The organism is Dyella flagellata, assembly GCF_030160275.1.
Lineage (GTDB): Bacteria > Pseudomonadota > Gammaproteobacteria > Xanthomonadales > Rhodanobacteraceae > Dyella_B > Dyella_B flagellata.
The window spans coordinates 1-56,677 of sequence record NZ_BSOA01000027.1; the positions used below are offsets into that span (position 1 = coordinate 1).

The window sequence follows — 56,677 nt, forward strand, 5'->3', positions numbered from 1 at the left end:
CGCCTCGCAGCGACCCAGCGTCTAGACAGACGGCCAGTCTGCCTGCGCCACTGGGTCGCTGCGAGGCGCGCATACAGTGCGGTGACGGGTACGTGGAATAGATCAGAGCATCCCTAATTTAGCTTCGGTTTCGGCGCCGCTTGCGGACGGGCAACCGCATACATCGCCCAGCTGATGTCCTTGAACAAGCCGAAGCGATCGTCCCCGACCTGATACAGATCGAAATGCGTGCGGTCGGGAATGAAACGGAACTCGGCATGCGCGCCCAGGCCGTCCAGCACCGCTTTCAACCGATGCGCCGCCCCATCCAGATAAAAGGTATCGGCCGTTCCGACGTAGAGATGGATCTTGCCGTCGAGATCGGGCTTCAACACCGGCCAGTTGCTTTTGAGGCGATAGGCGATGTCGTAGTGATCGTGCCAGTAGGCCACGACCGCAGGATCGACATCACCGGTATCGCGATCGAACATGGGCTCAGGCCGGCCGTCCTTGCCACGCGGCGAGAACACCCAATCGAACGAGGCCATCTGCCCGCCGTACGGACCCAGCACGCGTTCCATCTGCGCAAACTGCTGGAACGTGCCCAGCACCTTGCCCTTGTCGCGTACCAACGGCCATGGCGTGCCGTCCGGCTTGTGGTACACGTTCGCCTGCGGCGCATACAGGTCTGGACCGGTGAAGTCGTGGAAGTCGCTCGGATCCGGCGAAGTAGACCAGGTACCACCGAAAATCTTCGGATAACGCGTCTGCAACCACAGCGTGGCCCAGCCGCCGGAAGAATGGCCATTGAGGAAGCGACCGTTGGCGTTGCCATCCATGTGGTACTTCGATTCCAGGTAGGGAATCAGTTCGGCGGTCAGCGCCTGCCCCCACGGACCGTTGTTTACCGAGTCGGCGAACTCGTGCGTGCCGGTGGCGCTGGATTGGTCCAGAAACACCCAGATCATCGGCGGCATCTGGCCGCTGCTCATGCCCGCCTGCATGTACGCCATGAAGCGCAGCATGCGGTCCTTGTTGGAGGTAAAGCCGTGCGTGAAATACACGGTGGGAAAACGCTTGCCGGACGCAGCATTGTAGCCCGGTGGCAACAACACATAGCCGTACATATGGATGTCGCGTCCCCAGAACTGCGACAGCGACGGACTGACGAAATCGATCGGCTGCGCTTGCTCGTGCACCGCCTTGGCTGCATTGCGCAATGGCGCGGGCACTGAATCGGGCAACGCCCAAGGATCTCGCGCGGGCACTGTTGCATCCAACTTGATCGGCGCAGTGCCGGCGTCCGGCCAATGCACGGGAACGACGTCGCTCACCAGATCGCCGGCATCGCGTCCCAGATAGTTGTAGTTGTGGTGCACATCCAGCACGGCTTGCACCACGTAATCGCCGGCAGGAAGCTTCGACCAGGCCTCCGGATAGGTTTGCGCATCCACGTCGATGTCGACCGTCTGCCCGGGCACTAGCCGGTCGACTTCCTGCGCGGCAATCGACGTTTGCGTCGGATGGAGCGGATCGGCGTCGACTTGCGTGATTTTGCCGTCTTGCGACTCGGCCTTGGCTGCAGCAGCCGGTTCCACGAACAGCAGCAGGCGGCCGGACACAGGTTGGGTTTGCTTATCGCCCAGCTGGACGTGGAAGAAGCGATGGGTGGAGACAGCCGGGCTTTCCTGACGTGCGTAGGTATGGACGGCTGTTGTCAGACCGGCGCCAAGCAGCGCGCCTAACAAGAGTAAACGTGAACGCATGGATTTCCCCTAGGTCGGCTGGGATGGCTTTTCCCAGCTCTGTATGCCGCTTCCCGAGGCTGGGAAAAGCCATCCCAGCCCAGACTTTTATTCCGGCTTCACCGGCGTCAACCGCAAATCCTGAAAATCGAAACTGAAATCCGTCAGCGGCGATATCGGCGCCATGCGCACTTCGCGCACGTGGCCATCCGCATCCAGGGCAAAGTCCACGAAGGCGTCCGCATTCAAGGAGCGGTCGTCCCAGCGCACAATGAAGCTGTCGTGCTGCCACGGCGTCATGCTGCCCACCAACTGCTTCGTCTTGCTGAAGCGCAGGCGCAGCTTGCCGCCATCGTTAGCAATGACGATGTCGCCATACCATGGATCGCGGTAGGTGCCCGCATAACGTGACAGCGGCAGCGAAGGCTTGCCCTTCTTGTCGCGCGCGGCCTCATGCTTCTTCCAGCTATCGTCCGCGTCGCCTTGCGAGTGCTTCACGGCTTTATCGTAGACCGCCACCCAATCGGTCTTGCCGACTTGATTGAGGTAAGCATCCAGCACGCGATAGGTCACGGCGTTGAACGCTGCACCGGATTCCTGATTGGTCAGCACCACCACGCCCAGCTTCAAGCCGGGCACCAGGGTGACGCGCGACACCATGCCGGGCCAACCGCCGGTGTGCCATACCAGTTTTTCGCCATGGTAGTCACTGAGAAACCAGCCTTCGCCGTAGCCGGAGAAATTCGGCACCAGCGGCTGCAAGGCCGGAATCGGCGGCTTGCGCACCGGGATCGGCGTAAGCATGGTCCACATCTGGCTCTGGCTGTCCGGCGAGAACAGGTGACGCGGTTTGCCATCGCTACCGACACCGGGCAATGCGCCGCCGTCGAGTTGAACGGTCATCCATTTGGCCAGATCGTGCACGCTGGCATAGATGCCGCCGGCACCCGGGTTGTTGGTCCAGGCCATCGGCGGCACCGGCTTGAGATCCTTGAAGTCGTACAGCGCATGCCCCGTGGCGACATCCATGCCCGGCTTCAGATAGGTCATGTCGACCAGCGATTCGTCCATGCCCACCGGCTTGAAAATATGCTCGCGGATGAAATCGGCATAGCTCTGACCGGAGACGTTTTCGATCACCAGCGTGGCGACTGCAAACAGAATATTGTCGTACGCATAGTGGCTGCGAAAACCATTGGCGATCGGCACCTTGGCCAGGCGCTCCACCACTTGCTTGGTGCTGTAGCCGGTGGGCGGCCAGTACAGCAGGTCACCCGCGCCCAGGCTAAGACCGCTGCGGTGCGCAAGCAGGTCGCGCACGCGCATGTCGTGCGTCACGTAGGGGTCGGACATCTGGAACCACGGCAGGTAATCGGTCACCCGGCCGTCCATGTCCAGCTTCTTCTGCTCGGCCAGCATCTGCAGCGCGGCGGCGGTGAAGGCCTTGGTGTTGGAAGCAATCGCGAACAGGGTGTGCGCGTCCACCTTTTCCGGCTTGCCGGCTTCACGCAAGCCATAGCCTTGCTCCAGCACCACCTTGCCGTCCTTGACGATCGCCACGGCGATGCCCGGCACGTTGAAAATCTTGCGCGCATCGTCCACGTAGGCGCCGAAATCCTGCAGCATCGGCGGCAAGGCCGGCTGCGCCACTGCTTGCTTGTTGTCCGCCACCGGCACAGGCGGCGAACACCAGGCCGGCGCGGCGGCGGTCAAAACCAGCAAGGCACAGCATCCGGCGACTCGCAGGGTCAGCGGCTGAAAAGTCATGGCGACTCCGTGGACGGCAAAGCCGGCAGTCTAGCTTGCCGACAAGCATCCGCACGCTGTGCCGTTGGTTGGGGTGCCATCCCGACGCCATACGGCACAGCTTTTGGCAAGATGAGGTTTACCCGTGCCTAGCGCGCGCGAGGTGCGTCCAGCCAAGGCCCTAACGACACATACCAGATGTTGTCCCCGCCATTGTCCCAGCTCTCCATGCGCTCCAGCGCGGCTTTGGCCTGCTCGTGCGTAAGCGGAAAGCTTAGCCGCGTCTGCCGGTCGCTGGTGTAGTAAAGAGTGCGATGATCGGGGCCGATGTGCGCACCCCATTGGCTCCACCTGCCCGGCTTGCCGTTGATCGCCTCGCCCAGATCGATTGCCTTGCCCCAATGATCGCCCTGGCGAAACGCGATGTAGAAATCGCCCATGTCACCCTTCTTGGCCGCGTCGCTCATGTTGAACACCATGAAGGATTGATCCGGCGCGATGGCCGGGTCGTGCGTGGCGGCCGCGGGATCGCCCACCGCTACTCGCGTGGAAGCTTGATAAGTGCCATGCACAAACGCCGAAGCGTAGACATGCATTACGCCCTGCTCGTCGGGATGGATGTAATACAAGCTACCGTCCGCAGCGATGCTCGGCGCATAGGTGCGATCGCTGGCATTGACTGTCTCAGGCAGGTGCACCGGCGTACCCCAGCCGTCACCCTTGCGATCCACCCGCCATAGATGACCAAAGCCAGGAGTGGGCTTGCCGGCACCCGCAACCGGTCGATTGGAAACGAACACCAGGTAGGAACCGTCCGGCGCCATCGCCGGATCGTGATCGCCCCATTGTCCGGAGAAGGATGCGATCTCGGGCTTGGTCCAAACATCGTGTTCGCGATGCGAAACCAGGATCATGGAACCGACATCGAAATAGACGGTGTTCCCGTCCGGCGTAAACGCAGGACATGCTTCGCCGGCGGGCCCCGAAATCACTCCCGGTGCGAATACCTGCGGCTGCTGCACGGAAACATCTGCCGCAAACGAAGAACAAGCTGCACTGAACAAACCGACCGCGACCATCCGGCTCAAAGGCTTGCGGATCATGGCGTGTCTTTCCTGTGGAATGGGGAAGGCGCTGTATAGCCCCCGGCATGGACTGCCGCATGTCCTTAAAGTCACTGCCGCAGGCAGGCATGTAATCGCGCAACGCACTACACTGCCCGCATCGCCAACAGGAGTCCGCGGTGTCCCTGTCTCGTTTCATCCCCCTGGTACTGCTCGCCGCGTTGATCGGCGCGATCGTGTTCTGGAACCGGCATACCCCACCGCCGGCCAGCATGGAAGCGCACGGCAACGTCGTGCTGCCGGCCGTGGGGCATTACAACTGTCCGGCCGCGAAGACCGATCTGCCAGGCTTCATGCCGGCGGAAGCCTGCGTGACGCTGACCGCGATCCTGCAAGGCGGTCCGTTTGCCTATGCGCAGGACGGCGTGGTGTTCGGCAATTACGAAGGCTTGCTGCCACAGCAACCGCGCGGCTATTACCACGAGTACACGGTGCCGACGCCGGGTGCGCGCAACCGTGGTACCCGGCGCATCATTACCGGCGGTACGCCGCCCACGGTGTTCTATTACACCGACGATCATTACCGCAGCTTCAAGCCGTTCCAGGTGAACCGATGAGCGCGCAAGGCGCCCTCGACCTGACCCAGGCGAACGATGGCGGCGTGTATTTCGTCGAAGCCGCCGACTTCGACGCACTGGTGGCCGCCGCCGAGCAAGGCCGGCTGCACGTATGCCGCGCCGACCTGGCTGGCTGTCACGACAAGGGCGAACTGTTGCGCCGCCTTGCCGCGTCGTTGAGTGTGCCCAGCGGCTTCGGCCAGAATTGGGACGCCCTGCTGGACAGCCTGCGCGATCTCGGCTGGCTGCATGGCACCGGCCACGCCCTGCTGCTCGACCATGCCAACGATCTGCGCCAGGCGGCGGCCAAGGATTTCGACACGCTGCTGGCGATCCTGCACGAGTCGGCCCGCTTCGCGATCGATCAGCAGCGCCCGTTCTTTGCCTTCCTCAGCCTGCCCGAACATCCAATGGCCTTGCCCTCGCACCGCTCATGATCCAACGTATTGAATTCGAACTCGATCGCGACTACGTCGAACTCAACCAGCTGCTCAAGCTGACCGGCTTGTGCGACAGCGGCGGGCAAGGCAAGCAGATCGTTGCCAGCGGCGCCGTATACGTGGATGGGCAGCAGGAGTTGCGCAAGACGTGCAAGATCCATGCGGGACAGGTGGTGCAGCTGGAAGATGTGGAAATACGCGTCATAGCGGTGTAGCCCAAGGTGTAACCACCGAGCGTATGCTGGCGAATAGCAGTGAAGATCCTTCCGGAGACTCGCCATGCTAGCCCGTCGTTTGGCCGCCCTTCCCGCCTTGCTCGGCCTGGCCGCCTGCACCGCCACCGCCAGTAACGCCCCTTTCCCCGATCCTGCCCAGGATGAGCCGAAGGCGGCTTCACACAGCACGGAAACCGCCGTGCTCGCGGGCGGCTGCTTCTGGGGCATGCAGTCGGTGTTCGAACACGTGCGTGGCGTGCGGCGGGTGTGGGCAGGCTACAGCGGCGGCAATGCCAATACCGCCCAGTACGACATGGTCAGCGATGGCAACACCGGCCACGCCGAATCGGTGAAGATCGCTTTCGACCCGGCGGTGATCAGTTATGGGCAGCTGTTGAAGATCTACTTCGCGGTGGCTCACGATCCGACCACGCTCAATCGCCAGGGACCGGATGCGGGCACGCAATATCGCTCGGAAATCTTTTATGCGAACGCCGAGCAGCAAAAAGTCGCCGAGGCCTATATCGCGCAACTCAATGCGGCAAAAGTGTTCGACGACAGCATCGTGACCTTGCTACAGCCGTTGACCGGCTTCTATCCGGCCGAGGATTATCATCAGGACTATGCGCGCAAACATCCCGACAACGCCTACATCGTGATCAACGATGCGCCGAAGGTGGTGCATTTGAAGCAGGCGTACCCGGGGATGTACCAGGACGAGCAGACGGTGGTGGATGTGAGGCTGTAGGCTGGGGTGCAAAACCCAACCGCACCGGCCGTAGCGCAAAAATAGATATGGCAATGTTGGGGTTTGCACCCTGAGGTATCCTCACGTTTTTTGCTCTTGGATCCCGTAAAAATCAGGCAGCTGCGTTTTAGCCCGCTGACATCCAAAGAAACGGGCCGTCATTCCCGCGAAAGCGGGAATCCATCTTGCTTTGATGCATCCTGAAAATGGATTCCCGCTTTCGCGGGAATGACGGCATTTGGGGCACGTATGCAGGTAAAGGAAAAACGTGGGGATACCTTAGGGTTTGCACCCCAACCTACTTTGGCGGCACCAAGCGCAAGCGCGATGGCTCATGCCTCGGATTGGGCGACATCATCCGCTCGATCTCCTGCGGCGGCAGGCCGCGCGAGTAGTAATACCCCTGCCCCTCCGTGCACCCGGCATGCAGCAGGAATTCGTGCTGCGCGACGTTCTCGATGCCTTCGGCGATCGTGCACATCCCCAGGCTCTTGGCGATGGCGAGCATGGCTTCGACGATCGCCACGTCGTTGGCGCTGTCCGGCAGGTCGGTGACGAAGGAGCGGTCGATCTTCAGGTAATCGATGCCGGAAAGCTTCAGGTACGCCAGCGAGGAATAGCCCGTACCGAAATCGTCGATGGCAATGCCGATGCCAAGCGCGTGCAGGGCATGCATGGTCTGCTCGGTGGCTTCGCCCAGGCGCAGGATCGCGCTTTCGGTGATTTCAAATAACAGCCGCTTGGGCGAGATGCCGCTGGCCTGCAGCGCCTGCTTTACGCTGTCCAGAAAACCCGGATGCCCAAACGTTGCGGCCGAAGCATTGAGCGCCACGCGGATTGGGGGCAACTTGGCTTGGTCCCACAGGTGGATCTGGTTGCACACGGCGCGCATGGTCCAGGCATCGAGCCGCCGGATCAGGCCAAGGCTTTCGGCCAGCGGGATGAATTCATCCGGCATCAGTTCGCCGCGCTCGGGATGGCGCCAGCGGATCAATGCTTCGGCCGCCACGATGCGGCCGGTGCGCAGCTCTACGCTGGGCTGGAACACCAGGTGGAATTCGTCGCGGATCAACGCCTGGCGCAGATCGGCGCCGAGCATCAGGCGCATGCGCGCATCGGCGTGCATCAGCGGCGTGTAGAAACGGAAGGTATTGCGCTCCTGCGTCTTGGCGGCGTACATCGCGGCATCGGCGTTGGCGATCAGCGTGACCGGATCGCTGCCATCCAGCGGATAACCGGCGATGCCGATGCTCGCGCTCATCACGATTTCGTAATCGCCGATCAGCATCGGCTCCGACAGGCTTTGCAGCAGGCGGCTGGCAAAGTGCGCGGCCTGTTCGCGCGTTCGCAGGCCGCCGAGCATGACCGTGAATTCGTCGCCGCCGATACGGCTGGCCACATCGTTCTCGCCCAATTCGCGGCGTATGCGCTGCGCCACTTTCACCAGCAAGCGATCGCCGATGGCATGGCTGTAACTGTCGTTGACCGCCTTGAAGGCGTCGAGGTCCACGAACAGCACGGCGGCCGCGCCGTTGACTCGCGCCGCCGCCTCGATCGCCTGGGCGCAATGGCGCTGGAATTCGCTGCGGTTGGCCAGGCCGGTCAGCGCGTCGTGCGCCACCATGTATTCAAGGCGCTGGCGATCGGCCTTGCTGCGCGTGATGTCGGTAATCACCGCCACATAGTGCTGCACACGGCCCTCGCCATTGCGGATGGCGCTGATGCTGAGCAATTCCGGATAGGACGAACCGTCCGACCGCCAGCTCTGCACCTCGCCCACCCAGTTGCCGCCTTCGGCCACCATGTCCCAGATGGATGCCGGCAGCGGTGAACCGTCGGGCATGCGGCGCAGCTCGTCGAAACGGTGATGCTGCAGGTAAGGCAGCGTGTAGCCAGTAATGCGCGTGTGTGCGGAGTTGACGGTGGTCACGCGCCGATCGGCATCGGCGATGATCACACCCTCGGCCACGCTGGCCAGCGCCTCGGCGGCGATGCGGCGCTCCTGCTCCATCGCGATGCGATCGGATACGTCGCGCATGATCGCCTGGCGCACCGGCTGGGCGCCCCAGGTGGTCAGGCTGCTATGGGTTTCGACGCTACGGATCAAGCCATTGATGGCGCGCAGCAGGCCGATGGTGGAGGAGCCGGCCGAACGCATGCTGCCTTCCACGAACAGCTCATGGAAATGCATGCCCGCCAGCTCGCGCGGCTCGCGCCCGGTCCACGCGCCGGCGGTGCGATTGGCCCCCAGGATGCGGCCATGCACTTCGTCCACCATCACGATGGCGTCGGCGGCGCTGTCGAACAGCTGCCGGTAGCGCTCCTCGGTACCGCGAATGCCGGCCAGGATACGCTGGGCCATGCGCATCCATAGCATGGACGCGAGCATGGCCATCACCAGCACGCTGATGAACAGCACCCGGCCAAGCCACGCCGCGCCCAAGGCGATCTGTAGCGAGAAATCGTCGCTGCGCGGCTGGATGAAGGCGTTCAGCGCATCGATCCGCGCGCGTTGCCGGTTGATCTCCTCGACCGAGGGGATGCCCTGCGCGTAGCTTTGCTGCAATTGCCCGGCAATGGCGTTCAATTCCTCCAGCGCGCCGTCGACCGAGCGCCAGTCTTTCAGCGCCGGCCCGACATAGGGCAGCGCCGCGAAGTGATCGATGATGAAGACCATGCCTGGAATCGCCGCGGGAATTACCCCGCCGCGCCGGAACGCCGCGTAGACCGCCTGCCGGTCGTAATGGCCCGCAGCAATGGCATCGCGTGCCCAGCGGTCGGTGCGTATGACTTCGTAGTTGCCGCGAAAACTTTGCAGGCGGACCGGGTCGCCGTTGCGGGCGTAGGCGGCCAGTTCGATCACCGCCTGCTTTTGCGCCTTCGACCACAGGCTTTCGCCGTTCAAGAAGCCGGCCAATGTCACCTGGACCTGGAGCGCACCCCAGGTCAGGCACAAAACCAAGCCAACGACCGCCGCCAAGCCCCACGCCAGAGGCATAAGACGCCGTGACAGCGGTCGTTGCTTAGCATTGTGGGTGGTACGCATCTTGCCCCTATCTTAGAGCCTGTCATCCACAGTCAAAAAACTGCCGACCTGATGTGTATCGCCCCATCGATGCCAGTACTTAAGCGGCTGCCTCGCTGGCCGCCCACGGGTCACGACGCACGTCCAGACACCGATCCAGGGTGATCCTCATGCTTACGTAGCTACGTTTGACGCACTCCTGCAGATACGCGACCTCATCCCCGCGTGGAGCGTTGCCCATCAGGGTACAGACGATTTCCAGCGCCTCCCATGGATGAGTATCATCATACGCCGCGTGAAGCTGTAGCCAACGCAGTGTCCCCGCGCGGGTGGCCTTGGGGAAGCTTTCCGTATAGGCGGCACTGTCGTAGACCCATTGTGACCATTCCCCGGTCGCGCCTTCCACCGCATAGTTGGTGGCCAGCATGCCAGCCGCGAGCGGGGCGCTGCGACTGACCTCCTCGCACCAGTTGGACAGCGCGTCGGTACCATAGGGGGTGGTTCCGTCCAGCACCTCGTTTTGGGGCACCCCTGTTCCCTCGGCCCAATTGAGCCAGTATTCGGCGTGATTCTGCTCCACTCGGATGTTACGTACCAGCCAGCGTCGAGCCATGTTTTCGCCGTGGCTACGGCCATAGCGGGTTTTCAGCAGGTTTTGCGCCATATAGGCCGGAAAACGCTCGATCACGGGCCACACGCCTACCATGAAATCACGCGTGCCGGTGGCATCCAGTCGGTTCTCGCGCATCAGTGTCCACAGCTCGTGCTTGACGACAGTCAGCTTGGTCGCTTCGCAGGCGGTGACCAGGTCTTGCGCCCAATGCGGGTAGCTGGATAGCTCGGTCAGCGAGCCGGTGCGTTCGAAATGTGCGTACATGTGTGAGTCTCCACTTAGGTTACGGGTTCGTCTCGGCCGCGATAGGGCCGTACCGGGCACCGGGTCGGCGCCCAGCTCCAACATACTGGGCGCCTTCCTTAACCGTTGCGACTGTCCGTCTTCCTAGCGGAGCCACCCCCTTCCTGGGGGGGGTTAACTACCTGATCGAGGCCATTGTTCGAGCGTCATTTCAAACGCCGTTCTTCAAGCTGTGCAGGCATGCCATCTGGTCATGCCTGCACGCCTTTCATCAATGCCAGCCGGACTGATGGCTATCCGTGTCCGGCGTGAAGGACACCCCGCGCAGCACTTCCGCGAACTTGGCGGAACGCAAAGTCACGAACCGTTCGTCGGCCGCGCCCGCCGCGGTGGTGTTCGACAGCTCATCACGAATGGCCACCAGCTTGTCCGGATCGGCACCGGTATCGCCGTTGCCGCTAATGGTGGAGGTGACTGCCCAGATGGTGACCTTGCCATCCTCGTCGACGCGCCCGGCGATCTGGCGCAGGCCATCGGTGGCCGGCGACCAGGGCAATCCGGTGGCGGCATTGGTGCCGGTGGGGTAGCCGCTAACCGTGTAAGGCTGCCCCAGATGCAAGCCTGCCTGGAGCGTATAGGCCAGCGTCCAGGATTGCGTAGCGGCGTTGAAAACCCACTTCTGCAAACCCGCCGTGGATTGTGCTGCCGCATGTGTATACAGATCCGCTCCGCCCGTGTAGCCGTCACCTTCATCCGCTACGTACAAGGTGTTCGCATCAGCAAACCACATGGCGAATGGATACGTCAGGGTCTTGGCCGTCTTGTTCGGCGTGGCGGGGAACCCGGCCAGCACGCACATGTTGGTCGGCAGGCCGCTGCTCTGAAGCACGGACGGCTTATACGAAAGAGCTGAAGCCGGCAGCGGCGCCCCTGCTACTGGAATACCCACGCCGTTGGGACATGCCCGGCCGGTAGTGTCGATGAAATAGACGGTGTTTACGCCATTGCCGCCACTGCCCTTGGTGACATACACCACGTGGTTGAACACGGTGATGCCACGGAAATTGTCGTCCTTGCCGATCTTGTCGGCCTTCGCACCGAGCGCCGTGACCGAGAAACTGGCCAGCGGCGCTGGCGTCACCGGGTTCTGCAACAATTCGGGCAACGGCGACGGCACGATGTACTGCGCACCGGCCCCCAGGATCACGCCGTCCGGCTGCGGGTTCGCACCATTGCCGGCATTGCCCACGGCGTAGAACACGTTCGCGCCATTGAGATTGTTATAGATCACCGCACGGCCGTTGTTGCCGCTATAGGCATTGGTCTGGGTAAAGCGGAAACGCCCGTGGCGATCCACCAGCGCTACGGCACGATAGAACTGCTGCCCGTCGGGGTTGGTGCCGTCGATCGCGAGCGGGGTATTGGAGTTGGAAGCGTCGATGGCGTCAATCGGCGCAACATAACCCATGAAACCGAGGTAACGGCCGTCCAGCGAAAGATGCAGGCCAAGCTCGGATTTGGAACTGAAGCTGGTAACCAGCTGCCCTTCGGGCGACGACGGATGCCTATCGTTGGGCACTTCCAGTGTATCGATCAACCAGCCATTGGGCGTGATCTGGTCCAGGAAGATACGGGCGGTGATACCAAAACTGCCGTCATAGAGATCATTGTTCCATACATAGGGATAAGTGCCATCGTAGGGAGCACCGCCGGCAGCGCCGCACGACCCGCTGGCAGCGGGGCAATGGGGCGGTAGCACCTCCCCCACTTTCACATTGCCGGCGTTGTTGTCGTACACGGCGCGGCTTACCACCAGGTTGCCTGGCCAGAAATGAAACTCGTGCCCGTGCCGTGCATGGTTGGCGTAGGCGGCCGCACCAGCCACCAGCGCGGCAATGGCGAGCGTGGCGGCGATGGGGGTACGACGAAAGCGAAAGGTTGTGGTCATCGTGATCTCCGGCGTGTGGGAAGGAAACGGACTGCGCACAAGCCGGGGCACGGTAATCGGGGCAAATGAAGGATTGTTGACAGGGGTTTGCTGGGTAGTGCTACGTGATGAAAACGTGAAGTCGATGATTCATCCGCACACGCTTACGCCTTGCGCGTAAATCCGTCCGCACTCCACGCTTCGCTTCCCACACCGTGGTGCACGAAGAACAAACCTTGCGGATCGTACCTGCGCTTCACCGCTGCAAGCCGCGGGTAGTTCGTCCCCCAGAACGCCTGTTGCCAGTCGCGCTGGAAATAGTCGCTTTCCGAAACATAGGCTCCTGCATTCGGCGCGACTTTCAACAAGGCATCCATCGCACGGTCGATGGCGGCGGACTCCCTGCGGGCATTGGACAGATCCTGGTTCGCACCCGGCATACCTGGATACACCGGGTCTCCGCTACCGGCGATGATTGCCAGCGCAAACGCGTCGACAACCTGCGGATTCGTAGCCGTATCACGCGCAGCAGCAATCGCCTCAGGCGGTGCACCGGCCAGTCCTTTGTTGAAATGGAACCCGACATCCCATTGGCGCGTGCACGCGAATATGGCGTCCACCAATTGCGATTGCCGGTCTTCATCAAGCAGCGAAGCCGGCAGCCATGCCGACTTGAAGCCATGGATGAACCAGCCCACCTGGCCCTGGTCTCCCGACCACAACACGTGGTTGCGTGGCGCACCGTCGCGATCGTCCGCAATCATCGCGCCCGGCACGTGCTGCCGGAAATACTCCGCATCCCACATGTGCCGCGCTGGCAGCGCCAACGCTTGCACCGGTTTTACCAAGCTGTAGTCCTTGCTTGCACGCACCCAATCCAGGAATGGCTGCCATATCGCCTGCGCCTGCTGCTGGTTCAAGCCTTGGAACACCATGGAGATGACCAAGGCATTGTTGCCGCGAAAGTGCATCTGTTCACCCCAGTGCGGGTTGAACAGATCGTGCTGATAGAAGCGGATGGCCTTGGCGATCAAGGCGCGATAGGCGTCGTCGGTCGCGGCCCTTATTTCCCCGAACACCGCGCCGGCAAATTCCGGCAAGGCGTGCGTGCGCAAGGTAAGGCGCGTCACCACGCCGAGACTGCCCCCGCCACCGCCCTTGATGCCCCAGAACAGGTCCGGGTTGGTGCATACATTGGCGATGCGCACTTCACCGTCGGCAGTGACGACCTCGGCTTCGATCAAGCCCGATGCCGCGGTGCCGAATGCCTTGGATAGGCTGCCGAAGCCACCGCTCTGGATCAGTCCAGCCACGCCGACCGTGGTGCAGCCGCCGCCTTGCACGTAGCGCCCGTTCTGGGTGGTCACGGCATCGTAGGCGTCGATCCAGATCGCGCCCGATTGCACGCTCACCGCCGGCTGCGGCGCCTGTGTGCCTTCGCAGCCCTGCCCTACGAAGGCGTCATGCACGGTGATGGCCGTCATGTGCCGCGTCCAGATCAGCAGCGAATCGGCAGCGTTGGAGGTGCCCTGGTAACTGTGCCCGCCACCTTTGACGACCAGGCGCAGACGATGCTTGCTGGCAAAGCGGACGGCAGCGGCCACGTCCTGCGCGCTTTGCGCAGCGACAGCGTAGGGGCTGGTTCGCGACAGCCAGGCATCGGCCCAGCCACTGGTCTGGGTGAGCGCTGGCTGATCGCCGAGGTAGAACGGGTTCTTGATGTGCTGCAAGGCTTCATCGCAAGCGGTTTTGGAGGCCGTGAACGGCGACTCCAGCTTGAGCAGGCGGCCGCCAACGGCCTGCTTGAGCTCATCCCATTGGCTGGGCGTAGGCCAGCCGGCTTGGCCGGGATGCACCCGCGAGTAGAACCGGCTGCCCGTGCCCCAGGCCGAGCCGATCGCGCCGGTCATGACGGCCGGCAGGAAGGGTATTGCCAGGGCCGCCTTCAATAGCTCGCGTCTGTTCATGTGTCCCGCTCCCGTGGATGGAATGGCGTAACTCTCACAGCGCTTGGCGTGATTACACCATCACGCAGGGATCAACGGCGATACGCAAGGGACGAACGGCAAGCTGTTGGGGACAAACCGGCGAACGCTCACTCGGACAGCTCGATGTCCAGGCTGTTGAGCAGGGAAGCGGCTTCCGGCAAGCTGAACTTCGCGCGCTTGATGTCGTTGTGGAAGATGTCGATGCTGTAGTTCACCGCATCGGTGAAATTGGCGCCGGCCAGTTTGGTGCGATGAAACGTACTGCCGAGCAGATCGCTCTGCGTGAAGTCCATCTCCCGGCCATCGGCTTCGGTGAAATTCGCTTCATGAATGCGGCATTCGACCATCTTCACGCCGGCCAGATACAAGCCGTAGAAAGAGCAGTCATTGAGCGCGCAGCGCTCGAACGACAGCGCGCCCTCCATCTTTACCGAGGGCCAGCTCGCACTGGTCCAGTTGATGCCGAGCATTTTGCAGTCCACGAAGCGCACATCCATGAAGCTGCTTTCCGGTACCCGCAGCAGGCTCAGGTTGCAGTCGATGAACTGGCATTCGCGAAATTTGCAGCGCAGGAACCGCGCTTCGGTGAAATGGCATTGCCGAAACACGCAATCCTCGAACCGGATCGATTCGTATTCCTGGCCGGACAAATGCTCGTTCGCGAAGGAGGCTCCGCAAATGTCGCTGCTTGTAAACACTTTGGAAGACATGGGTAACTGCCTGCTGTTATGACCCTTCGAGAAAATATACGCCTCCCAGGCGAGGCATCGGGCAAGTTCAGGATGCTGGCGCGGGCTAGCGGAGCGCCATAGTGGCGCCCCGCGCAAATATTTACCTGCGCACGCTGGTCGTATTCTCTTCCAGCCCCTCAGGGAGGGGCTTCATACCGAGGCAAGCGCATCGGAGGCCAAGCTCTCCGTCACATCGTGATACCACTTGTGCGGGACCATTCTTGGGAACAGCGGAATCGAAGGATAGTCAAACTTGTTGGCGGACTCCTCGAAATTGAGCTTGCCCAAGTCGACAGCCTGCAGAAGGCTGTTGAAGGCATCCGTGTAGTACAGCGTCTTATTGGTATGGTCACGTACCACCGTCCAGTTGCTCCACTCCCCGAGGGCAGGATGCGCGTCCGGTTCGGATGACTTCGGATTGGCCAACAGATAGCCATAAGGCGTACCCATGACGATCTGCACGGCCTGCAATGCAATGTTCACCAGCGCCTGCACCGGCTCCGCATAGTTGTATCCAACCCACTTGCCGTTCTTATGCAACCACGGCGCAGGAAGCCATTGGTCACCGTCTTTCGCCAGTTTGCTATACGCATACTGCATGACCGCGGCGCGCACGAAACGCGATGCCGAGGTAGGGTCGCCCGGCAAGCCGACCAGCCCGGCCGCCGGTGCCGGATAGGTTGACCCCGAATGCCCCGGGCCAAAAACGGGGCCGAACGGCGTGAGGTTGCTGTACTGGGCGAGATTGGTTCGCTGCCAGTCATAGCTCGGGGTGTTCGTGAGGACGCCCCCCACCGTGGCACCCAGGCCTCGATGATGTAATTTGTCATACACCTCATGGGCCTGCCCGAACACTTTCATATGGCCCTGCGCAAACTCGACAACCACGCTCATGCCGGCATGGTCGGTCGCGATGAAATGCAGTTCCAGATCCAGGAGTCCCCGGTCATCCAATGCAGGGCCAAACACATGGATCTTGTCGTGGTGCGCAAGCGCGTCTTCCAAGTCGATGACTTTGGCAAAGTTGCCCAGTACCCATCCGACGAAATCCGCTACACGAAGGTTGGGAACCTCCTCGGACGGCTTCGGATACTCGACCCCCGCAAACCATAGCGCTGCGCACGATAGCCCCGTTTCGTTGATACCGTCCACGAAAGTCGAAACTTTCTCGAACAACGGGCGCGGCGCGGCGACACCCAGGAAACCGTAACGATTGATCCACTTGTGCAGCCCGGTTTCGTGGCCGCCGGTTAGCGGAAACGACTGATTGCGCGGAATCTTGTAGATGACGGCTTCATCAAAGCCCGCCAGCTCCATAACGCGCGCGCTCACGTGCAGGCGTTCGTGCTTGCCGGGGACCAGCGGCGCTTGGAACAACATGTTCGTGCACATCGGGATACCTCCTTGAGATTGAATGAACGGAACGGACGGGAGGAGTACGCCACAGGCGCGGGCAATGGACGCTTCCGAAATTCTTCCATCTTCCAAGTGTTTGATAGTGTTCTAGTTGTTACTGTCCCCGCCGCGCCTCGTACGCCATCAACTGGGTGTACGCCAAACGTAACTTTGGTAGTTCCAGTGCTGCCGCTTCGCCGCGCGCCAGCAGGTCGCCGATCACGTGATCGGCCTCCACCGGACTGCCCTGCTCCAGATCGCGTAGCATCGAGGCGCTCAGCGTTGACCCCGCTTCGGTCAGCATCGTTCGAGAGCGTTGCATGGCGGCGTCTCCTGGTGCGTACCCATTCGCCTCAGCCACGCGGCGGCATTCCTCAAGCAGATCGAGTATCGCCCGCTCGCCTCCAGGCGCCGCGACGATATCGCCGATCGGCGCTCGCATCAGGCAGGTAATACCAGCCAGAGCGGCCAGGAATACCCACTTGTTCCACATGTCTTGCAGGATGGTGTTGCTCAGGCGCGAATCGAAGCGCGCGTTCGCCATCGCCTGGGCAATGCGTTCCACCCGCGGGGAACGGCCGCCATCGCGCTCGCCGAAACTGAGCCCGGCCGAGGCACCAAGATGGCGCACGACACCTTCGGCATCCAGCGTCGCGGGAATGACGCATAGGCCGCCCAGCACACGTCCGGCGCCGAATCGGGCATCGAGCCGATCCAGATGCTGCATGCCGTTGAGCAAAGGCAGGATGAGCGTCTGCTCGCCTACTGCCGGCGCCATGTCTTGCAAGGCCTGCGGCAAGTGATAAGCCTTGCAGCTGAGCATGATCAGGTCGAACGTTTCGTGCAGCGCATCGGCTTGCACGGTCGGCGGGGCCATCAGGCTGGCATCTCCGGCCTGACTGCGGATCTGCAAACCATGTTGCGCCAACGCCTGCGCGCGCGCCTTGCGCACCAGGAAAGTGACGTCTTGACCGGTCTCCAGCAGCCGACCGCCGAAATAGCCACCGATCGCGCCCGCTCCCACTACCAGAATCTTCATGGCTGGACCGCCCTCACTGGATCAAAGCAGATGCCATCATGAGCACGGCGCGTCTGGATGCAAACGCGGCCACCTGCCACATGACGATTCTGTCATTTGCTGTCATCATCTCAAGCGGCCTACGCTAGGCTTGTTCGGTTTGCATCAGGAATGCATGGCGTGTTGAAACGCTCCACCCAGCACAGATTCGCAGCATGGCTGGCCTTGGCCGCCATGGCGTTGATCGTGCTGATGCCGGTCGTCTCCCGCGCCATGCCGATGGATGCGGCCATGGCAGGCATGTCGTCCGGTGCGGATAACGGCTGCACCGTACACCATCATCACCATGGCATGCCGGGCCACCCGGATGATCCCACCGCGCGATGCGGGTATTGCGTGCTGTTTTCGCATACGCCGGTAGCGGGATTCGGTACACCGGTGATCTTGCCGCCGGCGACTCTCGCTTCGTTTGCACCGCGCACGGCACTGCCGCGTGGTGTTCCGCCTGCATTGTGGCTGAGTGCCCGTCCACGCGGACCGCCGTTGCTCGCCAACGGCTGATCGGGCGGCGCTTGCCGCTGTCTTGAACGTCGATGCATACCGGCGAGCGCGTCTCGCCGCGCTTCTTGTTCGTCGCTACGGCGCAAGCCGAAGCGACGGCAAGTCGCGTTCCCGGCTGCATCATTCCTCTTGATCGCCGTCTCCACCACGGCAAAGCATTCCATCCAAACAACATGCAACTTACCTACCGCACCCACGCGCTGGCTGCGTTGCCGTTCGCCATGCTCGCGACTTCCATAGCGACGGCGCAGGACGCTGCCACGATGACGAGCACGTCTCGCCAATCGAACTCTCCAACCACGCTCACCCCCGTCAAGGTCTCCGCCTCCACCCACCTGCCGCCCGCAGCAGCCCCTGATTTCCCGGCGACCCAGGTTCGCGTGACCGCCGCCGACATCAACGCCACCCTCCATCCGATCGACAGCGAGGACACGGCCAAATACCTGCCCAGCATTTTCATCCGCAAGCGCAATGCGGGGGATACGCAAGCGGTGATCGCCACTCGCAACTGGGGCCTGAATTCGAGTGCTCGCACCCTGGTATACGTGGACGATATTCCGATCTCCGCCCTGATCGGCAACAACAACACCAATGGCGCGCCGCGCTGGGGCATGGTGTCACCGGAGCAGATCGACCACGTCGACATGCTGTACGGCCCTTATTCCGCCGCCTATGCGGGCAATTCGATCGGTGGCGTGATGCGCATCGTTACGCGAACGCCAGATAAGCCGGAAATTACAATCCAGCAGACAGAAGCGATCCAGACCTATAGTTTCTACGGCAGACACGGCAACTACAGCAGCAGCAAAACCAGTGTCAGCGCCGGCGGGCGCAACGGCAAATTTTCGTGGTTCGTGGGTGCCGACGGCCTCAACAGTTTCAGTGAGCCGCTCAGTTACATCACCAGCGCCGGCACGCCCGCGGGCACCAACGGCAGCATTCCTGCGCGCAACAAGGTCGGCCAGGCCGCCAACGTGATCGGTGCGGGGGGATTGCTGCATACGCGCCAGCTCAACCTCAACGGCAAGTTCGCCTACGACTTCACGCCGTGGTTGCAGGCCGCCTACTGGATAGGTTTCTGGAGCAATCATGGCCAGTCGCGTGTGCAAACCTACCTGAGCGATGCGCAAGGCGCGCCGAGCTACGGCAAATCCTCGGCGTTCGCCAGCAACGATTATTTCCTCAGCGCCCATCACCTGATGCAGGCGCTGTCGCTCAAAACGGATACGAAGGGCGATTTCGACGGCGAACTAGTCATCACGCACTACGACTACATCAAGGACAAGCAGTGGTCGCCAGCCGGCGTGGGTGGCAATGCGACGTTTACACCGAACGGCTTGCTGGCAAGCTATGGCGGCACCAACTGGTCCACGGCCGACTTGAAGGGCATCTGGAGAACACAGGGCAATGCTGGCGCGCACGAGATTTCCTTCGGCGCACACGCCGATCAGTACACGCTCGCCAACCCCACCTACAAGCTCGCCGCATGGCAGGATCCATCCAGTGTGACCGGCCTGTACGCCGCAGGCCGCGGCAAGACCACCACCGAAGCGCTGTGGCTTGAGGACGCATGGCAGATCGCGCCTGATTGGCTGGCGACCGTCGGTGGCCGCTATGAGAAATGGCACGCTGGCGACGGCTTCAATTTCAGCGGCAAGACGGCGCTGCGCCAACCGGGCGAACGGGCGGCCGACTTTTCACCCAAGGCGACGCTGCGCTGGGAGGCGTCCCCGCGCTGGCGCGTCACCGCTTCGGTGGCGAAGGCGGTGCGCTTTCCTACGGTTTCCGAGCTGTACCAGCTGGTCGCCACCGGTGCCACGTTCAGCTCGCCTAACCCGGACCTGAAACCGGAGCGCGACCTCAGCGGTGAACTGGCCGTCGAGCGGGCGCTGGACACAGGCTTCGTGCGCGTGTCGCTGTTCCAGGAGAACACACGCGACGCCATGATCAGCCAGACCTCGATCCTGCCCAACTATGCCGTACCGGTCACTTTCGTTACGAACGTGGGCGCAGTGCGCAACCGCGGCATCGAATGGGTGGCTGATCGCGACAATACGTTGATCCGGGGGTTGGAGCTTTCCGGCAGCGTCACCTTTGTCGACTCCACCATCCTTTCCAACAACGCATTCGCCAGCGGCACAGGTACCACGTCGGATGGCCAGCACGTGCCCTATGTCCCGCGCTGGCGCGCCACCGCTGTTGCTACCTATCGCCCCACTCCCACGTGGGCAATCACTTTGGCGGGCCGCTACAGCGGCAAGCAGTACTCGACCATGGACAACACCGACAACACGTCCAACGTGTTCGGCGCCTTCGATACCTTCGTGGTGTTCGACCTCAACATCAACTATCAGATCAACGAGCAGCTGGCGGCCTCGTTTGGCATCGACAACCTCAACGACCGCCGCTATTTCCTCTATCACCCCTTCCCGCAGCGTACCTATGTCGCCAACCTCAAGCTTCGTCTCTGAACCGCGCAGTCGGCGGCGCGACACGCACCGCCTGATCTGGCGCTGGCATTTCTATGCTGGATTGTTCTGCCTACCGTTCGTGCTGTGGTTGGCGATCACCGGCACGATCTACCTGTTCAAGCCACAGCTGGAGCCCTGGCTGGAACGGCATTACGCAAACGTCACGCATCTGCCTGCACAAGCACCCTCTGCGCAGGTGGCAGCGGCGTTGCACGCGGTGCCCGGTTCCGTGCTCAATGCCTATGTGCTGCCCGAATCGTCCGAAGCCGCCACGCGCGTGCTATTGGGGCGTGGCAGCGAGCTGATTCGCGTGTTCGTCGATCCTTCCACCTTGCAGGTACTGAATGTGGTGGGTGAAAACGATCGATTCATGCGCGTCGTGTTCTATCTGCACGGCGAATTGCTGCTCGGCCGTGGCGGCTCGATCCTGGTGGAACTGGCCGCCTCGTGGACCATCCTGATGCTGCTCAGCGGCCTGTATTTGTGGTGGCCGCGTAACGCGCGACTGGCCGGGGTACTTTATCCACGGCTTCGGCATGGCAGCCGTGTGTTCTGGCGCGACCTGCATGCGGTAACCGGCTTGTGGATTTCGCTGCTGGCGCTGTTCCTGCTGCTGTCCGGCCTGCCATGGACCACCACTTGGGGCGGCACGCTGCGTTCGCTTCGTCATGCGCTGGTCGCAAACACCACGCCACCGGATTGGACCACCGGCAGTGCCTCGGAACGCGCGCAGATCAGGCTGGCGAACACGCCTTCTTCGAGCGAACACGCCGGCATGAACATGCCGGGCATGGCCATGGACGATCCGTCCATGGCGGTCGACTATGCACCGATCGATCGGCTGGCTCCCGTGGTTGCAGCGCAACGGCTGGCGCCGCCCGTACTGATCGCGCCGCCTTCGCAAAAAACACCCCATTGGACGGCGCGCTCCGATACGGACAATCGCCCGCGCCGCAGTGAGCTAATACTCGATGAGAACACCGGCGCAGTTCTGCAACGCACGACGTTCATGCAGAAGCCATTACTCGATCGCATCATCGGCTACGGCATCGCAATCCATGAGGGTGTGTTGTTTGCGCCGCTCAACCAGGTGCTCGGCGTGTTCACCGCTTTGGGCCTGATCACGCTGTGTAGCAGCGCAACCGTGATGTGGTGGCGGCGCCGTCCCGCAGGCGTATTGGGAGCCCCGCCAGCAACCGGCAGCGGCTATCGGCATGTATTGATCGGCCTGCTTGTTTTGCTGGGCTTGCTGTTACCGTTGTTTGGCCTGTCCATGCTGTTGGTAGTGTTGATCGAACAAGGTTTCCTGCAACGCTCCAAGCGTGCACGCGCATTTCTTGGACTTTCGTAGGCTGGGATGAAATCCCAGCCTACGCGGGACAACCGCAAGCTGAGCAATCCGCTGACAACGAAAAACAATCGGCGCAAGATGATGCCGTCTTCAGCCTAGCGGATGCAGGACGGTGAACGTTATGCGATACGGCATCGTGTACAGCTTTGCGCTGCTGCTAACACAGGCCGCGATAGCCGGCGCAGGGCCAATGCGCCCCCATCTGCAGGTCAGTAGCGCCAGTTTTACGGATGGCGGCAAGATGCCGGCGAAACTCACTTGCGACGGCGCCAACCTTTCGCCTGAGATCCGCCTTCCCGCACCACCCACCGGCACCCGCAGCTTCGCGGTCGTCGTGGATGATCCGGATGCGCCGGTCGCCTTTGCGCATTGGCTGGCCTATGGCATTGCCGCCAGCACGCGCGAACTGCCCGAAGGCGCATCCACCTCGTCGCAAAGGCTGGAAGCCGCCGCCGAAGGCATCAACAACTTCGGCCGCATGGGCTATGGCGGCCCCTGCCCGCCGGCGGGCGCGACACATCACTATGTATTCCACGTATATGCACTGGATGACATGCCGGCGTTGCCGTCGGGCGCCAGTGCACAACAAGTGTACGATGCCATTCATGGACATGTGCTGGCGGAGGGCCGCTTCACCGGTATTTACACGCGCGGCGGCGATTGAATTTTTCCTGATACAACAGGCCTCGAAGTTCCATCTCGATTGACGTTGGCCTACGATTTACCACCCACCTTCGATGGCGGCAGCACCGTCCCCAACAACGCCAACGCTTGTTCCACGCTGAGCCGCCTGGCGTCTTCGAACACGTCCGCAGGCACCCATTGCGGATAGGGCACTTCATGCGCTTCATGATGCCCTTGTGCAGTGTGCTCCTGCCGCACCTGTGCCAGCCGTGCGGGCTCGAAGCGATCGGCCAGCCGGACCAGCGCCGGCCATAAGCGCCGGTGCACGAACGTGACTTTGCCATCAACCAGGCGGCAAACAAGAATGTCCGGCGATTCGGCCAGTTGCTGGAGCAATCTGAAGATCTGATGGCTCTTGGGATGCCCCCACCAGCTGCCCATGACCGGCTCGCCGGCAATGACCTCGACCATGCGTGGTACGGGACCACGCGCCGCGCTGAGCACGATGCCGTGTTCGCGGACGAAGGCGATGGCCTGTTCGGTGGCGTGGCCAGTCATCGTGTCACAACTCATCAATGCTTAGCGTGCATACGCCGGATTCTGACAGCGCGCGAGCCAGGATGATAATCCCAGCGCTTGCCGTGTGGCACTCCTTTGGCATGTTTTGTTCCAGCCCGAAACATCGGTGATTGATCTCCCGCTAGCCTGAGCGCACTTTCTCCATACCGGATCAAGCATGCTCGCTTCACTCCTGCTGGCGTTGGCATCCTCCGTGGCAGTTCAAAGCTTTCCGGTCGACACCCGCTTCATCGCAATCCCGGATGCGCCATCACAACGTTTGGCGCTTCATTGCGCCCGGCCCCTCCACAACACGCACAAGAGCGTATTGTTCATTCATGGATCGAGCTTCCCGACCATGCTGGCCTCCGGCTTCGAATTCGCCCCGGGCGATTCCTGGATCCAATACACGGCACGCCAGGGTTACCTAGCCTGTGGCCTGGATTTCCTCGGTTTCGGTGCATCCAGCCGGTCTTCGGCCATGACTGGCCCGGCCCATGGCGCGCCGCCAGCCACCGATGCGCAGGCTGCGGCAAGCGAGATTGCCCTGGCGGTCGACGAACTTCGCCAGCAACAGGGCATGACGTCGGTTCATATCGTTGCGCATTCATGGGGTACGGTGCCGGCCGCAAGCTTTGCCGCAAGACACCCGCACGAACTGTCCTCCCTCACCTTGTTCGGCCCGATCGTTCCCGTGCAGACCGACCCCGAAGGCGATGCGGATCACCCCGCCTGGTGGACGATTACCGCGCAGCAACGTCTCGAACAGTTGCGCTTCAAGCACATCCTTCCCCCAGGCAAATATCTGCTCGAACACACTGTGAATCAAAGCTGGGCGCCGGCCTTCGCGGCATCAGCGCCGCATGTGCAAGGCGATCCGGCTGATGCATTGCGCATCCCTTATGGCCCGGTCGTCGACATCGATACCGTTACAGCTGGACACTATCCCTACAACGCCGGCAACGTGACCGTTCCCGTATTTGTTGTGTACGGCAATTACGACCAAGTCGTGGACGATGCCGGCGCCGCCCGCTTTCTTGGGAAGTTCACAAGCAGCCCACTAAGGTGGCGACTGCGCATCGACGATGGCACCCACGTCATGCACTTGGAAAAAAACCGGCACTCGCTGTACGAAAGCGTGAATGCCTTTATTCACGCCACCGAAGATACGGCTCAGTGATCCCAAGCTTATGTCCAAGCGCTCGCTATTTGCCGTCGTTTTCGAAGTAAAGCCCAACGCTGCGCGCAAGGATGAGTATCTTCAGATCGCCGCCAGCCTGCGCCCCGCGTTGATGAAGATCCCCGGTTTCCTGGAAAACGAGCGATTCGGCAGCCGCTCCCGTGACGGCTATCTGTTGTCCCTGTCACTGTGGGACAACGAAAAAGCGCTGGTGCAATGGCGCACACTGGAACAACACCATGCCGCGCAGGTGCGCGGACGCGAGGGCGTGCTCGATGATTACCGCATCCGGGTGGGCGAAGTAACGCGCGTCGCCGGCTCATTCGCCGATCGCAACATAGGGTGGATGCGGCAAGACCGAACCGAAGTCGGCCCGGCCACGGCGCTGACCATCATCGATGGCGTGCTTTCCGAGGATTCCGCGCTGAGCCAACTCACCGACGCAGCGAATCCGCTGATGCTGGAGCGTGAGGTGTTCGAACACCTCAACACCTCCGCGCGCGGTGCGACCCTTGCCAGTTGGTCCATGCAGCAGGAAGCGGATGATTTCGCCGACCAGGCCATCCGCTACAACGATGCCCGGGCGAACATCTACGCCATTCGGGTCGTCCGTGATTACGGCTTGAAGGATCGCCGCGAGGCGCCGCAGTACTACCCGAAAAAAATGTAGGCTGGGATGCAATCCCAGCATCGCCTGCTATAAAGCAGCTGGGATTGTCATCCCAGCCTACGTACTTGCGACTCGTTCTTGCTATAAATGACCGATCCGGCCGACAAGATTCTGGGGAGCAGCTATGTCGAAGCATCGGTTCCAGCGCCTTGCCGCGTTGTTCGGCGGCATGTGGCTGGCCTGCGCCATGAGCGCATCCGTGGCCCAGGCGGGCACTGCATCGTCCGCCAAGCCGGCCGATCACCCCTGGCTGCTCAAGGCCGATCGCGTGTTCGATGCGCGCAGCGAACAGGCACATGCCGGCTGGGTGGTCCTGGTGCAGGGTGACAAGATCACCGCGGTGGGCCCTACTTCGGAGGTCCATGCGCCGCCCGGCACGCAAACCATCGACCTACCCGGTACCACCCTGCTGCCCGGCCTGATCGACGCGCACTCGCACATCTTCCTGCATCCTTACAACGAGACGCTGTGGGACGATCAGGTGCTCAAGGAAACGGTGGCCTATCGCACCATCGAAGCCGTGCAGCACGTGCACGATACTTTGATGGCCGGCTTCACCGCTCTTCGCGACCTGGGCACCGAAGGGGCGGGCTATTCCGACGTGGATGTGCAACGCGCCATCAACGAAGGCCTGATCCCTGGCCCCCATCTGTTCGTGGCGACGCGCGCCACCATCGCCGCACATTGTTATGGCCCCGGCCCCGAAGGCTTTCGCACCGACCTGAACCTGCCCCAGGGTGGCATTCCGGTCGCCGGTGTGCCGCAAATGATCGATGCCGTGCGTGATCAGGCCGGCCACGGCGCCGACTGGATCAAGATCTATGCCGACTACCACTGCGGCAAGAGCAAGGGCGCCATGCCCACTTTCAGCGAGGAAGAACTGAAAGCCGGCGTCGACACCGCCCACTCGTTGGGCCTTCCCGTCTCCATGCACTCCACCACCGCCGAAGGCATGCACCGCGCGGTGCTGGCTGGCGTCGACACCATCGAACACGGCTACGGCGGCACACGCGAAGTGTTCGAGTTGATGAAGCAACACAATGTCGCTTACCTGCCGACCTTGGAAGCCGAAGCCGCCTACGCCGAATACTTCCATGGCTGGAAACCTGGCCAGCCACCTACGGCGGACATGCAGCAGGCCGCCAACGCCTTCAAGTTCGCCATGCAAGCCGGCGTCACCATCGGCTGTGGCAGCGACGTGGGCGTGTTCACGCACGGCACCAACTACAAGGAACTGGAATGGATGGTACGCGACGGCATGTCACCCGCGCGGGCGCTGCTGGCCGCGACGGCGGTGGACGCGAAGATCCTGCGCCAGCAGGATCAGTTCGGGCAGCTCAAGGCCGGGCTGGACGCGGATGTCATTGCCGTACAAGGGGACCCGACCCAGGACATCAGCGCGATCGAGCAGGTGCCGTTCGTGATGAAGGCCGGGATCATTTATAAACAGGCGAAAAACTGACCACGGCCGCCGTTTTGACCGACTAATGCAATATGGGAGGCTGATCATCTAGGATCAGCCTCATGGTCACCCCAGGGGGGCCATGGATGTCATATCTCGAGCTTCGTTCCCAAGCTGTCCCACTGTGAACATGGAAAAAAGGCTCCCTTATGTCAAAACTGCATTACGATGGAGAAAAGCACCAGGTTTCCCTGATCAGCAAGGACGGGAAAACCTTAGGTACGTGGACTGCCTATAACAACGTCGACAGTCACGCCACGGTCAAATCCCACCTGCCGAACGGCAGCTATCAGGTTCAAGACAAAACCGCTCCGCACCGTCACGCGGCCGACCCCAATGGGCCTTATGGCTCCTATGGCATCATCCGCTTCGATGTCCCGAACCATTCAGGAATAGGCCTGCATTCCGGCCGCGCCAATGCCAAGCACCTGCCAGGCCCGCAGCATCCCACCATGGGCTGTATACGCACCTCGGACGAGGCCATGCTGGCGATCAAGGATGCGATAGCCAGTGATCCGCTCACGGTCATGGAAGTAGCCGGCAACCGTCAGGCGCAGGCCCACTACGGTCATCATCTGCATGGACACAAAGCCCATGTGCATCCGTAAACTCGCCTTTGTCGGGCTATCGCTGCTCGCCGCGGGCTGTGTCGCGGCACATTCGCATGCAGCCGCCTGTACTGCTACCCAGGCCGAAGCCGCGGATGCTGCCGTGGACACGCTCAATAGTTGGGCGGCCGTCGATGCGTTCCGCGTGAAGTTCAAGCAGTGCGATGACGGCAGCATTGCCGAAGGAAGCTCCGAAGCCGTCGCCCGCCTGCTGGTCGATCATTGGGATACGCTGCACCAGCTCTCGCCCCTCATCGCGAAAACACCCGCGCTACGTTCATTCGTACTGTGGCATATCAATTCAACGCTGGACACCGGCGATCTGGACAAGATCAAACAGAATGCCGGGCACTGCCCGAACGGCATGCAGGCTTTGTGCAAGAGCATTGCAAAAGCCGCGGTAGAGGCTTCTAGCGCGCCTTGATTAGCCCGCTCGTCGCCCCGGTAGCACCCGGGGTGACGAATGGTTCGTGCTTTGGGTTTCCACACCCGCTGGTGTCACCTCCCTCGCCCGCGTCGGACCCCAAAATCCTATTTAAACAACATTGTCGTGTCGGCGCCGTAATATTTTTTAAAAAAAGCAAAATAACCCTCAATAAACCATGAAGGCGAGGCTGCCGTTGGCAATGGCCGAACCTGCATAGGCACGGAATCAAGCGACAAACCGGAGTCAAAGACGGGCACCGAATTTGTCAGCGCAGCGCTATAGGCCTGCTTGATTTTCAACGACGCTTCATATTGTTCCGACGCCCCGTCCAATACACGAACCATGGCAGAAGAAAGAAAAATAGCGACGACAAAAACCCTGGCCGTATCCACCATGGAATTGCCGCGGAACAGCCATATCAGCGGAACAGAAATTGCCAACACGGCAAAAAGCTCCGCAACAAGAAAAAAACCGCCCCACGGATAGTTACGAAAGTCAAAATAATCTGCCCCCGTCTTCAGCGATATCGCGGCGGTGACAATCGCCGTGGGAAAAATAACCATCAATAAAAATCCAAGCCACCTTATCATCGCAAAATTTGGCAACCCAAATATTGCGATAATCGCCGAACCACCCTTTCCTCCACGACGCCAAAAGGCGATGAATACCAACAAAATGCCAGGCACGACGAGCCCCTCCACCAGGCTCAAGCAATGCTTTTTAGCATCATGCGATAAGTGGCCGCTTGCAAAGAAAAAATCAATGACCTGCCTCGCGACTGATAAATTTTCCCCGCCAAGGACCCTATTCGAGTAAACTGCGGTAACGAGCAACGCAGTTCCGCAGCAAATCATCAAAAAAAAAGATATTGCGACGTATTGACTACGCCAGGCGTCACGCAATCGCTGAGGCCAGTTTAATATCAGCGCAAACGCAACTGCCATCAACATGATTCCGCTGTAGGCTTCCAACGTAAACGCTGCAATGAATGCAAGTACCGCAAGCCATGGCGCAGGAACGTGGCGATCGCCTGATAGACGCCAAGAGGGCATCAACTTGAACAATTCCGCAATAACCACAAATCCGACAAAAGCCGGAAGTTGATAGCAAACAAAATACACCTCATTAACCCATTTAAAGATAAGCAAAATCACAAATGCCATATAGGCCATCAATAAAACACCTCCAGCCGCACCTTGTCGCCTCCCGTCTGCGACATGACCCATCATATAAACCTGATTAGCCACATACTCTTTAACAATCAATATGAATAGCGAAAAAATTGTCGCATTAAAAATCTTAAAAAAAAAGAAAGAAATCAACACCAAACAGCGACTTGACCGGAAAATAAATCATATCAAACAGATGGACGAGTAAATTACGTCCATACATGTCAAACACTCTGTTAGGTATCCAGTCTGGCTTGAAGCTTGGCAAGAATATGCTTTTGCCGTAACTGCCCTGCATGTGGACGACGTCGTCCCCATTGACGTATACCCTGCTATAGGTCACACACCAGGAGACGAAAAAAACCGCAATGGAACTCAGGTGTCTTCCTAAGGCCCCTGACTTCCATTCTTGCTGACTTGGACCGCCCATGTCAGACAACGTAGTTTTTCGTACATCCATGCTTCTCTCCTTGTGTGACGGCGCGATACGCCATCTAAAAGATCTCCCGCCTGCCAGGCCACGAGTTCCGTCGTCCAGACAAAAGCCAAAGGCTTATGTGAAGACCGCAATCCTCTGAAGAACAGGGGCATTAGGTTCTTTCGCAAGGTCAAGGACAGAATCTGTCACCAAAGGTTCACAAGATCGGCAAATCAATCCCTGCTCCTTCGCATATTGCGCGGCACTTTCGTACCCGGCATCCGTATGCCGCATCGCGCCAGTAGCGTAGATGCCGGGATGACGATCCCTGCTTTCCATCCTGCTGGAATTACATCCCAGCCAACGAATTGCCCGCACGGCAGCCATACTCACGCCACTTCAATGACGCCGCCGACATGAGCATTGAGCGCATCCAGCTGTTCAGCTGGCACCGGCCATTGCATGTGATGGGACGGTCCCACCTTGGCCAAAATATCTGTTGAGTTCAGATATACGTGCGTAGGTTGGGGGGTGTACCCCAACCTACACAGCTCAAACGTACCGCAAGCGCGTTACAGCATCGGCAGATTAAGCCCCTGTTCCTTCGCGCATTCAATCGCGATGTCATAGCCAGCATCCGCATGGCGCATCACGCCAGTGCCAGGATCGTTCCACAGCACACGAGCAATACGCTTGTCGGCCGCTTCAGTGCCATCGCATACGATCACCACGCCGCTGTGCTGGCTGTAGCCCATGCCCACGCCGCCGCCGTGGTGCAAGCTCACCCACGTCGCACCACCAGCGGTATTGAGCAGAGCATTGAGCAGCGGCCAATCGGAGACGGCGTCGCTACCGTCCTTCATCGCTTCGGTTTCGCGGTTGGGGCTGGCGACCGAGCCGGAATCGAGGTGGTCGCGGCCGATCACGATCGGCGCTTTCAGCTCGCCCTTGCGCACCATTTCGTTGAAAGCCAGGCCGAGCTTGTGACGCTGGCCCAGGCCAACCCAGCAGATGCGTGCGGGCAGGCCCTGGAAGCTGATGCGCTGTTCGGCCATGTCCAGCCAGTTGTGCAGGTGCTTGTCGTCGGGAATCAGCTCCTTCACCTTGGCGTCGGTTTTCAGGATGTCTTCCGGATCGCCGGAGAGCGCCACCCAGCGGAACGGGCCGACACCACGGCAGAACAGCGGGCGCACGAAAGCGGGCACGAAGCCGGGGAAATCGAAGGCGTTGGCACAGCCTTCGTCCTTGGCCATCTGGCGGATGTTGTTGCCGTAGTCGAAGGTGGGAATGCCTTGGGCATGAAAGGCCAGCATCGCTTCCACGTGCTTTTTCATCGCTTGCTTGGCGGCCTTGGCGGTGCCGGCCGGATCGCTCTTGCGGCGCTCGAACCACTGTTCCACCGTCCAGCCTTGCGGAAGGTAGCCGTTGACCGGGTCGTGCGCGCTGGTCTGGTCGGTGACGGCGTCGGGTTTGACACCGCGGCGAACGAGTTCGGGCAGCACGTCGGCCGCATTGCCTAGTAAGGCAATGGATTTGGCTTCGCCAGCCTTGGTGTATTTCTCGATGCGAGCGAGCGCATCGTCCAGGTCGGTGGCTTGCTCGTCGACGTAGCGCGTATTGAGGCGGAAATCGATACGGCTCTGCTGGCATTCGATGTTGAGGCTGCACGCACCGGCCAGCGATGCCGCCAACGGTTGCGCGCCGCCCATGCCACCCAGGCCCGCGGTGAGTATCCACTTGCCCTTGAGGCTGCCCTGGTAGTGCTGGCGGCCCATTTCCACGAAGGTTTCGTAGGTACCCTGCACGATGCCTTGCGAGCCGATGTAGATCCACGAACCGGCGGTCATCTGGCCGTACATCATCAGGCCTTTCTTATCCAGTTCATTGAAGTGCTCCCAGTTCGCCCACGCCGGCACCAGGTTGGAATTGGCAATGAGTACGCGCGGCGCATCGGGATGGGTGGGAAACACGCCCACCGGCTTGCCGGACTGCACCAGCAGGGTTTCGTTGTCGTTGAGGTCACGCAGGGCGCGCAGGATGGCGTCGAAGCATTCCCAGTTGCGCGCGGCGCGGCCGATACCGCCATAGACCACCAGTTCGGCCGGGTTTTCCGCCACGGCCGGGTCCAGGTTGTTCTGCAGCATGCGGTACGGGGCTTCGGTGAGCCAGCTCTTGCAGGTCAGCGCCGTGCCATGCGGAGCGCGAATGGTGCGGGTGGTGTCGATGCGGGTGGGGGCGTTCATCGGGGGGTCCTGCGACGGCCATGGGAAAGCACCCATTATGGGCGCCCTGTTTCAGGGGCGCCAACTGCGCTGCGGCAAAAGCCGGCTCTTGCGCGTGAAGCTGCAACGCCAATTGACAGGCTTTTCACCGGCGCCCAGACTCGCCAACGGAAATCCCTGGATGACCTGCGCCCCCAACGCGGAGGCCTTATGCGCGCCATAGGCTCGAAGTTCCGGTCCACCGCTGTCGCTGTCCTGCTCGTTGCAACGAGCACTGCATGGGCAGCCGACAAGCCAGTCCCCACGGATGCCCAGCTCATCGCCAGTGCCATGCGAGCGGCGCCGCCAGGCGTTGCCAAGGGCGCAACCATCGTCGCCATGAATCCCGACGGCTCGATGCGTACGCTGCGCCAAGGCAGCAATGGCTATACCTGCATGCCGGACAATCCGGCCACGCCCGGCCCCGATCCAATGTGCATGGACAAGAACGCATGGGAATGGGCACAAGCCTATATGGCGCACAAACCGCCGCCCACCGGCAAGATCGGCGTGATGTACATGCTCGAAGGCGGCACGGACGCAAGCAATACCGATCCCTACGCGAAGCAGCCGCTGCCGAGCAACCACTGGATCAAGACCGGGCCGCATTTCATGATCGTCGGCGCCGATCCATCCTTCTACGACATGTATCCGAAGAATGCCGACCCTGATACGTCCATGCCTTATGTGATGTGGGCAGGCACGCCGTACCAGCATTTGATGGCGCCGGTGAAGTAGCCGCCTGGTATTTCGACATCGACGCGCATATCGCATGTGAATGCGCGCAGCACCGAACGAGCATCGAGAGTGCTTGGCGTGCGAGTGTGTGCCCATCTGTAACCGTACCACTGTCATGGACGAAGACAACCTGATGCATCCTTCCTGCCAGGACATGATCCATGCATGCTTCGCCTCCCCTTTCCGGCCGCAGCGTTGTGCAGCGACTTGCGCTGATCGGCCTTGTACTGCTCATTCTCGTCCTGAGCTTCGGGTATGTCGGTGGTTGGCTGACACCGCATCGATTGACCGCGCAGCAGCTGGTGAATCAGCTGCAAGCCAATGCTGGCGGGACATTCCCGGGCTACCGCCGCAATCACGCCAAAGGCGTGTGCGTGGCCGGTTATTTCGACAGCAACGGCCAGGCGCAGGCCTATTCGATCGCGCAAGTGTTCATGCCTGGCCGGACACCAGTAATGGGCCGCTTTGCGATTCCCGGCGGCAATCCCTATGCGCCAGACGGCAGCGCCCCGATCCGCAGCCTGGCCTTGCGCTTTACGCAAGCCAACGGCCAGCAATGGCGCACCGGCATGAACAGCATGCCGGTGTTTCTGGTTGCCACGCCGCAGGCATTCTATGAATTCCTTCAGGCCCAGCAGCCCGATCCATCCACCGGCAAGCCTAACCCCGCGAAAATGGGCGCCTTCTTTGCCGCGCATCCTGAAACAGCGGCGTTCCTCGCCTGGGTGAAGACGGCCAGGCCATCGGCCAGCTTCGCGACCGAAAGCTATTGGAGCTTGAATGCCTTCGTATTCGTCGATGCGAATGGCCAAAAGCACGCGGTGCGTTGGCGCGTAGTGCCGCAAACCAGTGGGACGTCAACCGGCGCCAGCGATGCGGATTACCTGGATGCCGATCTCACCCGGCGGCTGGCACAAGGACCACTGCGCTGGCATTTGGTGTTTACACTCGCCAATCCAGGCGATCCCACCAATGATGCGACCAAGGCATGGCCCTCGGATCGTCGCGAGATCGACGCCGGTACGCTGGTGCTTACCGGCACCGAAGCGCAGGAAAGCGGCGCCTGCCGCGATATCAATTACGACCCCACCATCCTGCCGCACGGCATCGAGATTTCCGACGACCCGCTGCTGCCCGCACGTTCTGCCGCCTACGCCACTTCCTATCTGCGCCGCACCAGCGAGGAAGCGCATCTTCCCGGCATAGCCACAGCCACCACCGAGCCGGAGACCCAGCCATGACGCGCTCATCCACCCAGTTCGTGCTTGCCGCCCGCGTGCTGCATTGGCTGATGGCAGTGATGATCGTGTCGATGCTATTCATCGGCGTGGGCATGGTGGCGTCCGTCTCCGAACGGCACGAATGGCTGCTTGCGATCCACAAGCCGCTCGGCATCGCGATACTCGTGCTTGCGATAGTCCGGCTCGTCGTACGCCTGCGCAATCCGCCGCCGCCCTTGCCTGAGGACCTGCCCGCCGTGCAGAAGCTAGCGGCGTATGCTTCGCACTACTTACTGTATGCGCTGATGCTGGCCATGCCCTTGGTCGGCTGGGCGATGCTATCGGCGGGTGGTTACCCGGTAATGCTCAGTCACTCGCTGCGCTTGCCGCCGATTTTTCCGGTGAACGCGGCAGCGTTCGCGATCCTTCGGCATACGCATGCGTGGCTGGCAGTGCTGTTGTTCCTGACGTTTCTGGCGCACCTTGGGGCGGCGCTGTATCACGGCCTGATTCGCAGGGATGGGGTGCTTTCGAGCATGACCGGCGTCCGTCACGATCTGGATTAGAGCGCAGGCAAGCAGGCTGGCGTTGATGTCCGAAAACGGCGAGTTTTCGGTTCGCGGCGGTGCTAGCCTGCAGCCATGACAGAAACCCACGCCTTCCCCACCCTGGACTCGCAAACCTGCGAGCGGGCCCGACTGAGCCGTGACGCGCGGTTCGACGGGCTGTTCTTCATCGCCGTCAGCACCACCCGCATTTATTGCCGGCCGGTGTGTCCTGCCTCGCCTTCGCCAAAGCGTGAGAACGTCACGTATTACACGACGGCCGCGGCAGCGGAATCGGCGGGATTTCGCCCTTGCCTGCGCTGCCGGCCGGAACTCGCGCCCGGCAATGACGCGTGGCAGCGTGGTGACCACGTGGTAACTCGCGCGCTGAAGCTGATCGAAGGCGGACTGCTGCAAGATCATTCGGTGGAAGAGCTTGCACGGCGCGTCGGCGTAGGGGCGCGGCAGCTGCGTCGTTTGTTCGTGGAGCGCCTGGGCGCACCACCCATCGACGTGCACACCACGCGCCGCTTGTTGTTCGCCAAACAACTGCTGACCGAGACGAACATGCCGGTCACGGATGTGGCGCTCGCTTCAGGCTTCGGCAGCCTGCGCCGCTTCAATGCCGCGTTTGCGCAAGCCAATCGTATCGCGCCGCGCGAGCTGCGGCGCAAACCACATGCGGGCAGCGATGACAGCCTGACGTTGCGCCTGCACTACCGGCCGCCTTACGACTTCGCTTCCCTGCTGGCTTTTCTGCGCGGCCGCGCCTTGCCGGGCATCGAAGTGGTCGACGACGAAAGCTATGCGCGCGTTTTCGGTCCTGCCCAAGCGCCGGGCTGGCTGCGTCTGAGCGCATGGCCGGAGCAGGAGAACGTGCTGCGCCTGCAGCTGCATTGCCCGCAACCAGCGCAGATGCTGTCGGTGGTCACGCGCATTCGCCGCATGTTCGATCTGGATGCCGATCCCCAAGCCATCGCCACGGCCTTGCAGACCACGGCGCATTTGCGTCCCTCATTGCGCAAATACCCCGGCCTGCGCTTGCCGGGCAGTTGGGACGGTTTTGAAGTGGCTGTGCGCGCCATACTCGGCCAGCAAGTCAGCGTGGCAGCGGCACGTACGCTTGCTTCACGTGTGGTACATCGCTATGGCGAAGCGCTGTCCATGCCAGTGGCACCCGGCCTGGATTGCCTGTTTCCCACACCGGAGGTATTGGCCGACGCGGATCTCAACGCATTGGGCATTACTACGGCACGCGCACAGAGCATCCGCGGCGTGGCTCGCGCCGTGCTCGACGGACGGGTGGATTTTAGGGTCGAGCAGTCGCTGGACGAGTTCGTCTCGCGCTGGGTGGCCCTGCCCGGCATCGGCGAATGGACGGCCCATTACATGGCGATGCGTGCGCTAAGTCATCCGGATGCGTTTCCCGCCGCCGATCTGATACTGCGGCGTGCCGCCTCGCGCGATGGCGACATGCTCAGCACCAAAGCGCTGACGCAACTGGCCGAAGCCTGGCGGCCGTGGCGCGCCTATGCGGTAATGCATCTTTGGCGCAGCGTGAGCACGCCAGCGAAGCTGCCAGCCACGCCACGACCTGGAGCCCTGGCATGAATCCATCGAACAACGCCATCTGGTACGACCATCTGCCCACACCGATCGGCAAGTTGCTGCTCGTGGCGGATGCGAAAGGATTACGTGAAGTCTGGTTCGAGACCGGCAAGCATCGGAAGGCGCCCGATGCCGCATGGGAGCACGATCCGGCGAAGCTCGCTTTTGCGCGCAAGCAATTGGAAGAATATTTTGCCGGCGAGCGCACGAGCTTCGATCTACCCCTGCACCCGATAGGGACGGCCTTTCAGGTGGCGGTATGGCAAGCGCTGGCGAAGATTCCATATGGCGCTACCATCAGCTACGGCGAACTGGCGCAGCGTATCGGGCAGCCACAAGCAATGCGTGCAGTAGGCGCTGCCAATGGGCGCAATCCTTTGCCTATCGTGCTGCCTTGCCATCGGGTAATCGGCGCAAACGGCAGCTTGACGGGATTTGGCGGCGGCCTGCCGACCAAGCGGTTTTTGCTGGCGATGGAAGATCAGGTCGCCCGAGGGGATTTGTTCGGCGTGGCTGCGATAAATTAGGGCCAATTGCTTTTCCCATCTCCACAGGCCACTGCATGACCGCCGCAGCTTCCGTTGTTGACGACCTCATCCGGCAGCTCAATCTTCAGCCGCATCCGGAAGGCGGCTACTACCAGCGGACGTACCAGAGCAACGAGTACGTCGTTAAAACGGACAACACACGGCGCCGCGCCTCGACAGGTATCTATTACCTGCTGCACGGCCAGGCGTACTCCGCCTGGCATCGTATTGATTCGGACGAGATGTGGCACTTCTACGGCGGTGACCCTCTGCTTATCCACGTGCTGGACGATGGCGGCGAGTGGAGGGTGCGGCGGCTTGGCAATCCGCTACTTGAGCCGGCTGCCTCGTTTCAACTCGTGGTGCCCGCAGGCTGCTGGTTTGCGGCGGAGCGCGAGGGAACGCTGGGCTATTCGCTGGTGGGATGCACCGTGGCGCCAGGATTTGAGTTCGATACCTTCGAGCTGGCCGATACACAGACGCTGCTGCACCGCTATCCTGCCCATGCAGACGTGATCCGGCGACTCAAGCCAGGCGGAAACGGCAACTAACTCTTTTACAATGCACGGATTCCTCCACCGCACCCGTGCATGCCATCTTCGCGTTCCTCCAACCTGATCATCATTGGCGGCGGCCCCGCGGGCCTGATGGCTGCCGAAGCCGCGCGCACACACGGTATCGAAGTCGATCTGTACGAGGCGAAGGGTTCGGTCGGACGCAAGTTTCTGATCGCCGGCAAGGGCGGCATGAACCTCACGCACGGTGAACCGCGTCCGGCCTTCGATCAACGCTACCGCGAACGCGCCATGCAAGTGGGCGCATGGCTGGATGATTTTGATGCCGATGCGCTGCGCGAATGGGCTCGCGGCCTGGGAGTGGCTACTTTCGTGGGCAGTTCGGGGCGCGTGTTTCCCAGCGACTTGAAGGCGGCGCCGCTATTGCGCGGATGGGTCCATCGCCTGCGCGAAAGCGGCGTGCGTTTTCATGTGCATCATCGATGGCTCGGTTGGCGCGACGATGGCGCCTGGCGCTTCGCCAACGCGGACGGCGAGTGTTTCGTGCATGCGCGCGCAGCAGTGTTGGCGCTAGGCGGTGGCAGCTGGCCGCAACTGGGTTCCGATGGCGCGTGGCAAACGCTCCTGGCAGAACGCGGCGCCGACGTTGCACCCTTGCAAGCGGCCAATTGCGGCTTCGATGTCGACTGGAGCGCGTATTTGTCTGCGCACCATGCTGGCGCACCGCTGAAACCTGTTGCCGCCCGCCTGCACGATGTCTCCGGGCACACTCCGATGCTGCAGGGAGAATGCGTGATCACGCAAACCGGCATCGAAGGCAGCCTGGTTTACGCGCTTGCGGCAAGTTTGCGTGACGCCATCGCCCGGCAGGGCCATACGGTGCTGGAACTGGACCTGGCGCCGGATCGGGCGCTGGATCGATTGCGCCATGACCTGGCCAAGCCACGCGGCAGCCGCACGCTAAGCGAGCATTTGCGGCGCCAGGCCGGCCTGGCCGGCGTGAAAACGGCCTTGCTGCACGAGGTGCTGGACCCGGCGCAACGGCAAGATCCGGATGTCCTGGCCCGTACCATCAAGTGCCTGCCCTTGCGCCTGCAACGGCCGCGCCCCATCGCCGAGGCGATCAGCAGCGCTGGCGGCGTGCGGCTGGAAGCCCTGGATGAAGCGCTGATGCTGAGCGCCCTGCCCGGGGTATTTTGCGCGGGAGAAATGCTGGATTGGGAAGCGCCCACCGGCGGGTATTTGCTGACGGCGTGTTTTGCGAGCGGGTATCGGGCGGGACATGCTGCGGCCGCGTGGTTAAGGATGTCCTGATCTCTTCCACGTGCCCGGCATGACGTCCAGAAGGCCCGCAGGGCGTGCCGCGTGGCACAGGGCAGACTGGCCGTCTGTTCAAGCCACGGGGCACGTCCTGCGGGCCTTCTGGACGTCACCCCGTCATTAAATTTTAAATGTTGGGGCCGCACTGTATGCACGCCTCACTTCGCCCCGCCGTCTAGACATACTCCCTGCCTTCCTCGCTCCTCAAACCAGGCACGTCCCTGTGCCTTCCCCGCGTGCGCCGCCGGGGCGAAGTGAGGCGTGCATACAGTGCGGTGACGGGTACGTGGAAGAGATCAGGACATCCTTAAAACGCAACGCCGCATAAAACGAACTCACAGGCCCAGATCGCTCAGCCCGGGATGATCATCCGGCCTGCGGCCTTGCCGCCAACGGTACTGGCGCTGCGCTTCGCTGATCGGCACGTCATTGATGCTGGCATGCCGCTCGGCCATCAGGCCGTTTTCATCGAACAACCAGTTCTCGTTGCCATACGAACGGAACCAGTTGCCGGAATCGTCATGCCACTCATAGGCAAAGCGCACGGCGATGCGATGACCGTCGAAGGCCCATAGCTCTTTGATCAGGCGGTAATCCAGTTCACGCGCCCATTTGCGCGTAAGGAAAGTGACGATGGCATCGCGCCCCTGGAGGAATTCCGCCCGATTGCGCCAGCGACTGTCAGGCGTATACGCAAGCGCCACGCGGCCCGGATCGCGGGTATTCCAGGCGTCCTCGGCAAGGCGGACTTTCTGGATGGCGGTTTCGCGGGTAAACGGCGGCAAGGGCGGACGTTGTTCGATCGCAGACATGGTTACGGCTCCAAGGCGTAGGCTGGGATGATAATCCCAGCTTTGCACACGGGATCGAAGATGCTGGGATTACCATCCCAGCCTATGCGCCAAGAACTTGCGGCTGAATTAGTCACACAACTGCGCCATCATTGGCGGCTGTCGATCGACCAACGGATTCTCATCATGAAAGGCTTGTCCCGCCTCCTGCTTGGCTCATTGCTGGCCCTCGGCTTCGCCGGCTGCGCGGCTCATCCTTCCGTAACGCCGGAAGCCAAGGCATTGGAAACCAAAGCCGAAGCTACGACCCCGTTGCTGCTGATCTCGATCGACGCCTTCCGGGCCGACTACATCAACCGCGGCGTCACCCCGAACCTACAGTCGATGGCCGCCAGCGGCGTGCACGCCGATTCGATGCAGCCCTCGTTCCCTTCGCTGACCTTCCCCAATCACTACGCCATCGTGACTGGACTGGTGCCGGATCATAACGGCATCGTCGACAACACCATGGTTGATCCCTCCCTGGGCAAGTTCACGCATGACGACAAGAAAGTCGAGAGCAACGGCTTGTGGTGGGACGAGGGCACGCCGCTATGGGTTAGCGCCGATGCCAATGGCCTGCGCACGGCCACCATGTTCTGGCCCGGCTCGGACGCGAATATCCAGGGCAAGCGTCCGGACTTCTGGAAACCCTACAACAGCAAGGTAACGCCGGATCAGCGGGTCGACCAGGTGCTGGCATGGCTGGACCTGCCGGCCGACCAGCGCCCAAGTTTCATCACGCTGTACTTCGAAGCGGTCGACAAGGCTGGGCATAAGTACGGTCCCGATTCACCGGAGCTGAACCAGGCCCTGCGCGATACCGATGCCGCGATTGGACGCCTGATCGACGGACTGCGCCAGCGCGGGCTGTATGACAAGATCAATCTGATCGTCCTCGCCGATCACGGCATGGCCAGCGTGCCGCCGGATCACAACATCCTGATCGACAAGCTGATCGACTTGAACGACGTGGAAGTCGTGACGCTGGATGAAGTCGCCGGCTTCAACCCAAAGCGCAAACACGACTTCAATGCGATCGAACAGCAACGGGAGCAGCCCCAGCAGCACATGCACTGCTGGGACAAAACCCGCATTCCCAAGCGCCTGGACTACGGCAGCAATACGCGCGTGCCACGGCTGGTATGCCTGGCCGATGTCGGCTGGCGCATCACCACCAGCGAATACCTGGCCAAGCATCAGGGCGATTTGAAACTTGGGGCGCATGGCTATGACAATGCCGATCCGCTGATGCAGGCGCTATTCGTGGCGCACGGTCCTGGATTCCAGAGCGGTATTCGCTTCCATAGCTTCCCGAACGTGGACGTGTATCCGCTGATGGCGCATCTGCTGGGTATCAAGCCGCAGCTCGGCGACGGCAAGTTCGAGGATGTGCAGGGGATGTTGAAGCCTGGGGCGGCTACACCTGCGCAATAAGTCCACCCCACCCCTGCAAAGGCAGGGGTGGGGGCCGCCCTCGGCGTTGATAAGCTCGCAAAGCACTTGAGCATCGCGCCGCATGCCGCGAAAGTAGCCGGCATGAACATCGAACTGCGCCACCTGCGTTACTTCGTAGCCGTCGCCGATACGCTGCATTTCGGCAAGGCGGCGGAACGGCTGGGCATGTCGCAGCCGCCGCTCAGCCAGCAGATCCGCCAGCTGGAAGACGCCGTCGGAGCCCGCTTGCTCACGCGCACCAACCGGCGCGTAGCGCTGACCGAACCGGGGCGTGTATTTCTGCAAGAAGCCCGCGAGATCCTGGCACGCACCGATCGCGCTGTGGACCTGGTCCAACGCGCACAGCGGGGGGAGCTGGGCGAGCTGCGCATCGGATTTACTCGCACCACCCCGCTTTCGCAGGACATACCCGGCGCCATCTTCGCGTTCCGGCAGCGCTTTCCGGCCGTGCATCTGCAGCTGGAGGAAATGAATTCGCTGCAGCAGATCGATGCCTTGCTCGAACGCCGCTTGCAGGTCGGCATCCTGCGCCCGGGCACCTTGCCGACCGCCCTGCTTTCCAAGCGCCTGTTTCGTGATCCGCTGGTTGCGGTGATGCGCTCGGACCATCCCGTGCTGAAACGCGTGGGCGCACGCGGCAAATTGCCGGCAAAGGCGCTGGCGCAGGAACCATTCGTGGTGTTCGCGCGCAACGCGGGGGCGGGCGTGCACGAACATGTCATGACCTTGTGCCGCGAGGCAGGTTTTGCGCCGCGCGTTTCGCAGGAAGCGCGAGAAGCGTCCACGATCATCGGACTGGTGGCCGCCGGCTTCGGCGTGACGATCCTGCCCAAGTCCTGCGACCATTTCCACGTGGAAGGCGTCAGCTACGTGCCGCTGGCCGACGCCAATGCCATGTCGGAGATCCACGTCGCGTATCGCGAAGACGAACGTTCGCCCTTGGTGCCGCGCTTCGTGCAACTGCTAACGGCGGTCAAAAGCTGATCTTTAAGGCATCGCGCCCTTGCTCATGGGGGTCGGCGGGGTGACCAGCTGCGGCAAAGGCGGCACGCGATACAAGCGCAGCGCGATCACCAGGCCGGCCAGCACCAACGCACCGACAAACCAAGCAACGCCTTGCCACTGATAGCTTGCATAGAACAGCCCACCACTCCAGCCCGCCACGCTGGAACCCATGTAATAACTGAAAAGATACATCGAAGAAGCCTGTGCTTTGGCAGCGCCGCCGCGCCGCCCTACCCAGCTGCTGACGATGGAATGGCCACCAAAGAAGCCGAAAGTGATGGCCGCGATGCCGAAGATGATCAACCACAGCGTATCGGTCATCGTACATGCCACCCCCAACAGCATCAGCGCAAAGGCTGTCCATAGCACCTTGCGCCGTCCCAGCTTACCCGCCAGGTGGCCCATCCAGGCCGAGCTGAAAGTACCGACCAGGTAGATGCCGAAGATCAGGCCGACCACTGCCTGGCTGAGGTTGAACGGCGGCGCCATCAGGCGGTAGCCCAGGTAGTTGTAGATCGTGACGAAGGCGCCGAGCAGCAGAAAGCCTTCCACGAACAGCCATGGCAGACCGGGGTCGCGAAACATGCCGGTAAAGCGTGCGAACAAGGCGCGCCACTGCAAAGCTTGCGGATGAAAATGGCGCGATGGCGGCAAGGCTTTCCAGAACACCAGGCCGGAGAGCAAGCCGATCAAGCCCACCACGCCGACGCCGGCACGCCAGCCGGCAAAATCCGCCACTACACCGGCGATCAGCCGCCCGCTCATGCCGCCCACCGCACTGCCGCTGATGTACAGCCCCATCCCCAAGCCGATCGATTCGGGGTGCATTTCTTCGCTGAGATAGGTCATGGCCACGGCGGGCAAGCCGCTGAGCGTGATGCCGAGCAAGGTCCGCAGCGTAAGCAACGCGTACCAGTTCGGCATCAACGCGCACAACAGCACCAGCAGTGCGGACGAAAGCAAGGAGGCCACCATCACCACCTTGCGTCCCCATGCATCGGAAACACCACCGGCGAACAGCATCGCAACGGCCAGCACGCCGGTGGTCAGCGACAGCGACAAAGCGCTGGTCGCAGCGCTTACGCCATAGTGCCGGCTGAATTGCGGCATCAGTGGCTGCACGCAATACAGCAGGCCAAAGGTGGCCAGGCCGGCGGCAAACAGGGCGAGATTGGTGTGCTTGAAGGCCGGCGTGCCGTGACGGATCAGGTCGTCGGTGTTGAAGGACGCGCTCGAAGGCATATGGATGGCCGAACCCCTGGGACGATGCCTCGATACGCCGCTGCGCCGGAACGGCGCCGAGGCCCTCTAGGACATTTCGAATGCCCCAAGCATAAGGCGACCCTTGCAGGCGGTCGATAACGCCACGAGTCCGGCTCGATAGCCGGCACGTATCAATCCACTGGCGCGACTACCGACAAAGCGTTGCGCACGATACCAAGCACCTCGGCGGGCGCTTCCAGATTGGCGTGATGGCCCGCGCCATGCACTACGAACATGCGCGCGTGCGGCAAACCTTCGACCAGCTCCCGCGCCAACTGATGTACTTCGATCTGATCCTCGGCGCCGACGATCAGCACGGTTGGCAACTCGATTTCGCGCAGGCGTTCGAGCGCGCTGGGCTTGGGCTCGCGCTGATCCTGATCCGCACGCGTCCAGTAGCTGGTTTCGCGCTTGAACAACGGCACGGTCATTGCCTCCGTATGCCGGCGCGCGGCCGGGTCCACTTCGTTCTGCGCACGACGCGGTCCATCGGTGAAGGCGCGCAAGGAGCTGTCAATCAGTCCGCTCACGTCGAAAGTGCGGAGTGCTTGCAGAAAGGCACGCGCGGCAGGAGTGCTATCGGCGAAGCGGCCCCAGTAGCCAGGACCGATGAGGACCAGCGAGCTGACGCGCTCCGGATGTGCCAACGCGAAATCCAGGGCCGTTGCCGCACCGCCCGAGCAGGCGAGCAAGCTGGTGCGTTGCACACCACACGCGTCTAGCACCGCCGCCAAGTCTTCGTGATGGGAGTAGCCGCCGGGCTCGATGGTAGAGCGACCGAAACCGCGCGCATCGTAGCGGAGCACGTGATGAGTACGGGCCAGGGCGGCGAATTCATGGTCCCATTGGCCACGGTCGACCAGAAAGCCATGCAGCATGGTGATCGAATCCCCCTCGCCAGCCTGTTCGGCATAGAGCTGGGCGTGCGGAACCTCGATCCAATGGGATGTCGTGCGGCTCATAGTTTATTGTCCTGGGGATCTTTGCTCTCTCTGCGCTGAGGGCAGAGAGAGCAGAACGTCGAGTTCAGCGCGCCGTAATCTCACGCGCTTCCACTTTCGGCACGAACAGCGGCGGCGCATACCCGGCGGGCTTGTCACCCACCGCCACGCCACCGTGTATCCGAGTCTGTTGAATGTCGGCGAACATGTAATAAGGGAACGGCTTTTCCGTTGCGCTGACCGCATCCAGCCGTGCGCGCAATTCGGCCGGCAGCTGAAAGGAAAGCGCGGCAAGATTGGCGTCGAGCTGTTCGAGTTTGGTCGCACCGATGATCACCGAGGCGACGCCCGGCTGGGTGGCGACCCAGTTCAAGGCTACCGCCGCCATGCTTTGACCGGCCTCCTGCGCCACTTTTTCCAGTTCCGCGACGATCTTCCAGTTGCGCTCGGTGAAGCGCTCGAAACCGGGCGCACTGCTTACCTTGGCCAGCCTTCCGTCGCCCTCGCCGCCTTGCTGGCTGGGCTTGTACTTGCCCGACAGCATGCCCATGGCGAGCGGGCTCCAGGCGGTGATGCCCAAGCCGAGGTTTTGCGCCAGCGAGATGTATTCGAGCTCGATATTGCGCTCGGCCAGCGAGTATTCCAGCTGCATGTTCACTAGCGGCGCCAGCGCATGCGCTTCGGCGAAGGTTTGCGCACGGGCGGCGTACCAGGCGGGAATATCGGAGAGTCCCGCGTAGCGGATCTTGCCTGCGCGCACCAGGTCGTCCAGGGTGCGCACCACTTCTTCGGCCGGCGTGAGGCGGTCCCAGGTGTGCAGCAGATACAGGTCGATGTAGTCGGTGCGCAGGCGGCGCAGCGAACCTTCCACCGCGCGCAGGATGTTCTTGCGGCCATTGCCGCCGGCATTGGGATTGCCGGGCTGCGCGTTGTAGGTGAACTTGGTGGCGAGCACCACGCGATCGCGTGTGCCGCTCTCCTCGATGAACTTGCCCAGCATGCTTTCGCTGCTGCCTTCGGTGTACATGTCCGCGGTATCGATGAAGTTGCCGCCGGCTTCCAGGTAACGGTCGAACATGGCGCGGGCAGTCTGCTCCGCCGTGCCCCAGCCCCAGTTTTCCCCGAAGGTCATGGCCCCCAGGGCAAGGCGGCTGACGCGCAGGCCGGAACGTCCGAGTGTGAAGTACTGATCGAGCGACATGGCTGAACTCCGTAGTGGGTAGCGACGGGGTGCAGTCTGCACCGGCTGATCATCTTGAAAAACCAGCAGCGACTTGATGCATTATTTAGTCAATCTAATAAATGGATCTGGCCATGCGTGATCACCATGCCCTGCGCGCCTTCCGCGCAATCGCCGAGTACGGCAGTTTTACGCGGGCGGCTGCGGCGCTGGACGTGACGCCTTCGGCGCTCAGCCAGACCATGCAGCAGCTGGAACATCAGCTCGGCACGCGGCTGCTTCAGCGCACCACGCGGCGCGTCGGACTTAGTGAAGCCGGTCGCGAGATGCTGCAGCGCATTACCCCCGCGCTCAACGAGCTGGATCTGGCTCTGGATGCCATCCGCCAGCACGGTGACCGTCCGCGCGGCAGCTTGCGACTTACCGTACCGGCGGTGGCGGCGCAAAACGTGATCGAACCCCTGCTCGGCGAATTCATGGCGCGCTGGCCGGACGTGCAATTGGACATTCGCGTGGAGAACAACCTCACCGACCTGGTGGCCGAAGGCCTGGATGCAGGGATCCGGCTGGGCGAACGCCTGCAGCGAGACATGGTGGCCGTTCCCATCGGCGGGCCGCTGCGTTCGCTGGTGGTCGGATCGCCTGCCTACTTCGAGCGCCGCGGCTATCCCAAGGAGCCGAAAGATCTACAGCGCCACAACTGCATCAAGCATCGCCTCGACAGCAGCGGCGCGATCTATCGCTGGGAGTTCGCGCACCGCAGCGGGCCACAGAAGGGCCGTTGGTACGAGATCGCCGTGGACGGAAGCCTCACCGTCAACGACGTGCCGCTTGCGTTGCGCGCCGCGGAGGATGGCATTGGCCTGGCTTGCGTACTGGACATCTCCGCTCGCGCCGCCCTCGATGCGGGGCGGCTGGAAAGCGTGCTCGATCCCTGGCTACCGCCTTTCGACGGCTTCTACCTGTACTACCCGAGCCGTTTCCAGGTGCCGCCCAAGCTGCGCGTGTTCATCGACTTCATTCGGGAATGGGGCGCAAGAAAGCCTTGAGCGCCCCATGCATCGATCCTAGGGATGCTCTGATCTATTCCACGTACCCGTCACCGCACTGTATGCGCGCCTCGCAGCGACCCAGTGGCGCACGCGGGGAAGGCACAGGGACGTGCCTGGTTTGAGGAGCGAGGAAGGCATGCCCGTCTGTCTAGACGCTTACGTCGCTGCCAGGCGCGCATACAGTGCGGCCCCAACCCTTTGAATTTCAATGACGGGGTGACGTCCAGAAGGCCCGCAGGACGTGCCCCGCGGCTTGAACAGACGGCCAGTCTGCCCTGTGCCGCGCGGCACGCCCTGCGGGCCTTCTGGACGTCATGCCGGGCACGCGGAATAGATCAGAGCATCCCTAGCGATAGCGATAGTAACCGCCCACCCACACATGCGCCGGTGACCAATAGCCGGGTACCCATACGCGGGCCGGGCGCGGTGCGACTACGACGCAGCCGGTCTGCGCCAGGACGCCGCCCAGTACGGCCAGCGCGAGTAGCAACTTGGGAAGGTAGCGAAGCATGAGGGTTCTCCCTGCGAGTGGTGGAAACTCATGGCGGGAAACGCCGGAGAAAATCTTCCCGATGACGTCGCCAAGCTGAACCGATGCCGAGAGTTCAGGCAGCGAACTAAGTTGCCGTCTTGACCAAGCTGAGCAATCCTTCGCATCAGCGCAGTCCTCTAATCCGCTATAACCGGCGACGTAGAGAGTCAGGGGAGCCATGCCATTGCGCAGTCTTGCGTGGAGATTGGCCGTGTGGGTGCTGGCCGGCGCGACGCTCGTTTTCGTTGCGAGCGGCTATTTGCTGTTCCGCATGGTGGGCCAGCAGGTGCTGCAGCAGGCCCAGCGCGAATCCGGAGCATGGGCCAGCCAGGGCAGCAGCCTGGTGCAGGAGCGGCTGGACAACATCACCAACACAGCCCGGGTCCTGGCCTCCATCATTGGCCCACGTCCGCTGGATGCCAAGCCGCTGATCCATGACGCCATGGCGGGAAATCCGGATCTTGCCGGGCTGGCAGCCGCGTTCGTACCCGGCAGACCGGCCGCGCGCGAAGCCGGGCAATCGCCTTTCGTCGGCCGGCAAAGCGACGGCAGCCTGGCCATGCGCGATCTTGCCAAGGACGCGCAGCCCTACTGGAACACGGCATGGTTCCAGCGCGGGCTGGCTTGCAGCCAGGGATGCTGGCATGAAGTCTTTCGATCGCAATCAAGGCATCGCTTGCTGGTCAGCTATTCCTCGTCGATGCAGGCCGATGGCGCCGCCATCGGCGTAGTGAACGCGGACGTCACCCTGGATTGGCTGCAAGGGATCTTGCAGTCCATGCAACTGCCGGCCGGCGCGCATGCCTTCGTGATCGACCAACAAGGCATGTATCTAGCCAACGACACGATGGAGCGGGTGGGCAAAAAAGCGGATAACACCCTGCTCGACCTGCTGAATGCGCCAAGCCTGAAGGGACATGCGAACGCGCACGAGTTGGATCAGCAGGGAGCGCATGTATGGATCTATGACGAACCGATCAATGGCACGCAATGGAAACTTGCCGTAGCCGTACCCGAAGAACTCATTTACGCGCAGGTGCGCGACGCTTTCGTCGCCGTGCTCGTGCTTGGCGCGCTGACCTTGCTGATCCTCGGCTTGATCGTGATGGTCACTATCCGCCGCACCCTGGCACCGCTGGGCGTACTCGCCGAGCGCGCGGAGCAAGTCTCGCGCGGAGCATTGGATTTTGCCCTGCCACGAGTGCGCCGCCACGACGAAATAGGACGCCTTACCCATGCTTTCGACAAGATGCGGCGCGAATTGGCCGCGCACCTGGAAGAACTGACCCGCTTTGCACGCGAGCAGGCACGCCTTGCCAGCGAACTGGACATCGCGCAACAGATCCAGACCGCCCTGCTCCCGGGTCCGCATTATCTCGATGCGCGTTGCCACAATTTCGAACTGTACGCCGCACTGAAGCCCGCACGCAGCGTCGGCGGCGATCTGTACAGCTACTTCATGCTGCCCAGCCAGCGATTCTGTTTCATGGTGGGCGACGTCGCCGACAAAGGCATCCCGGCCGCCTTGTTCATGGCACGCACCATTACGCTTGCCAAGGCCATGGCGTCGCACGCCCAATCGCCGCAGCAATTATTGCAGCTGATCAATCAGGAGCTGTGCCGCAACAACGACAACTGCATGTTCGTGACTTTGCTGTGCGGTTTCCTGGACGTAGTGACCGGCCACATGACACTCGCCAGCGCAGGCCACGATCCGCCCGTGCTGTGGGGCAATCATGCGCCGACCTGGTTGCCGGTAACCTCCGGCCCGGCGCTTGGATTGGACGAAGACGCCGCCTTTCCCGTGCTGCGCACGCGCCTGCGACCGGGCGACACCTTGCTGGTGTATACCGACGGCGTGACCGAAGCGGCCAATGAGGCCCTGGAGCACTACGGCGGCGAAAGGCTGCTGGCCAGGCTGGGCCAATTCCAGCAAAGCGGCGACCCTACCCAGTTCCTGGCCGAAGATGTCGAATCCTATGCGGCGGGCTACGGCCAGAGCGACGATATCGCCCTGCTTGCATTACGTTGGAATCATGTCGGACTGGAGGACGAAACCTCGATGCTCGACCTGGCCTTTCCCGCCACGCTGGAAAAAGTGTTCGACGCGCTCGACCACTGCGAAAAAAGACTGCATGACGCCGGCATACGCAGCGGGTTGCGTGACGATGTGCGCCTGGTGCTGGAGGAGCTGATGGTGAACATGGTCCATCACGGCTGCTCCGGCAACCCGGCTGGCTGCATCGGCTTGCGCATGATGATCCTGGAAGAAGCGGTACTGGTGGAACTCAACCACGAGGGCGCTCCATTCGACCCGCTGCAGTTCGGGGCACCCGCCCTCACCGGGGACCTGGCCGACCGCAACGACGACGGCGGCTTAGGGCTTCATCTGGTACGGGCTATGTCCAGCGAACTGAACTACACCCACGACGAATACGGCAACCATCTGCAACTGCGCTTTGCCAATCCCACGGAGCACGGTCATGGCACTTAACCTACGCATCGATCCGTTCAGCCCCCGGCGATCCACGTTTTACCTGGAAGGCCGCCTGGACGCGATGAGCTTCGGCCAATTCGACCAGGAAGCGGAAAAGCTGCTGCAGCAAATGGATGTCGGTAGCACCCTGGTGCTGGATCTGTCCGCGCTCGACTACATCAGCAGCGCGGGACTCAGAAGCATCGCCAAGGCCAGGAAAGCCATGCGCGCGCGCGACGGGCATACCCTGCTGGTGAATCCGCAGGCCCAGGTTCGCAAGGTGTTCGACATCGTCAAGGCCGTGCCGGTGAAAGAGATCTTCCAGAACCTGCGCGAACTGGACGAGTACCTTGATCGGATTCAACGCAAGATAGCCAATGAAGGGGAAGAGCTGGAGTAGGCGCCACCCTCTTCGCTTTGTCGTCACAGCGAAATTACGCAAATTCTACGCCGGCACGCACGTTCTTTACTCGCTTTCCATGCGGTCTTCGCCACAATGCACGCCGATGTGCAGCAGGCTTGCAGCCGGAGACCGAATTGCTAGGTAGCGGGCAGCAGCCTTTCGATGATCCGGCTCCGGCTGCAAACCTGCTGCACATCTGCTCGCGTGTAGGCTGGGATGGCAATCCCAGCACCGGGATACCGCATAGAAGCTGGGATTGTCGTCCCAGCCTACGCACCGGCGAGGCGCATGACGGCCATGCGATAACGCGCGGCGATGCGCGTCTCGTCGCGATGTACGAAATCACGCACCACCCATTTGCCGCCCGCCATCACGTGGCGTACCGGCGATCGGTTGCCGGCAAACAACAAACTGTCCATCACCGAGCGGCTGTCACGAGCAGCTAGCGACGGGGCTTCGGGATCCAGCACGAAGAAATCCGCGCGCTTGCCCGTCTCCAGCGCGCCGATCGGCAAATCCGCCGCTTGCGCACCGCCTTTCAACGCTGCCTTCCACAAGGTTTCACCCACGCTGTCGCCGGCATGGCGTGCGGCAACGTTGCGATGGCGTGTACTGAGGCGCTGGCCGTATTCGAGCCAGCGCAGTTCTTCGATTGGCGACACCGAGATATGCGAGTCCGAACCGATGCCTAGCGTACCGCTGGCATCCAGATACCGTGCAAGCGGAAACAGCCCGTCGCCGAGATTGGCTTCGGTGGTGGGACAAAGGCCGGCGATCGCGCCGCTCTGCGCAAGCTGCGCGGCTTCCTTGTCGGTAAGGTGCGTGGCATGCACGAGGCACCAACGGCGGTCGACGGGCGCATGCTCGAACAGCCATTCCACGGGGCGGGCGCCGCGCGTGGCCAGGCAGTCTTGTACTTCGCCGATCTGCTCGGCAATGTGGATATGGATAGGGCCGGTTTTCAGCGCTTCCTGTTCGATCAAACCGCGCCACGCACTTTCCGGAATGGCGCGCAGCGAATGCAAAGCCACACCCACGCGCACGTCACGGCTTTCGTGCTTGCGCAAGTTGGCGAGCAGTTGCAGGTAACCGTCCACGTTGTTGCCAAAGCGCCGCTGACGTTGCGACAGCGCACGCCCATCAAAGCCACCGCTCATGTACAACACGGGCAGCAAGGTCAGTGCGATGCCCGCTTCACGCGCAGCCTCGATCAACGCCAGCGACATGGCCTCCGGCTGCGCATAGGGCGTGCCGTCAGGCTGGTGGTGCAGGTAGTGGAACTCGCAGACCTGGGTGTAGCCGGCCTTGAGCATTTCCACGTAGAGCTGCGCGGCGATGGCCTGCAGGCTGTCCGGATCGATTCGCTCGGCGAAGCCGTACATGGTTTCGCGCCAGGTCCAGAAGGAATCGTCGCCCGGGCCGCGCCGTTCGGCCAGGCCCGCCATGGCGCGCTGGAAGGCATGCGAGTGCAGGTTCGGCATGCCGGGCAGTACCCAGCCATCGAGGTAGGCGGGAACCTGGCCGGCCGAAGCAATAATGCCTCCGTGGCTGTCCACCCCGAAGCTGACATCGGTGCGCCATTGCGCATCCTGCCAGGCATGGGCGGCACTGAACTGGTAGACCGCTGCCGTTTCACTCATGAATAATCTCCGTATAGCCAACCAAGTGTAACCGCCCAAACCGGGAATACTCGCATCTGCTTCACCTTCTGTACGAAAGGATGAAGAGCATGGCTAAGAAGAATGAAAACTCACCCTTGCTGAGCCTGCGCCGTGCCGTTCCGGGCGACGTGCCGGGCTTGGTCGACCTCACCGCCCGCGTCTACACGCCCGAATGGGGCCATGCGGCGGAAATGCTGCGCTCCCAGCAGACCCACTTCCCCGAAGGCCAGTTCGTGGTGGAGTACGAGGGCAATATCGTCGGCTATTGCGCGACGTTCCGCATCGACGAATCGCTGGCGCTGAAACCGCACACCTGGATGCAGATCACCGGCGGCGGCATGGCTTCGCGCCACAACCCGGACGGCAACTGGCTGTACGGCATGGAAGTGGTGGTGCATCCTGATTATCGCGGCATGCGCATTGGCCAGCGCCTGTATCAGGCGCGCAAGCGGCTATGCATGGATCTGAAGCTGCGCGGCATCACCTTCGGCGGACGCATCCCCGGACTGGCGCGTAACGTCCAGCGTTATGGCAGCGCGGAGACCTATGTACAGGCGGTGATGGAAGGCCGCCGACGCGATCCGACGCTAAGTTTCCAGTTGGCCAACGATTTCGAGATCATTGGGCTGCTGCGCGGCTATGTGCCATCGGACTACGAGTCGCTTGGCTACGCCGCCCACCTGGTCTGGCGCAACCCCGCCCTGCTCGATCAACCCGACATACCCGCAGTGCAATCGCCCCGGCATCTGCCCGATTCGGTGCGCGTGGCAACCGTGCAGTATCAACAGCGGCGCATCAAGTCGTTCGACGAATTCGCCACCCAGGTCGAATACTTCACCGACATCGCCGCGGACTACAACGCCGATTTCGTGACGTTCCCGGAAATGCTCACCTTGCAGTTGCTGTCGATCGAGAATGAAGAACTGTCGCCGGTGGAAACCATCCGCAAGCTGAGCCACTACACGCCACAGGTGAAGGAACTCTTTGGTCGCCTGGCCGTGCGTTACAACATCAACATCGTGGGCGGCTCGCATCCTACCGAACAGTCCAATGGCGACATCCACAACGTGTGTTATGTATGCCTGCGCGACGGCTCGATCCATGAGCGCGAAAAACTCCATCCCACGCCAAGCGAACGCAACGTGTGGAACGTAACCGGCGGCGATGCCGCCGCGACCATCCAGACCGATTGCGGCCCGATCGGCGTGATGATCTGCTATGACTCGGAGTTTCCCGAAGTAGCGCGGCACCTCGCGGACCAGGGTGCCTTGATGCTGTTCGTGCCTTTCTGCACCGACGTGCGCGAAGGCTATCTGCGTGTTCGCTATTGTGCCCAGGCGCGGGCGATCGAAAACCAGTGCTACGTGATCCTTTCCGGCAACGTCGGCAACCTGCCCGGGGTCAACAATTTCGACATCCAGTACGGACAAAGCTGCATCCTCACGCCCAGCGACTTCCTGTTCGCACGCGACGGGGTGGCGGCCGATTCCACGCCGAACATCGAAACGGTGCTGTTCGCCGACCTGCGGCTGGAAGGCCTGGCGCGAGCGCGCAATGCGGGCACAGTGCAGAACCTGAAGGATCGAAGGTATGACCTGTATGAGACGCGGTGGTTGAGGCAGTCGCGCTGAAGCGCATGGCTCCTCCCGCCGGGAGCGAGCAAAGTCCGGCAACAGCGTGTCTGTCATAATCTGTCGATGTCAGTGCCTGAGCCCAAAGCCTCCAATCCCCGCCTGCGCGCCGTATTGGGCCACGAATTCTTCGCCCCTTACCAATGGAAGCGCCGCATCGCGCTATGGAGCGGCGCGGTGCTGGTCGCGCTAGCCGCGATCCTGTTCGCCAAGGCCAGCGAGTGGGCCTACCGCCTGTTCCAGCAACTGCTGACCCACGGGACCTGGATCCCGCTGGTGCTTACGCCACTGGTTTTCGGCCTGTTGTGCTGGGTTACCGAGGGACGCCTGCGCGCGGCGCGCGGCAGCGGTATTCCGCAAGTGATTGCGACCATCCATGTGGAAGACGCCGGCTTTCGCGCGAAGATGCTGGCCCTGCCGATCGCGGCCAGCAAGATGGTGCTGACCTTGCTGGCACTGACCGTGGGCGCGTCGATCGGCCGCGAAGGGCCGACCGTACACGTCGGCGCGGGGCTGATGCATTGGCTCGGTCGACGCTTCGGTTTTGACGATCCCAAGGCCCTCTCGCGCTTTATCCTGGCCGGTGGCGCCGCCGGCATCGCCGCGGCCTTCAACACGCCGCTGGCGGGCGTGGTATTCGCCATCGAGGAACTGGCCGGCACCTTCGAACACCGCTTCAGTGGCTTGCTGCTTACCGCCGTGTTCGTGGGCGGCGTGGTGTCGATGGGCATCCTCGGCAACTACGCCTATTTCGGCACGGTGCAGGCCAGCCTGCCGTTGGGGCATGCCTGGCTGGCTGTGCTGGAATGCGGGATCGTATGCGGTCTTGCGGGCGGGCTGTTCGCGCGCCTGATCCTGCTCAGCCAGCAGGGTCCGCTGGCAGCTATCGGCAGGCTGCGCGAGCGCTATCCGGTGCCGTTCGCAATCGGTTGCGGTCTGGCCCTGGCGGTGATTGGCGTGCTGTCGCATAACACCGTGTACGGTACTGGCTACACGCAGGCACGCGCGTTCGTGCAGGATGCCGCCGACACACCCGGGCAGGGTTTCGGTGTCCTCAAGCTGCTGGCCAACGTGGTGTCGTACTGGGCCGGCATCCCGGGCGGCATCTTCTCGCCGGCCCTGGCAGTCGGAGCCGGCCTGGGACACAACATCGCCTACTTTCTTCCGCATGTACCCGGCGAGGCAGTAGTGCTGCTGGGCATGAGCGCTTATCTGGCAGGCGTGACCGCTGCGCCGCTCACCTCCGCCGTGATCGCGATGGAACTCACCAATAACCAGGCCATGGTGATACCGATCATGGCTACCTGCCTGCTGGCGCGTGCCGCGTCCTCCATTTTTTCGCGTACGCCGGTGTACAAGGATTTCGCCGAGCGCATGATCCGGGACTTTGAACAGCTGCACGCGGCGCAGCATGCCGCGATCGAGGACCTGGGAGCCACCAGCACGTTTGGCGAGCCAGTGGCGCCCGCCCCTTCCGATACTGAAGAATCAGAATGATGAACTGGGATCTGCTACTCACCCACGCCTCGCTGGCGACCTTTGTCGGTCAAGCCAGTTACGGACTGCTGGAAGATGCCGCCGTAGCGTGCCAGGACGGGCGGATCGCATGGATCGGTTCGATGCGCGACCTGCCTGCCGCATCGGCTGTCACGGCGCGCGAAGTGCATGACGTCGGCGGCGCCCTGGTCACACCAGGCTTGATCGACTGTCATACGCACCTGGTGTTCGGCGGCGACCGCGCGCAGGAATTCGATCTGCGTCTCAACGGCGCCACCTACGAAGAGATTGCACGCGCCGGCGGCGGCATAGTCTCCAGCGTGCGCGCCACGCGCAACGCAAGCGAAGACGAGCTGCTCGCGCAATCGCTGCCACGCGCTCGCGCCTTGCTTGCCGACGGCGTCACTACGCTGGAAATCAAGTCCGGCTATGGCCTGGAGCTGGAGGCGGAAAGGCGCATGCTGCGTGTGGCGCGCCGTATCGGCCAGGTGCTGGGGATTCACGTACAGACCAGCTTGCTTGGCCTGCATGCCCTGCCGCCCGAATACAAGGAGCGCCGCGATGACTATGTCGACCTGGTCTGCCACGAACTGCTGCCGGTGCTCGCCGGCGAAGGTCTGGTGGATGCGGTGGACGCCTTCTGCGAAGGCATAGGCTTCAGCCGTGCCGAAACCCAGCGCGTGTTCGAGCATGCGCGACAGCTCGGCTTGCGCGTGAAACTGCATGCAGAACAGCTCTCAGATCTGGACGGTGCCGCGTTGGTAGCCGAGTTCGGTGGGCTCTCGGCCGATCATCTCGAATACCTGAGCGATGCGGGCATCCAAGCCATGTCTCGTGCAGGCATCGTCGCGGTGCTGTTGCCCGGCGCGTTTTATGCGCTGCGCGAGACCAAGCTGCCACCGGTGGCGGCACTGCGCTCGCACGGTGTTCCGATCGCGATCGCGACAGACTGCAATCCTGGTACGTCGCCCCTGCTCTCGCTGCGATTGGCGGCGAACATGGCATGCACTTTGTTCCGCCTGACTCCCGAAGAAGCCCTGCGTGGCATCACGGTGAACGCTGCACGTGCGCTGGGTTTATCGGATCGAGGGACGCTCGCGGTCGGCAAGCGCGCGGATCTGGTGGTGTGGAACGCGAAGCAGCCGGCCGAGCTTTGCTACTGGATCGGTGGCGAATTGGTGCGGCAGGTGTGGCTTGGTGGCGTGGCTGCACCCTCGCGCCGCTGATTTTTGCATCGACGCAAAGAAAAAGCCCCCGACTGGCGGAGGCTTTCTCGGTTCCGGCAAGCAGACTCGCTCAGGCCGATTTCTTCTTCGGCGCGGGGGCAGCCTTCTTCACGGCCGCCGGCTTGGTCACGGCCGGCTTGGCGCCAGCCACCGCGGGCTTGGCCGAGTGCAGGCGGGTGTTGCCATAGCTGCTACGGTAGGTCTTGCCGCGACGGGTTTTGCGATCGCCCTTGCCCATGGGAAATTCCTTGATTCGTCATGCTGTTGATGGCCAATCATCCTAGCAGCGGCAGGCCAAAGCGCAAGCGGGGCCAGGGCTAGTGATGGTGATGCCGGGCATTGCAGCCCGGGCTGCCATCCGGGCAGTCACCCGGGTCGATCTGCACCGTGGCGTGGCGGATGCCAAAACGCTCCAGCAGGGTGCGGTTGACCGCTGCCAGCGCACGCGCACCGGCGTCCTGATCGTGCAGTTCCAGGTGCAATGTGGCCATGCGTGAACCGGAAGCAAGCTGCCACACATGCAGATGGTGCACGTCACGGATCGACGTATCGGCACCGCGCAAGGCGGATTCCACTTCGTGCGGATCCATGCCCTCGGGTACACCCTCCAGCAGGATATGGGTGGACCGCCGCAGCAGTTGCCACGCGCTGCGCAGGATCAACAGCGACACCAGCAACGATAACGCCGGGTCCGCCCAGTTCCAGTCCAGCCAGCGCACCGCCAGGGCCGCCAGGACGGCGCCGACCGAGCCGAGCAGATCACCGAGCACATGCAGGCTCGCCGCGCCGATGTTCACGTCGTCATGGGCATGGTCGTGCAGGCTGCGCAACACGACCAGGTTCACCAGCAGGCCGATCACCGCCACCACCAGCATCACACCGGAAAGTATCGCCACCGGCTTGAAGAAGCGATCGATCGCTTCATAAGCGATGAAGCCGACCAGTACGAATTGCGTCAACGCATTCACGAAACCGGCCAGCACTTCCATGCGGCCATAACCATAAGTACGCCGCGCATCGGCCGGACGGCGCGCCATCCGTGCAGCAAACAAGGCGAGCAGCAAAGCCGCCGCGTCCACCAGCATGTGGCCGGCATCGGCCAGCAGCGCGAGCGAGCCGGACCACCAGCCGCCCGCGGCTTCGGCAAGCATCATGCCCGCGGTGAGTACGAAGGCAAACAGCAATTTGCGCTCACGCCCCACTACGCTCGTGGCGTGGGCATGGGCGTGATGGTCATCATGACCGTGGGCGTGGCTATGCGCGTGATTCATGCCGTCATGCTAGGAAGCGGTACGGCCGTTACACAATCACCGCGCGTGCGCTCGGTTCAGCCGTGTGCGCATTGCGCGCCATGCACGTGGCCATGCAGGCGATCGAAGCGAAGGTTGAAGAAATGCGCCAAGGCCACCAGCAAGCCACCGCAGGTTACCAGCGCGCTATGCACGATGATCGGGTAGCCTTCCGCGAACGTAACGCCCACCACCAGCAGCGTCAGTCCCGGCAAGGCCAGACGCAGCGGCAGTGCTCGATGGTGACGGCGATAACCGTTGACCAGGGCCACCAGCGCGAGCGAGCTGGCAAACAGCACGAACCCGCGCTCGAAGGCATGGTCGGCGAGAAAGCTCAGGCCAAGCAGCGGAAGAATCGCCAGCACGAAGGGCAAGGCGGCGCAGTGAACGGCACACAGGAACGACGCGGTGGCGCCGATGCGATCGGCGAGGTTCCACCAGCGGGCGCGCTGTTGTGTTGGCGTGGGATCCATGGATAGGGACGGCACCATGCGGCTACCGGCGGG

General features: G+C 62.0%; 51 protein-coding genes. 28 read left to right on the forward strand and 23 right to left on the reverse strand.

The genetic code is table 11. The features are described from left to right. Window positions 1-113: 113 nt before the first annotated feature. The 3 genes from QQJ96_RS12775 to QQJ96_RS12785 all read right to left on the reverse strand — a co-directional run bounded on the left by QQJ96_RS12775 (window position 114) and on the right by QQJ96_RS12785 (window position 4,573). A complete protein-coding gene (locus QQJ96_RS12775; RefSeq protein ID WP_284332387.1) occupies window positions 114-1,745 on the reverse strand; it encodes an alpha/beta hydrolase in 1,632 nt (543 codons plus the stop codon). An 87-nt stretch (window positions 1,746-1,832) separates the two neighbouring features. After that, the gene (locus QQJ96_RS12780; RefSeq protein WP_284332388.1) at window positions 1,833-3,491 is read right to left on the reverse strand and encodes a serine hydrolase; all 1,659 of its coding nucleotides are present in this window, start codon (window positions 3,489-3,491) and stop codon (window positions 1,833-1,835) included. A gap of 128 nt (window positions 3,492-3,619) precedes the next feature. Further along, window positions 3,620-4,573, reverse strand: coding sequence for a TolB family protein (locus QQJ96_RS12785; RefSeq protein ID WP_284332389.1), 954 nt, complete (start codon window positions 4,571-4,573; stop codon window positions 3,620-3,622). 146 nt (window positions 4,574-4,719) lie between these two features. Here QQJ96_RS12785 and QQJ96_RS12790 point away from each other — a divergent pair, with 146 nt between their 5' ends. The 4 genes from QQJ96_RS12790 to msrA all read left to right on the forward strand — a co-directional run bounded on the left by QQJ96_RS12790 (window position 4,720) and on the right by msrA (window position 6,554). After that, entirely contained in the window at window positions 4,720-5,151 is a 432-nt protein-coding gene (locus QQJ96_RS12790; RefSeq protein WP_284332446.1) for a guanyl-specific ribonuclease, read from the forward strand. Next, window positions 5,148-5,588: a barstar family protein gene (locus QQJ96_RS12795; protein WP_284332390.1), complete on the forward strand. Its 441-nt coding sequence runs from the start codon at window positions 5,148-5,150 to the stop codon at window positions 5,586-5,588. Before QQJ96_RS12790 ends, QQJ96_RS12795 begins: the two co-directional genes overlap by 4 nt. Continuing rightward, window positions 5,588-5,806, forward strand: a complete 219-nt coding sequence (locus QQJ96_RS12800; protein ID WP_284332447.1) for an RNA-binding S4 domain-containing protein — start codon at window positions 5,588-5,590, stop codon at window positions 5,804-5,806. Before QQJ96_RS12795 ends, QQJ96_RS12800 begins: the two co-directional genes overlap by 1 nt. A gap of 64 nt (window positions 5,807-5,870) precedes the next feature. After that, window positions 5,871-6,554, forward strand: coding sequence for a peptide-methionine (S)-S-oxide reductase MsrA (gene msrA, locus QQJ96_RS12805; protein WP_284332391.1), 684 nt, complete (start codon window positions 5,871-5,873; stop codon window positions 6,552-6,554). Between the two features lie 298 nt (window positions 6,555-6,852). Here the strand turns inward: msrA and QQJ96_RS12810 are convergent, their stop codons facing one another. From QQJ96_RS12810 to panE, 7 genes are all read right to left on the reverse strand, one after another. Next, window positions 6,853-9,552 (reverse strand): putative bifunctional diguanylate cyclase/phosphodiesterase, encoded by a 2,700-nt coding sequence (locus QQJ96_RS12810; protein WP_284332392.1) that lies wholly within the window; start codon window positions 9,550-9,552, stop codon window positions 6,853-6,855. Window positions 9,553-9,679: 127 nt separating this feature from the next. Next, window positions 9,680-10,456 (reverse strand): iron-containing redox enzyme family protein, encoded by a 777-nt coding sequence (locus tag QQJ96_RS12815; RefSeq protein ID WP_284332393.1) that lies wholly within the window; start codon window positions 10,454-10,456, stop codon window positions 9,680-9,682. A gap of 250 nt (window positions 10,457-10,706) precedes the next feature. Further along, entirely contained in the window at window positions 10,707-12,383 is a 1,677-nt protein-coding gene (locus tag QQJ96_RS12820) for a hypothetical protein (protein WP_284332394.1), read from the reverse strand. A 143-nt stretch (window positions 12,384-12,526) separates the two neighbouring features. Beyond that, window positions 12,527-14,329: an FAD-binding oxidoreductase gene (locus tag QQJ96_RS12825; RefSeq protein WP_284332395.1), complete on the reverse strand. Its 1,803-nt coding sequence runs from the start codon at window positions 14,327-14,329 to the stop codon at window positions 12,527-12,529. Window positions 14,330-14,457: 128 nt separating this feature from the next. Next, complete coding sequence (locus QQJ96_RS12830; RefSeq protein WP_284332396.1) at window positions 14,458-15,060, reverse strand: pentapeptide repeat-containing protein; 603 nt, start codon at window positions 15,058-15,060, stop codon at window positions 14,458-14,460. Window positions 15,061-15,231: 171 nt separating this feature from the next. Next, window positions 15,232-16,473 (reverse strand): linear amide C-N hydrolase, encoded by a 1,242-nt coding sequence (locus tag QQJ96_RS12835; protein ID WP_284332397.1) that lies wholly within the window; start codon window positions 16,471-16,473, stop codon window positions 15,232-15,234. Window positions 16,474-16,591: 118 nt separating this feature from the next. Further along, window positions 16,592-17,515 carry a 2-dehydropantoate 2-reductase gene (gene panE / locus QQJ96_RS12840; protein WP_284332398.1) on the reverse strand — a complete coding sequence of 308 codons (924 nt, stop codon included), beginning with the start codon at window positions 17,513-17,515 and terminating at the stop codon, window positions 16,592-16,594. A gap of 159 nt (window positions 17,516-17,674) precedes the next feature. Between panE and QQJ96_RS12845 the strand changes: the two genes are divergently transcribed. The 4 genes from QQJ96_RS12845 to QQJ96_RS12860 all read left to right on the forward strand — a co-directional run bounded on the left by QQJ96_RS12845 (window position 17,675) and on the right by QQJ96_RS12860 (window position 22,541). Continuing rightward, window positions 17,675-18,055, forward strand: coding sequence for a DUF2946 family protein (locus QQJ96_RS12845; protein WP_284332399.1), 381 nt, complete (start codon window positions 17,675-17,677; stop codon window positions 18,053-18,055). Between the two features lie 32 nt (window positions 18,056-18,087). Beyond that, entirely contained in the window at window positions 18,088-20,526 is a 2,439-nt protein-coding gene (locus tag QQJ96_RS12850) for a TonB-dependent receptor (protein ID WP_284332400.1), read from the forward strand. Beyond that, complete coding sequence (locus QQJ96_RS12855; protein WP_284332401.1) at window positions 20,498-21,877, forward strand: PepSY-associated TM helix domain-containing protein; 1,380 nt, start codon at window positions 20,498-20,500, stop codon at window positions 21,875-21,877. Before QQJ96_RS12850 ends, QQJ96_RS12855 begins: the two co-directional genes overlap by 29 nt. Before the next feature lie 121 nt (window positions 21,878-21,998). Beyond that, entirely contained in the window at window positions 21,999-22,541 is a 543-nt protein-coding gene (locus QQJ96_RS12860) for a YbhB/YbcL family Raf kinase inhibitor-like protein (RefSeq protein WP_284332448.1), read from the forward strand. 50 nt (window positions 22,542-22,591) lie between these two features. On the opposite strand, the gene QQJ96_RS12865 is transcribed toward QQJ96_RS12860, so the two are convergent. Then, complete coding sequence (locus tag QQJ96_RS12865; RefSeq protein ID WP_284332402.1) at window positions 22,592-23,059, reverse strand: hypothetical protein; 468 nt, start codon at window positions 23,057-23,059, stop codon at window positions 22,592-22,594. 178 nt (window positions 23,060-23,237) lie between these two features. On the opposite strand from QQJ96_RS12865, the gene QQJ96_RS12870 reads away from it, so the two are divergent. The 5 genes from QQJ96_RS12870 (at window position 23,238) to QQJ96_RS12890 (ending at window position 27,403) form a co-directional block, all read left to right on the forward strand. Then, a complete protein-coding gene (locus QQJ96_RS12870) occupies window positions 23,238-24,239 on the forward strand; it encodes an alpha/beta hydrolase (RefSeq protein ID WP_284332403.1) in 1,002 nt (333 codons plus the stop codon). A gap of 10 nt (window positions 24,240-24,249) precedes the next feature. Next, entirely contained in the window at window positions 24,250-24,909 is a 660-nt protein-coding gene (locus tag QQJ96_RS12875; RefSeq protein ID WP_284332404.1) for an antibiotic biosynthesis monooxygenase family protein, read from the forward strand. Window positions 24,910-25,033: 124 nt separating this feature from the next. Beyond that, window positions 25,034-26,371, forward strand: coding sequence for an amidohydrolase family protein (locus QQJ96_RS12880; RefSeq protein WP_284332405.1), 1,338 nt, complete (start codon window positions 25,034-25,036; stop codon window positions 26,369-26,371). Window positions 26,372-26,520: 149 nt separating this feature from the next. After that, window positions 26,521-26,979, forward strand: coding sequence for a L,D-transpeptidase family protein (locus tag QQJ96_RS12885; protein ID WP_284332406.1), 459 nt, complete (start codon window positions 26,521-26,523; stop codon window positions 26,977-26,979). After that, a complete protein-coding gene (locus tag QQJ96_RS12890) occupies window positions 26,966-27,403 on the forward strand; it encodes a hypothetical protein (protein WP_284332407.1) in 438 nt (145 codons plus the stop codon). The genes QQJ96_RS12885 and QQJ96_RS12890 overlap by 14 nt, the downstream gene beginning before the upstream one ends. A gap of 107 nt (window positions 27,404-27,510) precedes the next feature. Here the strand turns inward: QQJ96_RS12890 and QQJ96_RS12895 are convergent, their stop codons facing one another. From QQJ96_RS12895 to hutU, 3 genes are all read right to left on the reverse strand, one after another. Further along, on the reverse strand, window positions 27,511-28,731 hold the full coding sequence (locus QQJ96_RS12895; protein WP_284332408.1) for a hypothetical protein: 1,221 nt from the start codon (window positions 28,729-28,731) through the stop codon (window positions 27,511-27,513). Continuing rightward, window positions 28,706-29,035, reverse strand: a complete 330-nt coding sequence (locus QQJ96_RS12900; protein ID WP_284332409.1) for a hypothetical protein — start codon at window positions 29,033-29,035, stop codon at window positions 28,706-28,708. The genes QQJ96_RS12895 and QQJ96_RS12900 overlap by 26 nt, the downstream gene beginning before the upstream one ends. A 530-nt stretch (window positions 29,036-29,565) precedes the next feature. Then, a complete protein-coding gene (hutU, locus tag QQJ96_RS12905) occupies window positions 29,566-31,236 on the reverse strand; it encodes a urocanate hydratase (RefSeq protein WP_284332410.1) in 1,671 nt (556 codons plus the stop codon). A gap of 189 nt (window positions 31,237-31,425) precedes the next feature. Between hutU and QQJ96_RS12910 the strand changes: the two genes are divergently transcribed. The 7 genes from QQJ96_RS12910 (at window position 31,426) to QQJ96_RS12940 (ending at window position 37,721) form a co-directional block, all read left to right on the forward strand. Further along, window positions 31,426-31,992, forward strand: a complete 567-nt coding sequence (locus QQJ96_RS12910) for a hypothetical protein (protein WP_284332411.1) — start codon at window positions 31,426-31,428, stop codon at window positions 31,990-31,992. 161 nt (window positions 31,993-32,153) lie between these two features. Continuing rightward, window positions 32,154-33,233, forward strand: a complete 1,080-nt coding sequence (locus QQJ96_RS12915; RefSeq protein ID WP_284332412.1) for a catalase family peroxidase — start codon at window positions 32,154-32,156, stop codon at window positions 33,231-33,233. Then, window positions 33,230-33,778, forward strand: coding sequence for a cytochrome b (locus tag QQJ96_RS12920; RefSeq protein ID WP_284332413.1), 549 nt, complete (start codon window positions 33,230-33,232; stop codon window positions 33,776-33,778). Before QQJ96_RS12915 ends, QQJ96_RS12920 begins: the two co-directional genes overlap by 4 nt. A 75-nt stretch (window positions 33,779-33,853) precedes the next feature. Further along, on the forward strand, window positions 33,854-35,368 hold the full coding sequence (locus tag QQJ96_RS12925) for an AlkA N-terminal domain-containing protein (protein WP_284332414.1): 1,515 nt from the start codon (window positions 33,854-33,856) through the stop codon (window positions 35,366-35,368). Further along, window positions 35,365-35,892 (forward strand): methylated-DNA--[protein]-cysteine S-methyltransferase, encoded by a 528-nt coding sequence (locus QQJ96_RS12930; RefSeq protein WP_284332415.1) that lies wholly within the window; start codon window positions 35,365-35,367, stop codon window positions 35,890-35,892. Before QQJ96_RS12925 ends, QQJ96_RS12930 begins: the two co-directional genes overlap by 4 nt. 35 nt (window positions 35,893-35,927) lie before the next feature. Next, window positions 35,928-36,443: a cupin domain-containing protein gene (locus QQJ96_RS12935; RefSeq protein ID WP_284332416.1), complete on the forward strand. Its 516-nt coding sequence runs from the start codon at window positions 35,928-35,930 to the stop codon at window positions 36,441-36,443. Between the two features lie 39 nt (window positions 36,444-36,482). Then, window positions 36,483-37,721 carry a TIGR03862 family flavoprotein gene (locus tag QQJ96_RS12940; RefSeq protein WP_284332417.1) on the forward strand — a complete coding sequence of 413 codons (1,239 nt, stop codon included), beginning with the start codon at window positions 36,483-36,485 and terminating at the stop codon, window positions 37,719-37,721. 341 nt (window positions 37,722-38,062) lie between these two features. Here the strand turns inward: QQJ96_RS12940 and QQJ96_RS12945 are convergent, their stop codons facing one another. Continuing rightward, window positions 38,063-38,539 carry a nuclear transport factor 2 family protein gene (locus QQJ96_RS12945; RefSeq protein WP_284332418.1) on the reverse strand — a complete coding sequence of 159 codons (477 nt, stop codon included), beginning with the start codon at window positions 38,537-38,539 and terminating at the stop codon, window positions 38,063-38,065. A 165-nt stretch (window positions 38,540-38,704) separates the two neighbouring features. On the opposite strand from QQJ96_RS12945, the gene QQJ96_RS12950 reads away from it, so the two are divergent. Next, window positions 38,705-39,994 carry an alkaline phosphatase family protein gene (locus QQJ96_RS12950; RefSeq protein WP_284332419.1) on the forward strand — a complete coding sequence of 430 codons (1,290 nt, stop codon included), beginning with the start codon at window positions 38,705-38,707 and terminating at the stop codon, window positions 39,992-39,994. Window positions 39,995-40,096: 102 nt separating this feature from the next. Then, window positions 40,097-40,999 carry a LysR family transcriptional regulator gene (locus tag QQJ96_RS12955; RefSeq protein WP_284332449.1) on the forward strand — a complete coding sequence of 301 codons (903 nt, stop codon included), beginning with the start codon at window positions 40,097-40,099 and terminating at the stop codon, window positions 40,997-40,999. 3 nt (window positions 41,000-41,002) lie between these two features. On the opposite strand, the gene QQJ96_RS12960 is transcribed toward QQJ96_RS12955, so the two are convergent. From QQJ96_RS12960 to QQJ96_RS12970, 3 genes are all read right to left on the reverse strand, one after another. After that, window positions 41,003-42,262: an MFS transporter gene (locus QQJ96_RS12960; protein ID WP_284332420.1), complete on the reverse strand. Its 1,260-nt coding sequence runs from the start codon at window positions 42,260-42,262 to the stop codon at window positions 41,003-41,005. 152 nt (window positions 42,263-42,414) lie between these two features. Beyond that, the gene (locus QQJ96_RS12965; protein ID WP_284332421.1) at window positions 42,415-43,245 is read right to left on the reverse strand and encodes an alpha/beta fold hydrolase; all 831 of its coding nucleotides are present in this window, start codon (window positions 43,243-43,245) and stop codon (window positions 42,415-42,417) included. A gap of 64 nt (window positions 43,246-43,309) precedes the next feature. Next, entirely contained in the window at window positions 43,310-44,425 is a 1,116-nt protein-coding gene (locus QQJ96_RS12970) for an aldo/keto reductase (protein ID WP_284332422.1), read from the reverse strand. A 113-nt stretch (window positions 44,426-44,538) separates the two neighbouring features. Here QQJ96_RS12970 and QQJ96_RS12975 point away from each other — a divergent pair, with 113 nt between their 5' ends. After that, window positions 44,539-45,453 (forward strand): LysR family transcriptional regulator, encoded by a 915-nt coding sequence (locus QQJ96_RS12975; RefSeq protein ID WP_284332423.1) that lies wholly within the window; start codon window positions 44,539-44,541, stop codon window positions 45,451-45,453. Window positions 45,454-45,802: 349 nt separating this feature from the next. Here QQJ96_RS12975 and QQJ96_RS12980 read toward each other — a convergent pair whose 3' ends face one another. Beyond that, a complete protein-coding gene (locus QQJ96_RS12980) occupies window positions 45,803-45,967 on the reverse strand; it encodes a hypothetical protein (RefSeq protein ID WP_284332424.1) in 165 nt (54 codons plus the stop codon). Between the two features lie 199 nt (window positions 45,968-46,166). Between QQJ96_RS12980 and QQJ96_RS12985 the strand changes: the two genes are divergently transcribed. Both QQJ96_RS12985 and QQJ96_RS12990 read left to right on the forward strand, forming a co-directional pair. Continuing rightward, window positions 46,167-48,482: a SpoIIE family protein phosphatase gene (locus QQJ96_RS12985; protein ID WP_284332425.1), complete on the forward strand. Its 2,316-nt coding sequence runs from the start codon at window positions 46,167-46,169 to the stop codon at window positions 48,480-48,482. Beyond that, entirely contained in the window at window positions 48,472-48,864 is a 393-nt protein-coding gene (locus QQJ96_RS12990; protein ID WP_284332426.1) for an STAS domain-containing protein, read from the forward strand. Before QQJ96_RS12985 ends, QQJ96_RS12990 begins: the two co-directional genes overlap by 11 nt. Window positions 48,865-49,136: 272 nt before the next feature. On the opposite strand, the gene QQJ96_RS12995 is transcribed toward QQJ96_RS12990, so the two are convergent. Beyond that, complete coding sequence (locus tag QQJ96_RS12995; protein ID WP_284332427.1) at window positions 49,137-50,507, reverse strand: formimidoylglutamate deiminase; 1,371 nt, start codon at window positions 50,505-50,507, stop codon at window positions 49,137-49,139. Window positions 50,508-50,596: 89 nt separating this feature from the next. Between QQJ96_RS12995 and QQJ96_RS13000 the strand changes: the two genes are divergently transcribed. From QQJ96_RS13000 to hutI, 3 genes are all read left to right on the forward strand, one after another. Continuing rightward, a complete protein-coding gene (locus QQJ96_RS13000) occupies window positions 50,597-52,159 on the forward strand; it encodes a bifunctional GNAT family N-acetyltransferase/carbon-nitrogen hydrolase family protein (protein WP_284332428.1) in 1,563 nt (520 codons plus the stop codon). Between the two features lie 66 nt (window positions 52,160-52,225). After that, entirely contained in the window at window positions 52,226-53,656 is a 1,431-nt protein-coding gene (locus QQJ96_RS13005) for a chloride channel protein (protein ID WP_284332429.1), read from the forward strand. Continuing rightward, on the forward strand, window positions 53,653-54,882 hold the full coding sequence (gene hutI / locus QQJ96_RS13010) for an imidazolonepropionase (protein ID WP_404649096.1): 1,230 nt from the start codon (window positions 53,653-53,655) through the stop codon (window positions 54,880-54,882). Before QQJ96_RS13005 ends, hutI begins: the two co-directional genes overlap by 4 nt. A 70-nt stretch (window positions 54,883-54,952) precedes the next feature. On the opposite strand, the gene QQJ96_RS13015 is transcribed toward hutI, so the two are convergent. The 3 genes from QQJ96_RS13015 to QQJ96_RS13025 all read right to left on the reverse strand — a co-directional run bounded on the left by QQJ96_RS13015 (window position 54,953) and on the right by QQJ96_RS13025 (window position 56,644). Then, on the reverse strand, window positions 54,953-55,120 hold the full coding sequence (locus QQJ96_RS13015; protein ID WP_284332430.1) for a 30S ribosomal protein THX: 168 nt from the start codon (window positions 55,118-55,120) through the stop codon (window positions 54,953-54,955). A gap of 79 nt (window positions 55,121-55,199) precedes the next feature. Then, window positions 55,200-56,153, reverse strand: coding sequence for a cation diffusion facilitator family transporter (locus tag QQJ96_RS13020; protein WP_284332431.1), 954 nt, complete (start codon window positions 56,151-56,153; stop codon window positions 55,200-55,202). A gap of 56 nt (window positions 56,154-56,209) precedes the next feature. Beyond that, window positions 56,210-56,644: a MerC domain-containing protein gene (locus QQJ96_RS13025; protein WP_284332432.1), complete on the reverse strand. Its 435-nt coding sequence runs from the start codon at window positions 56,642-56,644 to the stop codon at window positions 56,210-56,212. Window positions 56,645-56,677 lie beyond the last annotated feature (33 nt).

Coding starts and splice junctions, on each gene's coding strand:
- QQJ96_RS12775 (WP_284332387.1), bottom strand. CDS start 1,745: ATGCGTTCACGTTTACTCTTGTTAGGCGCGCTGCTTGGCGCCGGTCTG.
- QQJ96_RS12780 (WP_284332388.1), bottom strand. CDS start 3,491: ATGACTTTTCAGCCGCTGACCCTGCGAGTCGCCGGATGCTGTGCCTTG.
- QQJ96_RS12785 (WP_284332389.1), bottom strand. CDS start 4,573: ATGATCCGCAAGCCTTTGAGCCGGATGGTCGCGGTCGGTTTGTTCAGT.
- QQJ96_RS12795 (WP_284332390.1), top strand. CDS start 5,148: ATGAGCGCGCAAGGCGCCCTCGACCTGACCCAGGCGAACGATGGCGGC.
- msrA (WP_284332391.1), top strand. CDS start 5,871: ATGCTAGCCCGTCGTTTGGCCGCCCTTCCCGCCTTGCTCGGCCTGGCC.
- QQJ96_RS12810 (WP_284332392.1), bottom strand. CDS start 9,552: ATGCCTCTGGCGTGGGGCTTGGCGGCGGTCGTTGGCTTGGTTTTGTGC.
- QQJ96_RS12815 (WP_284332393.1), bottom strand. CDS start 10,456: ATGTACGCACATTTCGAACGCACCGGCTCGCTGACCGAGCTATCCAGC.
- QQJ96_RS12820 (WP_284332394.1), bottom strand. CDS start 12,383: ATGACCACAACCTTTCGCTTTCGTCGTACCCCCATCGCCGCCACGCTC.
- QQJ96_RS12825 (WP_284332395.1), bottom strand. CDS start 14,329: ATGAACAGACGCGAGCTATTGAAGGCGGCCCTGGCAATACCCTTCCTG.
- QQJ96_RS12830 (WP_284332396.1), bottom strand. CDS start 15,060: ATGTCTTCCAAAGTGTTTACAAGCAGCGACATTTGCGGAGCCTCCTTC.
- QQJ96_RS12835 (WP_284332397.1), bottom strand. CDS start 16,473: ATGTGCACGAACATGTTGTTCCAAGCGCCGCTGGTCCCCGGCAAGCAC.
- panE (WP_284332398.1), bottom strand. CDS start 17,515: ATGAAGATTCTGGTAGTGGGAGCGGGCGCGATCGGTGGCTATTTCGGC.
- QQJ96_RS12850 (WP_284332400.1), top strand. CDS start 18,088: ATGCATACCGGCGAGCGCGTCTCGCCGCGCTTCTTGTTCGTCGCTACG.
- QQJ96_RS12855 (WP_284332401.1), top strand. CDS start 20,498: ATGTCGCCAACCTCAAGCTTCGTCTCTGAACCGCGCAGTCGGCGGCGC.
- QQJ96_RS12860 (WP_284332448.1), top strand. CDS start 21,999: ATGCGATACGGCATCGTGTACAGCTTTGCGCTGCTGCTAACACAGGCC.
- QQJ96_RS12865 (WP_284332402.1), bottom strand. CDS start 23,059: ATGACTGGCCACGCCACCGAACAGGCCATCGCCTTCGTCCGCGAACAC.
- QQJ96_RS12870 (WP_284332403.1), top strand. CDS start 23,238: ATGCTCGCTTCACTCCTGCTGGCGTTGGCATCCTCCGTGGCAGTTCAA.
- QQJ96_RS12875 (WP_284332404.1), top strand. CDS start 24,250: ATGTCCAAGCGCTCGCTATTTGCCGTCGTTTTCGAAGTAAAGCCCAAC.
- QQJ96_RS12880 (WP_284332405.1), top strand. CDS start 25,034: ATGTCGAAGCATCGGTTCCAGCGCCTTGCCGCGTTGTTCGGCGGCATG.
- QQJ96_RS12885 (WP_284332406.1), top strand. CDS start 26,521: ATGTCAAAACTGCATTACGATGGAGAAAAGCACCAGGTTTCCCTGATC.
- QQJ96_RS12890 (WP_284332407.1), top strand. CDS start 26,966: ATGTGCATCCGTAAACTCGCCTTTGTCGGGCTATCGCTGCTCGCCGCG.
- QQJ96_RS12900 (WP_284332409.1), bottom strand. CDS start 29,035: ATGGATGTACGAAAAACTACGTTGTCTGACATGGGCGGTCCAAGTCAG.
- hutU (WP_284332410.1), bottom strand. CDS start 31,236: ATGAACGCCCCCACCCGCATCGACACCACCCGCACCATTCGCGCTCCG.
- QQJ96_RS12910 (WP_284332411.1), top strand. CDS start 31,426: ATGCGCGCCATAGGCTCGAAGTTCCGGTCCACCGCTGTCGCTGTCCTG.
- QQJ96_RS12915 (WP_284332412.1), top strand. CDS start 32,154: ATGCATGCTTCGCCTCCCCTTTCCGGCCGCAGCGTTGTGCAGCGACTT.
- QQJ96_RS12920 (WP_284332413.1), top strand. CDS start 33,230: ATGACGCGCTCATCCACCCAGTTCGTGCTTGCCGCCCGCGTGCTGCAT.
- QQJ96_RS12925 (WP_284332414.1), top strand. CDS start 33,854: ATGACAGAAACCCACGCCTTCCCCACCCTGGACTCGCAAACCTGCGAG.
- QQJ96_RS12930 (WP_284332415.1), top strand. CDS start 35,365: ATGAATCCATCGAACAACGCCATCTGGTACGACCATCTGCCCACACCG.
- QQJ96_RS12935 (WP_284332416.1), top strand. CDS start 35,928: ATGACCGCCGCAGCTTCCGTTGTTGACGACCTCATCCGGCAGCTCAAT.
- QQJ96_RS12940 (WP_284332417.1), top strand. CDS start 36,483: ATGCCATCTTCGCGTTCCTCCAACCTGATCATCATTGGCGGCGGCCCC.
- QQJ96_RS12945 (WP_284332418.1), bottom strand. CDS start 38,539: ATGTCTGCGATCGAACAACGTCCGCCCTTGCCGCCGTTTACCCGCGAA.
- QQJ96_RS12950 (WP_284332419.1), top strand. CDS start 38,705: ATGAAAGGCTTGTCCCGCCTCCTGCTTGGCTCATTGCTGGCCCTCGGC.
- QQJ96_RS12955 (WP_284332449.1), top strand. CDS start 40,097: ATGAACATCGAACTGCGCCACCTGCGTTACTTCGTAGCCGTCGCCGAT.
- QQJ96_RS12960 (WP_284332420.1), bottom strand. CDS start 42,262: ATGCCTTCGAGCGCGTCCTTCAACACCGACGACCTGATCCGTCACGGC.
- QQJ96_RS12965 (WP_284332421.1), bottom strand. CDS start 43,245: ATGAGCCGCACGACATCCCATTGGATCGAGGTTCCGCACGCCCAGCTC.
- QQJ96_RS12970 (WP_284332422.1), bottom strand. CDS start 44,425: ATGTCGCTCGATCAGTACTTCACACTCGGACGTTCCGGCCTGCGCGTC.
- QQJ96_RS12975 (WP_284332423.1), top strand. CDS start 44,539: ATGCGTGATCACCATGCCCTGCGCGCCTTCCGCGCAATCGCCGAGTAC.
- QQJ96_RS12980 (WP_284332424.1), bottom strand. CDS start 45,967: ATGCTTCGCTACCTTCCCAAGTTGCTACTCGCGCTGGCCGTACTGGGC.
- QQJ96_RS12985 (WP_284332425.1), top strand. CDS start 46,167: ATGCCATTGCGCAGTCTTGCGTGGAGATTGGCCGTGTGGGTGCTGGCC.
- QQJ96_RS12990 (WP_284332426.1), top strand. CDS start 48,472: ATGGCACTTAACCTACGCATCGATCCGTTCAGCCCCCGGCGATCCACG.
- QQJ96_RS12995 (WP_284332427.1), bottom strand. CDS start 50,507: ATGAGTGAAACGGCAGCGGTCTACCAGTTCAGTGCCGCCCATGCCTGG.
- QQJ96_RS13000 (WP_284332428.1), top strand. CDS start 50,597: ATGGCTAAGAAGAATGAAAACTCACCCTTGCTGAGCCTGCGCCGTGCC.
- QQJ96_RS13005 (WP_284332429.1), top strand. CDS start 52,226: ATGTCAGTGCCTGAGCCCAAAGCCTCCAATCCCCGCCTGCGCGCCGTA.
- hutI (WP_404649096.1), top strand. CDS start 53,653: ATGATGAACTGGGATCTGCTACTCACCCACGCCTCGCTGGCGACCTTT.
- QQJ96_RS13015 (WP_284332430.1), bottom strand. CDS start 55,120: ATGGGCAAGGGCGATCGCAAAACCCGTCGCGGCAAGACCTACCGTAGC.
- QQJ96_RS13020 (WP_284332431.1), bottom strand. CDS start 56,153: ATGAATCACGCGCATAGCCACGCCCACGGTCATGATGACCATCACGCC.
- QQJ96_RS13025 (WP_284332432.1), bottom strand. CDS start 56,644: ATGGATCCCACGCCAACACAACAGCGCGCCCGCTGGTGGAACCTCGCC.